This is a genomic window from Herbiconiux dendrobii (assembly GCF_052048175.1).
Taxonomy (GTDB): domain Bacteria; phylum Actinomycetota; class Actinomycetes; order Actinomycetales; family Microbacteriaceae; genus Herbiconiux.
On sequence record NZ_JBLZQV010000001.1, the window covers coordinates 54641 to 110697 of the forward strand.

The window sequence follows — 56057 nt, forward strand, 5'->3', positions numbered from 1 at the left end:
GGCGTAGGCGGCTTCGTCTCGTCCGCCGTCGCCGAGCACCTCCTCGGGGAGGTCGATCCGGCCGAGATCATCGTCACCAGCCGCGACGAGCAGACGCTCGAGCGCTGGCGCGCACGCGGTGTGAATGCCCGCCGGGCCGACTACGAAGACCGCGACGCGCTGGTCGAGGCCTTCCGTGGCGGCGACCGCCTGTTCCTGGTCTCGGCCATGGAGGCGGGCCCCAGCCGCCAGCGGCAGCACCGCAACGCCGTCGAGGCCGCGGTGGAGGCCGGGGTGCAGCACATCGTCTACACCTCCTTCATCGGCACGGAGCGGCCCGAGGTCGACTCCGTGGAGGTGGCCGATCACAAGGTCACCGAGGCGCTCATCCTCGGCAGCCGCCTCGGCTGGAACATCCTGCGCAACAACCAGTACGCGGATGCGATGGCCGAGAACCAGGCGGCCATCGCCATCACCTCGGGCAAGAGCATCGGCAACGCCGGCGAGGGACGGGTGGGCTTCGTGGCCCGGGCCGACGTGGCCGAGGTGGCCGCCCGGGTGCTGCTCGGCGAAGGCGAGCCCGACACCGCCTACGACGTCACCGGCCCCGAGCTGCTGACCTACCGCGAGGTGGGCGAGATGATCGCCGAGCTGAGCGGGGCGCCGATCGAGATCGTCGACCTCACCGACGACGAGATGTACGCCATGTGGGACGCGCTCGGCGTGCCCCGTGACGCCACCGGCGACTTCTCGAACTCGCCGGTGCCCTGGGCCAGCGACGGCATGGTGACCTTCGGCCGGATGATCCGCGCCGGTCATCTGGGCCGCCTCACCGACGTGGTCGAGCGCTTCACCGGCCGGCCGCCGCGCGCCCTGCGCGAGCTCATGCTCGAACGCCGTGCCGGCTGGCCACCCGTGCCGGAGCCCGCCGCATGAGCGAGGATGCCGGAATGGGCGACCCCTACGAGTTCACCATCGTGAAGTACGGCACCCGGCACGGCCACCGCGCCGAGGTGTACCTCAACTACCACCTGCACGGTGAGCCCGACGGGCCCATCGACATGGACTACTTCGTCTGGGTGGCCCGCAACGCCGAGCGCACCGTGCTGTTCGACACCGGGTTCTCCGAACAGGGCGGGGCCAACCGCAACCGCAGCTTCGTGGCCCGGATCGCCGACATCTACGCCGCCCTCGGCATCGACATGCAGGCCGAGCAGACGATCGTGGTCACCCACGCCCACTACGACCACATCGGCAACCTGGCCTCCTTCCCGAACGCGCGGATCGTGATCGCCCAGGCGGAGCTGGACTTCTGGCTCTCGCAGATGGGCACGCGCCGGCAGTTCCGCTGGTCGACCGAGCCGGAGGAGATCGACGCCCTGCGCGCGGCGCTGGACGAGGGCCGGGTCACCGCCTTCTCCGGCCGCCACGAGGTGGCGCCCGGCATCGAGCTGCTCGAGGTGGGAGGCCACACCCCGGGCCAGGCGATCGCCCTGATCGACACCGCCGAGGGTCGTGTGCTGCTCGCCTCCGACGCCGTGCACTACTACGAGGAGCTCGAGGACGACATGCCGTTCGCCTTCGTGGCCGACCTGCCGAAGATGTACGCGGGCTTCGACCGCATCCACGAGCTGCTGGCCGGCGGGGTCGAGCACCTCGTCTGCGGCCACGATCCCTCCACCCTCGACCGCTTCACGGTGGTACAGGACGGCCCGCTCGCGGGCATCGCGGCCACGATCGGCACGACCAGGGCCGCCGGCGGCGACCCAGAAGGAGAACAGCCATGACCGACCGGATCGGCTTCATCGGCCTCGGCAACATGGGCGGCCGGATGACCCGCTGCATCGTCGACGCGGGCGTCGAGGTGCACGGCTTCGACATGCAGCGCGCCGCGGTGGAATCCGCCGGCGCGATCCCGCTCGGCTCGTCGGCGGAGGTGGCGGCGCAGAGCGACGTCGTGTTCCTCTCGCTGCCCGACAGCAAGGTGGTGGAGAAGGTGGTGCTGCAGGACGCGGCGTTCCTCTCCTCCCTCGCGCCCGGATCCGTTGTCGTCGACCTCAGCACGGCCGCCCCCTCCTCGACCCAGCGCATCCACGAGCGGCTCGTGCGAGACGACGTGGCCTACCTCGACGCCGGCATCTCGGGCGGCGCGGCCGCGGCCGAGAAGGGAGCGCTCACCCTCATGGTGGGCGGCGACGCGGCGGCGCTGGAACGGGTGCAGCCCGTGCTCGCGCACTTCGCCACGAAGGTGTTCCACATGGGGGCCTCCGGGGCGGGGCACAGCACGAAACTGCTCAACAACTTCCTGAACGCCATCAGCCTCTCGGCCACGGCCGAGGTGATGGTGGCGGCCAAGAAGGCGGGACTCGACCTCGCCACGGTGCTGGACGTGCTGAACGCCAGCTCGGGCGTGAACTTCGCCACCCTCAACCGCTTCCCGAAGATCATCACCGGTGACTACCTCAAGGGCGGCCTCACCAACGCGCTCATGATGAAGGACGTGGTGCTCTACGTCGACCACCTGCACGAGCTCGGGGTCGCCTCGCCCAACTCCTCCGGTCCGCTGGCGAGCTTCGGACTCGCCCAGGCACTCGGCTACGCCGACCAGATCAGCAACACCGTCGTCGATGCGATCGGGGACGTCTCGGGGCACGTGCGCCTGCACGATCCCGATCCGGCCGGCGACGGCGCGGCACGACCCACCGACACGAAGGACTGAGACCATGACCGACCAGGAGAAGACGACGCGCGACGACACGCGCCGTGAGACCTACGAGGCGGGGCTCGCCGTACGTCGCGAGGTGCTCGGGTCCGAGCACGTCGACCGCTCGCTGGGTGCGGTGACGGAGTTCTCGCGTCCCATCCAGGAGCTCGTGACCGAGTACTGCTGGGGCGCGGTGTGGACCGACGACGGCATCGACCGCCGCACCCGGAGCCTGCTCAACCTGGTGATGCTCACCGCCCTCAACCGCTCGCACGAGCTCGGGGTGCACGTGCGCGGCGCGATCCGCAACGGCGTGACCATTCCCGAGATCCAGTCCACCCTGATGCAGACCGCCGTGTACGTGGGCGTGCCCGCCGCGCTGGAGTCGTTCCGCGTGGCGGAGGCCAAGATCACCGAGATGAAGGAGGCCGGCGAACTGTGAGCGACGCGATGACCGTGGCCTTCGTGGGCCTCGGCAACATGGGCAGCCCGATGTCGGAGCGCCTGGTGGCGGCCGGCTATCCGGTGCGCGGCTTCGACCTCGCCCCCGCGGCGCGCGAGCGGCTCGAGGCGGCCGGCGGCGAGACCGCCGAGTCCGCGGGCGCCGTGGTGGCCGGGGCCGACCTGGTCATCCTGATGCTGCCGAACTCCGCGATCGTCGAGGCGGTGCTCACGGGTGAGGACGGCGTTCTGGCCCGAGCCCGCCCGGGCACGCTGTTCGTCGACATGAGCTCCTCGGAGCCGCTGCGCACCCGGGCGTTGGCCGAGGTCGTGCGGGCAGCCGGATCGCGGCTGATCGACGCCCCGGTCTCCGGCGGCGTCAAGGGGGCCGTCGCCGGCACGCTCACCATCATGGTGGGCGGCGCGGAGGACGACCTCGACGAGGCCCGCGGGGTGCTCGAGGTGCTCGGCAAGCCCGCGCTGGTGGGGCCCATCGGGGCCGGCCACGCGCTGAAGGCGATCAACAACCTGATGTCGGCCGCGCACCTCTGGGTCACCAGCGAGGCGATGCTCACCGGCATCGAGTTCGGCCTGGACCCCACCGTGATGCTCGAGGCCATCAACACCTCCAGCGGCCGCAGCGGCTCGACGCAGCTCAAGTGGCCGAACTTCATCGTGGGCGAGACCTACGACTCCGGCTTCGGTCTGAGCCTCATGCTCAAGGACATGCGCATCGCCACCGGCCTCGCCGAGAGCCTGGGCGTACCGCACACCCTGAGCGACCAGGCGGTGGCGCACTGGAGCACCGCGAGCGAGGACCTCGGCCCCGCGGCCGACCACACCGAGGTGGCGCGCTGGCTGCGCGCTCAGGAGAAGGCCGCGTCCGAGAAGGAGAAGAAGGAGCCCGCGGAATGACCGACGACACCCGCAAGGCCGAGATCCGCCGCGAGTACGAAGCCGCCCACGGCGAGTGGGACGGCGGCACCCAGGCCGTGCTCGACCTGGACCCCGAGTTCCTGGCCGCGTACTCGACGCTCGCCGCGGTGCCGGCGAAGGTGGGCGCTCTGCCCGAGAAGGTGCAGCACTTCGTGCGCCTCGCCGTGGCCGCGAACTCCACCCACCTGTACCTGCCTCCCGTGCGCGGCCACATCCGTCGCGCCCTGCAGGCCGGCGCCACGCCCGCCGAGGTGATGGAGGTGCTGGAGTGCTGCGCCACCCTCGGCATCCACTCGATGAACATCGGCGTGCCGATCCTCGTCGACGTGCTCGAGCAGGAGGGTCTGCGCACCGAGGCCGCCGAGCTCGACGGCTACCAGGAGAAGCTCAAGGCGGAGTTCACCGAGAAGCGCGGCTACTGGCATTCGTTCTGGGACGAGATCCTCGAGCTCGCCCCGGAGTTCTTCGACGCCTACACGGAGTTCTCCTCGGTGCCCTGGGTGAGCGGGCCGCTCGAGCCGAAGGTGAAGGAGTTCATGTACATCGCCTTCGACACCGCCGCCACCCACCTCTACACCTCCGGTCTCCGCCTGCACATCGAGAACGCGGTGCGCTACGGCGCCTCCGCCGCCGAGATCGTGGAGGTGATGGAGATCGCCGCCACCCTGGGCATCCACGGCGTCTTCGAGGCGGCCCCCCTGCTCGTCGACGAAGCGAGGAAGCTCTCATGACCCCGGATGCCACCCCCTATGTCCTGAGCGACGAAGCGGTGAGCCGCTTCCGCGAGGAGCTCGGCGACGAGGCCGTCGTCACCGACCGCGCCGGCCGCGACGAGTACGCCGATCCGTACTGGATCAAGGGCGACCGCACCTACGACTCCTCCGCCGTGCTCTACCCCGCGAGCACCGAGCAGGTGCAAGCCGTGGTGCGTATCGCGGCCGAGCTCGGCGTGCCGCTCTGGGTCTCGTCGCAGGGCCGCAACAACGGCTACGGCGGCCCCTCCCCGCGGGTGGCCGGATCCGTTCTGGTGAGCCTGCGCCGGATGAACCGGGTGCTCGAGATCAACGCCCAGCTGGCCTACGCCGTGGTGGAGCCCGGCGTGAGCTGGATGGACCTGCACGCGGCGATCGCCGAGGCCGGCCACGACGACCTCCTGGTCTCCGTGCCCGACCTCGGCTGGGGCTCCGTGGTGGGCAACTCGCTCGACAGCGGTGTCACCTACCTGCCGCTCGGCACCGACTTCCAGGCGCCCACCGGCATGGAGGTGGTGCTCGCCGACGGTTCGCTGCTGCGCACCGGCATGGGCGGCATCCCGAACTCCAAGGCCTGGCACGCCTACAAACGCGGCCTCGGCCCGGTGCTGGACCCGCTGTTCGTGCAGTCGACCTTCGGCATCGTCACCTCGATGGGGTACTGGCTGATGCGGAAGCCCGAGGCCTACGCACCTCTCTTCCTCACCGTGCCGCGTGACCACCAGCTCGAGCAGGCCATCGACATCCTGCGCGAACTCCGCCTGGACGGCCTCATCCGCGGGGTGCCCGTGATGCAGAACACCCTCACCCTCGCCTCGCACTTCCCCGAGCTGCTCGGGCAGATGCAGGCGGGCGGCACCCTCGGCCCCGAGCAGCTCGACGAGCTCGCCGACGTCTCGGGAGTCGGCCGCTGGGGCATGCGCACGGCGGTCTGGGGCGACGAGGTGGTGGTGGCCCGGCAGGTCGAGAAGATCCGGGAGGCCTGGTCGGCCATCGAGGGCGCCCGGATCGACCACCACCGCACCTTCCGGCGCGACGAGTGGGACCAGATCGAGCACTTCGCCGACAAGGTGCAGGCCGGCATCCCGAACCTCGACATGCTCGAGTCGATGCCGCCCGACTTCGGGCACGTGGGCTTCTCGCCCGCCGTACCGCTGGTCGGCTCGGAGATGCGCGCCGTGGTGGACACGCTCGAGGAGATCGTGACCCGCGACACGGGAGCGAGCTTCCTCGCGGGCATCTGCGTGGCGAGCGACCGCAGCGCCCTCGTGGTGAGCGGCTTCGGCTTCGACACCGCCGACGACGAGGCGACCCGCAACGCCTATGCCACGGTGAAGACGATGATCCGCGCGGTGGGCGAGCTCGGCTACGGCGAGTACCGCGCCCACCTCGACTTCATGGAGGAGGCCTCGGCCGAGTACTCCTTCGGTGATCACGCCTACCGCCGCTTCGTGGAGCGGATCAAAGACGCCGTCGACCCCGAGGGCATCCTCTCGCCGGGCCGGCACGGCATCTGGCCGGCGAACCGCCGCACCCCCTGACACCCCTCCCATCCATCCGACGCCGTCCCTAGGAGCAACGATGCCCCCGATCGCCGAGGCGGAACTCACCGCCTTCCGTTCCACCCTCTCCGGCCCGCTGTTCGAGCGCGGCGACGAGGGGTACCAGGCCGAGATCGACGGCTTCAACTCGCTCTCGCCGATGCGTCCCGACCTCGTGGTGGGGGCTCAGGATGAGGCCGACGTGCAGACGACGGTGCGCTTCGCCGCCGCGCACGGCCTCGAGGTGGTGGTGCAGGCCACCGGCCACGGCTCCTACCGCGGGGTCGACGGCGGTGTGCTCATCCACACCCGCCGGCTGGACTCGATCGACATCGACGCCTCCGCCCTCACCGTCACCATCGGGGCGGGCGCGCGCTGGATGGACATCCTGCCGCGCCTGGGCGAACAGGGCCTCGCCGCAGTGACCGGGTCGTCGCCGAGCGTCGGCGCCGTGGGCCTCGTGCTCGGCGGCGGGGTGGGCCCGCTCAGCCGCACGCTCGGCTGGGCGGCCGACCGGGCGGTCGCGTTCCGCGTGGTGATCGGCGACGGCAGCGTGGTGGTGGCCTCGGCCGAGAGCGAACCCGAGCTGTTCTGGGCGCTGAAGGGCGGCAAGGTCGGCCTCGGCGTCGTGACCCGGCTCACCCTCGAGGTGCTCGACCTGCCCGAGATCTACGGCGGCGGTCTCTTCTTCGCCCAGGAGCACATCGACACGGTGCACCGCGCCTGGCTCGACTGGGCCGAGACGCTGCCCGAGTCGGCCAACACCTCCATCGCCATCCTGCGCCTGCCGCCCGAGGGCGTGCCCGAGCCGCTGGCCGGCCGCACCCTCGCGCACGTGCGCTTCGCCTACGTGGAACAGGGGGCGGATGCCGCGCAGCTCGCCGAGCGCGGCGAGGCGCTGCTGGCGCCCCTGCGTGAGACGGCGCCCGTGTACCTCGACGGCGTGGGCGTCATGCCCACCGCCGAGTGCGGCTCGATCCACGCCGAACCGTTCGGCCCGCTGCCGATCTGGGAGCGGGGCGAGTTCCTCGACCGCATCGACCAGGGCTATGTGGAGAGCATCCTGGAGCAGGCGGGCGGATCGGCCGAGTCGCCGTTCGCCACGGTCGAGACGCGCCTGCTCGGTGGCGCGATCGCCCGTGACCCGAAGGCGCCCAACGCCATCGGCGGGCGCGGCGCCGCGTTCTCGCTGCTCGTGATCGCCGCCGTCGTCCCCGGCCTCAACGACGAGGCGCTGCCCGTGGCGGGTCCGGCCCTGTTCGACGCGGTGGCCGGCTACTCGCACGACGAGATCAACTACAACTGGGCGGGGCATCCGAGCCCCGAGGTGTTCGCGCGCCTCTGGCCCGCCGACACGGCCGCGAAGCTCGCCGGGGTGCGCAAGCGCTACGACCCCGCCGGCACCTTCGGCTACGGCAACTGACACCCCGCTATAAGAGGAGTACTTCATGACCAGCATCAGCGGGCGCGTCGCCGTCGTCACCGGAGGGGCCTCCGGCATCGGCCGCGGCATCGCCGAGCAGCTCATCGCCGAGGGCGCCGAGGTGGTGATCGCCGACGTGCAGCAGGACGCGCTCGACGCCACCGCCGCCGAGATCGGGGCCGTGGGCATCCGGGTCGACGTCACCGACCCCGCGAGCGTCGAGGCGCTCGCGGCCGCCGTGCTGGAGCGCTTCGGCCGGGTGGACATCGTGGTGAACAACGCCGGTGTCGGCCCGCTCGCCCGTGTGGCGGAACTCTCCCTCAGCGACTGGAAGTGGCTGATCGACGTGAACCTCTGGGGGGTCATCCACGGGGTGACGACCTTTCTGCCCTTGCTGCAGGCCAACGAGGAGGGCGGTCACATCGTGAACACCGGATCGATGGCCTCGTTCGCGCCGATGGCCGGCGGGGGCGCCTACTCCGTGACCAAGTTCGGGGTACGCGCGCTGACCGAGTCGCTCGCCCTGGAGCTCGCGGAGGACGGATCGAAGGTGCACGTCACCCTGCTCGCGCCCGGCACCGTGCGCACCAACATCAAGAACAGCCTGCGCAACCGGCCCGAGGGACTCGCGGGGGCGCTCGCCGACGTCGACATCTCCGAGGGGGTGGCCGCGGGCCTGCGCTGGATCGACCCGATCGAGGCGGGCGCGATCGTGACCCGGGCCATCCGCAACGACGACCTGTACGCGCTCACGCATCCGGACTGGTGGAACATCGTGGAGGAGCGGCACCAGGCCATCGAGGACGCCTTCGCGACGTACCCGGTGGACGGGGCCTCCGCATGAACACCTGGCGCGGTGCCGCGGGCGTGCTGAGGGCGATCAAGCAGCCGTTCTCGATCGAGGATGTCGAGCTGCTGCCGCTGGATCCCGCCCGTGTGGTGGTGAAGACCCACGCCAGCCCGTTCTGCTCCACCGACGTGAAGAACTGGAAGGGGCTGCTCTACAAGATCCCGCCCACCATCCTCGGCCACGCCTCGATCGGCGAGGTCGTGGAGATCGGATCGGCCGTGCAGGGCATCCGGGTGGGCCAGCGCGTGGTGGTGCCCGGCACCCCCGAGTGCGGTCAGTGCTACTACTGCGCCATCGGCGAGCCCTGGCAGTGCGGTGAGCTCTTCGACCTCGGCGGGATCTACCCCGACATCGCCCGGGGCGACGACGGTGCGGTGATCTCGTGTGCCGGCTGCGTGGGAGGCTACGCCCAGTACATGTCGATCTCGGGCAACCAGGTGTTCCCGATCGAGTCCGACCTGCCCTCCGACGTGCTCTCCATGCTCGGTTGCGGCATCACCACGGGCGTCGGCTCGGTGTTCAACGTCGCCCAGGTGCAGCCCGGCGAGTCGGTGGCCATCGTGGGCGCCGGCCACCTCGGCCTGTGGATGCTGCAGGCCGCCCGGCTCGCCGGGGCCGGAACCGTCGTCGTGGTCGAGCCGCACGACGGCCGTCGCGCCCTCGCGGGCGAGCTCGGCGCCGACGTGCTGATCGATCCCGGATCGGCGGACGACACGGAGGGTGCCGCCTCGGCGCTGGCCGCCGTCCGCGCCGCCACGGGCGGCCGCGGGGCCGACGTGGTGCTCGAGGCCGCGGGCCCCGCCCTGGCGCAGAGCTTCGCCGTGCAGTCCTCCCGCCGTGGCGGCCGCACGGTGCTCACCGGTTTCGAGATCGGCGGCGCCACCCTGCCCCTGCCCCAGGTGGAGACGGCCCTGCAGAGCCGCCGCATCCTGAGCTCGCAGAACGGCCAGGTGCACATGAAGAGCGACCTGCAGCGCTACACCGGCCTGCTCGAACGGGGCCTGCTCGACCCCGCGCCCATCCTCACCCGCACCTACGCGATCGACGAGCTCGACCTGGCCCGCGACCGCTCCGCCGGCTACGACGACGTCTGCGGAATCGTGGTCTTCGACCACTGACCGGCTGCCGGTCAGGCCGGAGTGCTCGCTGCCTGGTTCTCGGCCGAGCGGGCCTCCGACACGAATGCTCTGACGAGGTCGTCGTCCTTGACTCCCGGAGCTGATTCGACACCGCTCGAGACGTCGACACCGGAGGGTCGCGCCGTGACGATCGCGTGACGGACATTCGCGGGGTCGAGCCCTCCCGCCAGCACCCACCGGCCGCCCGGGCGGTGGTCGTGCAGGGCGCCGAGGTCCCAGCGTTCGCCGGACCCGGGCCGGGGTGAATCGATCAGCAGCAGTTCTTCGCCCCACGATCCGACGTCCCCGTCGCCGAGCGCGGTGGCCCTCCACACCCTCGGGAAGAGCGCCACGGTGCGCTCGACCTCGGGCCGATCGAATCCATGGACCTGGAGCACGTCGCAGGATGCGGCGACCGCCGCGGCGACGGCGTGCTCCGGGCTCAGGCCCTTGGTCACCACCACGGTGGTCGCCCGCCCTGCGACGTGGTCGACGAGCCGACGTGCGGTCTCAGCGTCGACGAATCGAGGGCTCTTCTCGGCGATGACGAAGCCGACGGCATCCGCACCCGCACCGATCGCCACGTCGACGGCGGACGCTGTGCGAAGGCCGCAGATCTTGACCAGGAACGATGCCGAGTTCATGCAGGCGAGCTTAACGTCACCGCGGGCGGGCAGGGGCCGCGGTGGGCCAGACGCCCTGCTTGCCGGGGGCCAGGGTGCCGGCGGGGTCGAGGGCGTCTTTGAGGCGGGTGTGCAGGCGGTTCAGGGCGTGGTCGTTCCAGTCGAAGGAGGCGGCGATGTCGTCCATGAAGGCGAGGTGGCCGCGGTATTCGCCGTAGCCGTCCTTCGCACCCTCCTCGATCAGGGAGCGCACGAGGGCGCGCGCCCGGGCGACCTGCTCGGCGTCGTCGCGGTCGTAGAGCACCTCGGTGACGTGCACGAGCGAGCGGCCGGCCGCGGTGAATGCGCCGCAGTAATCGAAGCCGGCGGCCTCGAAGCGGGCCCGGATGCGCTGCACCTGGTGGAGCGCATCCGGCCCGTCCAGCGGCAGCACGGGGGCGAACGAGACGTGCCCGCCGCGGCCGCCGAACCAGAACGACAGCTTCTCGGCGTACATGTCGGGGATACCGGCGCGCACGCGGTGGCCGTAGGCGATGTCCTCCGCGGGCGCATCGCCCGCGTATCGGGTCACCGCCACGCGGCAGCCAGGGATGCCGGCGCAGGCCTTCTGCACCACGTCGATGCGGGCCTCGAGCATCGAGGCGTGGTCGTAGAGGGCGAAGGTCATGTTCCAGCGGCCCACGCCGAAGCGCTCCATGATGCGCTCGTGCACCCCCGGGGCGAGCATCCCCCGGTCTTCCTGCCAGTCCGAGCGCGGGCCGGTGAAGGCGGCCGCCCCGAGCGGGTCGCCGATCACCACGGTGCTCTGGATGGTGCCGTCGAGCTTCAGGGGGCGCATCGCCTCGATCAGGGGCGCCAGGTCGTCGAAGTGCTCCACCGCGATGTCGACGGCGGCCCAGGCTTCTGGAGCCGGCATCAGCCACAGCCCCATCTTGGTGACGATGCCGAGGTTCGACTGGAAGAACAGCCCGTCGACGGCGGGACCGAAGCCCGGCCGGTACAGCTGCCAGGCCTTCCCGCCGTCCATGGCGCCCATGCCGGTGCGCACCACCTCGCCGTCGGGCAGCACCACCTCCAGGCCGCAGACCTGGGCGTGATGATCGCCGTACGCGGTGTAGCCGAGGCCGCGCTCGAGGGCGTTGCCGATCACGCTGCCCCAGGAGAGGTCGGGCGTGGAGGTCCAGAACGGCACCCCGCTGTCGCGCACGGCCGCGTGCAGATCGGCGAAGCGCACCCCGGGCTCCACGAGCACGGTTCCACTGACGCCGTCGATCTCGAGCACCCGGTCCATCCGCGAGAGGTCCAGCACGACGGATCCGGCCGTGCGTGGGCTGCGGCCGCCATAGCCGTTGTTGCGGCCCTGCGAGATCGGCCACAGCGTGACGCCGTGCTCACCCGCCAGCCGGGCCAGCGCGCTCACGTCCTCGGTGGAGGCGGGGCGCACCACGAGGCCGGTGGCGAACTCGGCCGGGTCGCCCACGGGGAAGGGATCGGTGTAGTCCTCCAGGGCCTCGTCGCCCAGCACGTTCCCCGCGCCGAGCAGTGCGGTCGCGGCATCCGCGAAGCCGCGCAGCCCGGCGAGGGTATGAGGCAGAACCTCAGACATAGGAGGGGCCTTCGCCCTCTCGATATTTGAGGGGCCACACGCCGTGCCGGCCGGGGGAGAGGATGCCCTTCGGGTCGACCGCGTCTTTGATGGCCTGGGTGAAGCGGCGGTAGGCGTGGTCGCCGAAGGAATACTGCTCCGAGGCCAGATCCATGAAGTCCAGGTGCGCGCGGTACTCGCCGTAGCCGAGCTCGGCCACCTCCTCGATCAGCATCTTCACCGTCTCGAAGGTGCGCGCCACATCCGCCTCGTTGGTGCGGTCGAAGCTCACCGAGCTGACGATCATGGCGCTGCGGTCGTTGGTGGGGAAGATGGCGCAGACGAAGTTGGTGCCGGTGCGCTCGATCACGCGCGCCTTGATCCGCTCCACCACCTCGACCACCTCGGAGCCCTTGAGCGGCACGATCGGCGAGAAGCCCACGTGCCCCACCCAGTCGGGCATCTGCTCCATCATCTCCATCGTGGGGATGCCGGCCGAGATCTTCTGCATGAAGGTGGAGATCTCGCCCCAGTTCTGCTTCGTGAAGCGGCCGAGCTCGTCGATCCGCGAACCCTCGATGGCCGACCAGGCCTCCTTGATGCGGGCGAGGTGGTGATCGATCACGGGGCCGTCACCCCAGAGGGCCGTGCGCACGCCCCAGCGGCCGATGCCCGTGGCATCCGCGAGCCCGTCGAGCCGCTCCTCCGACCAGGTGGCGTCGGCCCCCGGGAACATGCCCATGTGCTCGGGGAACTGGGTGCCCATGGTGATGAGGTTCTGCAGGTTCGGCACGCCCCGGATGACCCCGTCGAGCCGCAGCTCGCGGATGATGTCGATCGCCTGTGCGAGCTGATGGTCGCGCGGCACCGACAGGTAGAGGGGAGCGTATTCGCGCGGGCGGCGCATCAGCCACACACCCATCCGCGTGACGATGCCGTAGTTCGACTGCGTGAACAGCGGATCCAGCGTCGGGCCGAGACCCCGTTTGTAGACGTGCCACGACTTCGACTCCGGGATCGCACCCATGCCGGTGCGCAGCAGCGATCCGTCGGCCAGCACCACCTCCATGCCGGTGGGCGCCTGGAAGTCGCTGCCGAGCGGCAGGTAGGTCATCCCGTTGTCGAGCGAGTTGCCGATGATCGAGCCCCAGCCGATGTCGGGCACCGAGAGCATCAGCTCGTCACCGAGCTCGTGCAGGGCGGCGTGCAGGTCGAGCCAGCGCACGCCCGGCTCCACCACGGCGTAGGCGAGCTCGGTGTCGATGTGCAGGATGCGGTTCATCTCGCGCAGGCTGATCAGCAGCGAGCCCGCCACCCGGGGCGAGGGGCCGCCGTAGCCGTTGTTGCGACCCTGCGAAGAGGTCCACACGGGCAGGTCGTGCCGGCCGGCGATGCGCACGATCTCCTGCACCTGCTCCACCGAGGTGGGGAACACGACGGCTGAGGAGTCGTAGCGGCGGTCGTCGTGGAACCAGTAGGGGTCGCGGAAGGTGTCGCGCTCCTCCTCGGTGAGCAGCAGGGCGTCGCGGCCGACGAGGGCGATCAGCTCGTCGCGGGCGGCGTCGGTGAGTACGGCGGGCGCGGGGGTGCGAGAGGGCATCGGATGCTCCGCTCAGGCGTTCTCGGCGTCGGCCGCCGCGGCGTACTCGGCCTCGGAGACTTCCTCGAGCCACTCGGTGTCGCCGAGCGTGATGGCGGTGTGGCCGAGCAGCGACTCGGCGGTGCCGCCGTGCCAGTGCCGCTCACCGGGCTCGATCCAGACGGTGTCGCCCTCGGTGATCACCCGCGGCGTGCCGTCGGCGCCGCAGACGTAGCCCTTGCCGCGGAACACCTGCAGGATCTGGCCGCCGGAGTGGTGGTGCCAGTAGGTACGCGAGCACGGGGTGAACAGCACCGTGTTGATCTTCACGTCGCTGCGATCGGTGATCACCGGATCCTGCAGCACCTGGCCCGTGAAGGTGCCGGTCGCGGTGATGGATTTGGCGCCGGATCGGCCCGAGATGATGCGCATGCTGCTCTCTTCCGTGAACTTCGTCGTCCAGATTGTCAGACAAACTATAGGGGGCGAGGGGCCCGCCGTAAATAGTTGTAGCTGTTGTAACTAAATGCTAGCATCGGCTCACCCGCGGCGGTTCTCCCGTGGGCAGTCAGCGCAAAGGGGCGGGACATGACCGAGATCGACATCACGGCGGACGGGCCGAGCAAGGGCGAGTTCCGCGACGTCATGGGGCGGTTCGCCAGCGGCGTCACCGTCATCACCACCCGCATCGACGGCGAAGACCTCGGTGCGGCCGCGAGTGCGGTGAGCTCGCTCTCGGACGAGCCGCCGAGCCTGCTGATCTGCCTCAACGTCACCTCCACGACCGCGCAGGCGATCGTCAAGACCGGCACCTTCGCGGTGAACGTGCTGGCCGAGGACTCGGCGCCGATCGCCCAGCGCTTCGCCAGCAAGGCGCCGGACAAGTTCGCCTCGATCGCCTTCGAGCGCGGCCGCACCGGCGTGCCGCTGATCTCCGGCAGCATCGCCCACTTCGAGTGCGTGGTCGACGAGACGGTGCGCGGCGGCACGCACTACGTGTTCCTGGCGCGGGTGGTGAACGTCGCCTCCACCCCCGGCAACCCCTTGGCCTACTTCCGCGGCTCGTTCGGGCGCATGGAGACGGCTCCGGATGCCGCCGCACTGCACGCCGTGCGGGACTACGTGGTGGGCACCGTCTCCGACGTGGCGGTGCCGCTGGACGCCGAGTCGATCGCCGCCGAGCTGGAGATCGAGGTGGGCCGCAGCTACCAGGCGCTGGTGGCGCTGGTGGCCGAGGGGCTGGTGCGCCGCACCGGAGCCGCCTTCGAGGTGGAGCCCGTGCCCGACCAGGTGATCTTCGACTACTACGCGGCGAAGCTGGCGATCGAAATCGGCGCGGCGGCGCAGACCGTCGGCTCGCTCGACACCGAGCAGCTGGCCGAGCTGCGCCGGCTGCTCGAGGTGACGCTGGCGCACAGCGTGGACGGGCAGTTCGGCGACCCCGAGGGCTGGATCCGTGCCAACGCGGCCTTCCACGAATACCTCGTGAGCCTGGCCGGGAGCACCATCCTGATGGAGACCTACAAGGGGCTGCGGCTGCCGGCGATGGAGCAGCGCTCCATCAGCCAGTCGACCCGGGCCACCGGCCAGCTGCACGAGGACCACCGCACCATCGTCGAGGGCTACGAGGCGGGCGACGTGGAGCTCGTGCTGCGCACGCTCACGGCGCATGCCCGCCGACCCCAGGAGACCCGGGCGGCCGCGGCTTCGGCCTCGTGACCGTGGCACCGCGGCCGCCGCGGGGCTCACATCACCATGCCGCCGTTGACGTTCACCGTCTGGCCGGTGATGAACTGGGCCTCCTGGCTGCAGAGGTACACGATGGTCGCCGCCATCTCGGATGCCGGTACGACCCGCGGGATGGGCTGCAACGCCACCATCGTGGCCAGCAGCTCCTCGTCGTCGGGCAGCATCGAGGTGCGCGTGGCGGCCGGCGCCACCGAGTTGACGCGGATGTTCTCGCCGCCCACGAGGGCGGCGACGGCCCGTGTCATCCCGAGCACCCCGGCCTTCGAGGCGGGGTACGCGGCGGCCAGCGGGTACGGCGCGAGCGCCCCCACGCTGGAGATGGTGACCACCGCGCCGCCGCGCTCGCCGTTCTGCCGCAGCAGGGCGAGGCCCGCGCGCACGCAGTAGAAGGTGCCGGTGAGGTTCACCCGGATGACGAGGTCCCAGGCGGCGTCGTCGATGGTGGCGGGCTCGGGATCGCTGTTGTTCTCGCGCAACCGCCACGGCGCATCCGAGATGCCGGCCGCGGTCACCAGGGCGTCGAGGCGGCCGTGCTCGCGGCGCACCCGCTCGAAGGCCCCATCCACCTGGGCGCTGTCGCCCACGTCGACGGCCAGCGGGGTGACGGCGCCGACGCCGGCCCAGACGGCCTCGAGCGCCTCGGCCGAGAGGTCGAGGGCGTAGACCGCCGCGCCCTCCGCCACGAAGCGCTCCGCCACCGCCCGGCCGATGCCGGAGGCGGCGCCGGTGACCAGCGCCACCCGTCCGGCGAAGCGGCGAGCGCCGTACGTCTCCACCTCGGTGCCGCCGACCAGGATGGCGGTGCTCTCGTCTCGTCGGGACTCGTCGTGCTCAGGCATCATCGCCCTTTCGCTTGTAATCGTCTGATCGTCGTACAACAATGAAGCCGACCGTAGACGAAAGTCACGGTCGCCGCCACAGATTTCGAAGGAGAGATCTCTCGTGCACACTTTCCCCCGCCCCCGATCCGAGCGGCTCCACGTGGAGCGGCCGGAGGTGCAGGCCTCCTGTCCCGACTGCGGGAGCAGCGACATCCGCCGCTACCGCGTGCTGAGCGAGGGCGGCTGGTGGACGGCCGTCAAGTGCCAGGACTGCCTCGCCTCGCTCGAGCGCACGCCCGCACCCCCGCTCGGCTCCTTCGTGCCGCTCGGCACCACGGTGCCGACGGCTCCCGCGGCGTCCACCGTCCCCGCCGCTGATGGGGCGATCCGATGATCGGCGTCGACGTGGGCGGCACCTTCACCGACGTGGTCTCGATCCGCGACGGGCGGGTGGAGGTCACCAAGGTGCCCAGCAGCCGCACCGACCCGGCCGGATCCGTGGTGGAGGGCGCGCGCCGGCTGGGTGTCGACGGCAGCGCGGTGTTCAACCACGCCAGCACGATGGGCCTGAACGCCGTGCTCGAGCGCCGGCTGCCCAAGGTGGGGCTGCTCACCACCGAGGGCTTCCGCGACGTGCTCGACCGCGGTTCGGTGCACCGCCCGCTCAGCGCGCAGACCGATCCGTCCTGGCGCCGCACCTTCGGCGACGCCGCCCGCCCGCTGGTGCCGCGCTACCTGCGCCGCGGCATCGTGCAGCGCACCACGGCCGACGGCGGCACCCTGGTGGAGCTCGACGAGCAGCAGGCCCGGCACGAGATCGGCATCCTCGGCCGCTGCGGGGTGGCCGGCATCGCGATCTGCCTGATCAACGCCTACATCGACGACCGGCACGAGCAGCGCCTGCGTGAGCTGGTGCGCGAGGAGCTGGGCGACGAGGTCGAGGTGTCGATCTCCTCCGCCACCTCGCCCCTGGCCAAGGAGTACGAGCGGGCCTCCACCACCGTCGTCGACGTGGTCATGAAGCTCCTGTTCAGCGAGTACGCGGGGCAGCTGCACACCGACCTCGGCGCGCTCGGCTTCCGCGGGCAGCTCAACTTCGCCGACTGCGCGGCCAACCTGCTGCCCTGGGAGGAGGCGCTCGAGCGGCCGTTCCGCATCCTGTTCGCCGGGCCGGCGGCGGGCACCGTCTCCAGCGGGCACCTGGGGGCCGCGATCGGCCGCCGCGACCTGCTCTGCGCCGACGTGGGCGGCACCTCCACCGACGTGTCGATCATCGTCGACGGCGAGCCCTTCGTGCAGAACACCTTCGAGATCGAGCACGACCTCATCATCAACGCCCTCTCCACCGAGGTGTCCAGCGTGGGCGCGGGCGGGGGCAGCCTGGTCACGGTGTCGTCGTCGGGCGGCCTCCTGGTGGGCCCGGGCAGTGCGGGCGCCGATCCCGGGCCCGCCTGCTACGGCCGCGGCGGCACCCGGCCGACGGTGACGGATGCCGCGCTGCTGATCGGCATCCTCGACCCCGCGGGCTTCGCCGGCGGCGAGTTCGAGCTCGACCGGGACGCGGCCGTGCGCGCCTTCGAGTCGCTCGACACCCCGGTGCCGTTCGAGGAGCGGGTGCGCACGGCGTACCGGCTCGCGGTGGCGCACATGGCGGAGGAGATCCTCAACGTGGCGGTGCGGCACGGTGTCGACATCCGCGACTTCAGCCTGATGGCCTACGGCGCCGCGGGCGGGATGCTGCTGCCGGCCGCGCTCGAGCTGCTGCCGCTCGCCGAGGTGGTGATCCCGCCGCATCCCGGCCTCTTCTCGGCGATCGGCCTGCTCTCCACCGACCAGGTGTACTACGAGGCGGAGAGCGCCTACGTGGTGTTCGGCGCGGACAGCGCCGAGGGCATCGACGCGGTCTACCGGCGGATGGAGCAGAAACTGCGCGAGCGGCTCGGCTCCGCGGCCGACGGCCTGCCGGTGCGGCGCAGCTTCGACGGGCGCCTGGTGGGCCAGAGCTGGGAGACGCCGTTCGTGGCCGTGCCCGAGGGGCCGATCACGGCGGAGAGCATCCAGGGCGTGGTGGCCGGGTTCCACGACACCTACGAGCGCCGCAACGGCAACCGCTTCGACGCCTTCCCCGTGGAGGGCGTCACCTACCGGGTCGAGCTCGTCGTGCCCTCCGAGAAGGTGGACTACACGCCGGCACCCACCGCCGAGCCGTTCCCGGCCGTGCCGGAGGGCACCTCGACGCTGAGCTTCCTCACGCCCGAGCCGGTGGAGGCGGAGTGGTTCACCCGTTCGGCACTCACGGTGGGGGCCACGGTCACCGGCCCCGCCGTCATCCGCGAAGAGCTGAGCACCACCTTCGTCCCCGCCGGTCAGCAGGCCGTTGTCGGCCGCTGCGGCGAACTGATCATCACCTCCAGGAGCGACGCATGAGCATCACCGCCCCCACCCAGGCGACCGTCCCCGCCGCGGCCACCGGTCGCCGCCTCATCCGCGGCCTCGACGAGGCCGCCTTCGCCGCGCACTACGGCTGCGACCGCTACACCGCCACCGTGCTCGGCAACCGCTTCGACTACCTCGTCGAGCACATGAGCGCGCGGCTGCTCACCGGCGCCTTCTCGCCGGTGCTGCGCGACTTCTACGACCTCGCCTGCACCATCGCGGGGCCGCCGGAGCTCGGCTATCCGGTGCCGGCCGCGAGCAACGGCATCGTGCTGATGGCGGGCACCACCATCGACGCGGTGCCCACCATGGTGCAGGAGTACGGCGTGGGCCGGCTGAACCCCGGCGACGTGCTGATCGCCAACGACCCATACCGAACGGGCAACCACAACAACGACCTGGTGTTCACCCGTCCGGTCTTCGTCGACGGGGCGCTGGTGGCCTTCGTGACCCTCAACGCCCACCAGCTCGACATGGGCGGCACGGTACCCGGCGGCTTCAGCGCCACCAAGCAGAACGTGTTCGAGAACGGGCTCGTGCTCTCGCCGCGGCTGCTGGTGAGCGGCGGCGTGAACGTTCCCGAGACCTGGAACGTGATCTTCGACAACGTGCGGATGGCCGAGGTGCTCTACCCCGACATGCTCACGGTCTGCTCGAGCCTCGAGCTCGGCGAGCGCCTGGTGCAGGAGTCGATCGAGCGCTACGGGCTGGAAGCCTTCCACGGCTCGATGCGGTATGCCACGGATGCCGCGGCCGAACGGATGGCGCTCGGCATGGCCGAGCTGCCCGACGGCGACTGGGAGGCCGAGCACGGCGTCGACTGCGACGGCGTGGACGACACCGAGAGCTACCCGGTGCACGTGGCGATCCGCAAGCGCGGCGACCGCATCGAGGTGGACTTCTCCGGCACCCACCGGCAGGCCCGCAGCTCCATCAACGCGACCGTCTGGGAGGTGAAGACCGCCATCGGGGTGGCCCTGAAGTACAACTTCGATCCGCGCGGCCGGTTCAACTCGGGCCTCTTCCGCAACATCGACATCGTCATCCCCGAGGGCACCGTGGTGTCGGCGCTCCCGCCGGACGGGGCGGTGTTCCTCTACTTCGAGCAGAGCCAGGTCATCCTCGCCACCGTGCTGATCGCGCTCGAGAAGGCGCTCGGCGAGCGGGCCATCGCGGGCGACCGCGCCGGCACCAACCTGCACACCGCCTTCGGCGCGCATCCGGACGGCACCCCCTGGGTGTCGGCCATGCAGTGCGGCGGCGAGATCGGCCCGTTCGGCGCGAACCGGCACGGGGACGCCGACACGCAGTGCATGAGCTACCTCGCCAACGGCGTCGCCCCCTCGGTGGAGGCGATCGAGAAGGAGAGCCCGGTGGTGATGCTGCGGCACGAGCCGGTGCCCGACACCGCGGGCCCGGGCTTCCACCGCGGAGGCAATGCGATGCTGCGCGACACCCTCTGGCTGACGGATGCCGCCCACTCCATCATCGAGCTGCGGCACAAGTCGGTGACCGGCTTCGGTGTGCACGGCGGCGGCCACGGCGTGAACGGCGGGGTGTGGATCTTCCCGCCCGCCGACGGGGGAGAGGCCGTGGTGCCGGGAACGGGCGCCGAGGCCTTCGGTCGTGGCGTGCCGTGGGCCGGCGTGATCGACCCCGTCAGCAACACGCCGTCGCCCGACGGCGACTACATCTACCCCTTCTCCGGCGCCAACACGAGCGTGCGCCGGTCGGTGCTGCGCTACATCACCAACGGCGCCGGCGGCTGGGGCGACCCGCTGGAGCGCGAGCCCGAGCGGGTGCTGCGCGACGTGCGTGACGAGTACGTCACGATCGAAGGTGCAGCCGGACTGTACGGAGTCGTCGTGAACGGCGATCCGCACGAGGATCCCGAAGGCTTGGTGCTGGATACGGCGGCGACGGCGGCCCTCAGGGCGCGTTTGCGTGCTGTAAAGCCCTGATGCACATTCGTGACGAATTGCCCCTGGTGTTCGTTCAGCCCGAGTGTATGATTACCTCATTGTCCGACAAAGATTGTCGGACGTTATGACAAAGACGTCACCAGAAAGTGAGCAATCACATGCAACGACGCATCACAGCAGCTCTGCGCGCGGCCGCATTACTCGCCGCCATCTCCCTCCTGGCCACCGGATGCTCCGCCACCGGAAGTGACGGAGGCGACTCCGCCGGGGCGGTCGAACTCACCTACCAGAGCGCCGACGGCGAGTGCGCGACCGGCCCCGCCGACGGCGTGGACTACGACTCCGCGAACGCGCTCATCCAGTCGTTCCAGCAGCCCGCGACCGGGCTCATCCAGACCGAACCCCTGCCGGAGCCCGTCAGCGCCGACACCACCGTGGTGTTCCTCAACAACGACACCGCCGTCGCCGGCATCATGTACTCGAGCATGGAACTCGCCGCCGCCGCCGCCGGCGTGAACCTCGTCAACGTCAGCACGGGCACCGACGCCCAGAGCATCAACACCGCCCTCAACTCCGTGGTGGAGATGGCGCCGGATGCGGTGATCTCGGTGGCCATCGACGCCACCTTCTTCCAGGACCAGCTGAAGCAGCTCGAGGCCAAGGGCATCCCGGTGGTCTACGCCTCGCAGCCCAACGCCGAGGACTTCGGCCTCGACGACACGCTCGGCGGCCTGAACGCCTCGCTGGTGAACGGGCAGGTGCTCGCGGCGGGCGCCGTGGCCTTCACCTGCGGCACCGGCAACGACTTCGTGTTCTACAACGTGCCCGAGCTCGGCTTCGCCGCCATCCAGCTGCAGGCCGCCCAGGACTACCTCAAGGAACTCTGCGCCGACTGCACGCTCCGCGTGGTCGACATCTCGATCATCGACCCGAGCCCGGCCGACAAGATCGTCAGCGACCTCCAGTCCCACCCCGAGACCGACTACTTCATCACCCCGGTCGACCAGTACCAGATCGGTCTCGGCGAGAAGGCGAACCTCGCCGGCCTCACCAACGCCTACGGCTTCGGCCAGTCCTCGCTGCCGCCGAACATCCAGCAGCTGTCCGACGGCCTCCAGTCGGCCGGATTCGCCGTCGACCTGAACATGTTCATGTGGCTGCTGCTGGACGAGGCCTTCCGCAAGGCGCAGGGCGTCTACGAGCCCTACACCGACTGGGAAGCCGTCAACCGCGCCGTGTCCCTCGTGCTCACGCCCGCCAACGCCGGGCAGTTCGTCGACGGATTCCAGGCCTACCCCGGCATGGAAGCCGACTTCAAGACCCTCTGGGGCAAGTGAGCGACTCCCCCCACCCACCGCCCTTCCTCATTCACCCGAAAGAGAGAATCCCATGCACCGTCGCATCCTGAACACCTCGACCCGCAAGCTGCTGGGAGCCGTCGCCGTTCTCGGCGCCTTCTCCCTCGTGGCCGCCGGCTGCTCCTCCGACGGAGCGGACACCGGCAGCACCGGCGCCGCCGGTGGAGACACCTCCCTCACCTACATGGCCGACGACGGCACCTGTGCCACCGGACCGGCCGACGGCGTCGACTTCGACACGGCCGATTCCCTGGTGAAGTCGCTCGAGGAGCCGACCACCGCCATCCTGCCCACCGAGAAGCTGAAGAGCCCGGTCGACCCGTCCACCACGGCGGTCTACCTCAACAACGGCACCCCGGTGGCCGCGCTGTTCCAGGCCGGCCTGCAGTCGGCCGCCGAGGCCGCCGGCATCCAGTTCGTGAACGTCGACACCGGCACCGACGCGCAGAGCATCAACTCCGCGCTGAACTCGGTGGTGGAGATGAAGCCCGACATCGTGTTCGACCAGTCGGTCGACGCCCGCTTCTTCCAGGACCAGCTGGAGGAGCTCAAGGCGGCCGGCACGGCCATCGTCTACGGCGGCCAGCTGAACGCCGAGGAGTTCGGCCTCACCGACTCGCTCGGCGGCGCCGGCAGCATCCAGTTCAACAGCGAGGTGCTCGCGGCCGCGGCCGTGTCGCTCACCTGCGGCACCGCGACCGAGTTCGTGATGTACTCCATCCCCGAGATCCCGGCCTCCGAGATCCAGAACACGGCGGTGCCCGCGGCGCTGAAGGAGCTCTGCCCCGACTGCACGCTGCGCACGGTCGACATCTCGATCGCCGACCCGAGCCCCGCCGACAAGATCGTCAGCGACCTGCAGGCGCACCCCGAGACGCAGTTCTTCATCTCGCTGGCCGACCAGTACCAGATCGGTCTGGCCGACAAGGCCTCGCTCGCCGGCCTGACCAACGCCTACGGTGTCGGGCAGTCCTCGCTGCCGCAGAACATCCAGCAGATCGCCGACGGCACCGAGGTGGCCGGCTACGCGGTCGACTTCAACATGTTCATGTGGCTGCAGGTGGACGAGGGACTGCGCACCATGCAGGGCATGGAGGTGCCCTACCTCGACGGCGACTGGGCCGCCGCCGGCCGGGCCATCTCGCACATCGTCTCGATCCGCAACGCCTCCGACTACCTGACCCCGGCCGGGTACGTCGCGCTGGACGGCTTCGAAGACCAGTTCACCACCCTCTGGGGCAAGTGACGCCGATGACGAGCGACACCACGACCACCGGCCCCGCGGCCGCCCCGGCGCCGCATGACACCGCGCCGCTGCTGCGCATCGAGGGGATGATCAAGGACTTCCCGGGAAACCGGGCGCTGGACGAGGTCTCCCTCGACGTGCACAGCGGCGAGGTGGTCGCGGTCGTCGGTCACAACGGATCGGGCAAGTCGACGCTGGTGAAGATCCTCGCCGGCGTCTACACCTCCGACGGCGGCGAGGTGGAGCTCTCCTCCCGAGACGGGATGGACACCGAGCTGCACATCATCCACCAGGATCTGGGGCTCGCGAACGAGCTCACGGCCGTCGAGAACCTCGGCATCACCCACTACCAGGGGGCCGCCTCGTTCGCGCCGTTCGACCGCAAGAAGGAGCGCGCGAAGGCGCGGCAGCTGATCGGCCGCTTCGGCGAACCGTTCGACGTGGACGTGCCGATCAGCCGTCTCGCCCCGGCGCAGCGCTCCATCATCGGCATCGCCCGGGCGCTGGACGGCTGGCAGCATCCGCGCAACGTGCTCATCCTCGACGAGCCCACCGAGGCGCTGCACGCCACCGAGGTGCGCGTGCTGTTCGACGCCGTGAAGAAGCTCGCCGCCGACGGCGCCGGGGTGATCTTCATCTCGCACCGGCTCGACGAGGTGCTCGACATCGCCGACCGCGTGGTGGTGCTGCGTGACGGCCGCAAGGTCGCCGACGAGTCTCGCTCGTCGCTGGACCACGACCGGTTGGTCTCCTACGTCACCGGCATCCCCGTGGGCGAGGCCGAGCACGGCGAGAACGCGCGGGTGCACGGCGAGGTGGTGCTGGAGATCACCGGCCTCACCGGCGCGATCCTCGAGGACGTCGACCTGCGGGTCAGCGCCGGCGAGGTGGTGGGCGTGGCCGGCGTGCTCGGCTCCGGCCGCGAGACCCTGCCGGCGATGATCTTCGGCTCGATCGACGCCGACGTCGACAGCTTCACCCTCGCGGGCAAGCCCTACCTCAAGCGCTCGCCGGGGGAGAGCATCCGTCGCGGTGCCGCCTTCGTGCCGGGCGACCGGGCCAAGCTCGGCTCGGTGCGCCTGATGACGGCGCGGGAGAACGTGACCCTGCCCGAGCTCAAGTCGCTCACGAACTCGCTCGGCGGCATCAGCCTCGGCAAGGAGCGCGATCACGCCGGCGACCTCATCCGCACTTACGACGTGAAGCCGCCGCGGTCGGAGCAGACCTTCGCGCAGTTCTCGGGGGGCAACCAGCAGAAGATCGTGTTCGCCAAATGGCTGCGCAACAAGCCGCGGCTGCTGCTGCTGGAGGAACCCACGCAGGGGGTCGACATCGGCGCCAAGCAGGCGATCTACGACGCGATCGACAACGCGGCGGAGGGCGGCGCGGCCGTGCTGGTGTGCTCCTCGGAGGCGAAGGAGCTGGTGCGGCTGTGCGATCGCGTGCTCGTGCTGCGTGAGGGAAGGATCGCCGCCGAACTGGCGGGCGACGAGCTGACGGAGACGCGGCTCGTCATCGAAGGCTACGGATTGAAGAGCGAGGACGCACCGTGAAGAAGACCGAATCCATCTCGATCGCCCAGGAGGCGCCCGAGACCAGCGGATCCGCGCGGCCCGGCGGGCTGCGCAAGGCGCTGTCGTTCAGCAACATCAGCGCCATCTACATCTTCATCGTGCTGTTCGCGGTGTTCGCGATCATCACCCCGAAGACGTTCCTCACCGCCGGCACCTGGCTGGTGCTGCTGGATGCGCAGTCGATCACGGTGCTGGCCGCCATCGCGGTGCTGATCCCGCTGGTCAACGGCGTGTTCAACCTCGCCATCGGTGCGGAGGTCGGCTTCGCCGTCATCCTGGTGGCCGTGCTGCAGACCAAGCTGCAGCTGCCGTGGGGCATCGCCATCCCGCTCACCCTCCTGGTGGGCGCGCTGATCGGCCTGGTGTCGGGCCTGATCATCACCAAGGGCAAGATCGACTCGTTCATCGCCACCCTGGGCATGAGCTCGATCCTGCTGGCGGGACTGGCCTTCCTCTCCGAGAACCGCCAGATCATCGGCCTGGAGGACGGCTTCCGGCTGTTCGCCACCGGCGGCCTGCCGCTGGACCCGAACAACCCGAACTTCAAGCTCACCAACCCGGTCTTCATCATGCTGATCGTGGCCGTCGTGGTCTGGTACGTGCTCGAGCGCACCCCCATCGGCCGGCGGATGTACGCCGCGGGGTACAACCCCGACGGCGCGCGGCTCTCGGGCGTGAACGTGGCCCGGCTGCAGGTGGCCTCGCTGGTGGCGGGCGGCATCATCGCCTCGCTCGCCGGTGTGCTGCTGGCCTCGCGCATCAACGCGGGCGACCCCACCGTGGGCCCCGGCCTGCTGCTGCCCGCGCTGACCGCCGTCTTCCTCGGCTCGACCCAGTTCAAGGGCGGCCGGTTCAACGTGTGGGGCACCGTGATCTCGGTCTACGTGCTGGCCGTGGGCATCAAGGGCCTGCAGCTGCTGGGCGCCCAGAACTGGGTCAGCGACCTGTTCAACGGTGTGGCCCTGCTGGCCGCCGTCGGTCTCTCCCGCTACGAGCGCACGGCCCGGCGCGGCAGCGCCATCCGCCGTGCCACTCCCCGGTTCGGCCGTTCGAAGACCCCGACGGAGTAGCCCTCGGCGCGCTCGATCGCGGTGTCCGTCGCGCTACGCGCCGGGCACCGCGTCGAACGCGGCCCGGAGCTCGGCGCCGATCATCCGCCGGGCGGTGTGGGCGGGGCCGATCACCCCGCCCATGTAGACGAACGGATGCACGAGGCCGTCGAAGGTCACCGAGACCACGGGCACTCCCGCCGCTCCCAGGGCGTTCGCATAGGCGACCCCCTCGTCGTGCAACGGGTCGCACTCGGCGGTGACGATCGTGGCGGAGGGCAGCCCGGCCAGGGAGGCGCTCGCCGCGGGGGAGAGCCGCACGTCCGAGCGGTCGACGCCGGGCGCATAGGTGTCGAAGAAGTAGGCCATGTCGCGGGCGGTCAGGAAGTGGCCCTCCGCGTAGGTGAGGTAGCTGCCCTCGCTCGGCATGCGGGCGTCGACCGCGGGGTAGATCAGGGCCTGGTGCACGAGCCCCGGATGCGCCCCGGCGAGCTGCTGGGCCGTGACGGCGGCGAGATTTCCTCCCGCGCTGTCCCCCGCCACGGCGACCCGGCGCACGTCGAGGGGGAAACCCGCCTCGCCCGTGAGCACCGCGGTGGTGACGGCGAGCGCGTCCTCCACGGCGGCGGGGAACGGGTCTTCCGGCGCCTTGCGGTAATCGACGCTGATCACGGTCGCGTGTGCCGCCACCGCGATGGCCCGGGCGGTGGTGTCGGCGATCTCGAGGTCGCCCAGAACCCACCCGCCGCCGTGGAAGTACACGACGGCCGGCAGCGCCTCCTCGAGCGGTCGCGGGCTGTACACGCGCACGCCGACCCCGGCGATCCGCCGGTCCTCGACGACGGGCAGCGGGGCGGCGTCTCCGGTGAGCGGAAGCGCGTTCTCGAGGTCGGCGCGGTTCTGCTGCGCCGTCTGCGTGTCCAGCGGCGGGGCATCCTTCACGATGTCGAGGAAGGCGCGGGCGTGCGGGTGGAGGGTCATGGTCTAGCCCCAATCGTCGTGGTTGTGCAGCGCGTTCAAGACATCGCTGAGGGAGCCCGGCCGGGCCCGGGTGACGCGGTCGCGCGGCGAGGTCTCGCCGCTGCCCGCCGGCTGCTCGGGCGGGTTGCGCAGCGTGAACCACACCCCCCGGGCGGGCTCGGCCGAGTCGTTGAGGTACACGTGCGGCTGCGTGGTGTCGAAGTGCACGGAGTCCCCGGCGCGGATGCGGTGCTCTTCGAAGCCGAGCCGCAGGGTGAGCTCGCCCTCCAGGAGCACACCGAAGTCGTAGCCGAGGTGGCGGCTCCAGAGCGCGCCGGCCGTCGTGGACGAGTGCGGCCGGTAGGTCACCATGAGCGGCTCGACGATGCCCGCGGCCCCGCCGGCGAGCAGCTCGAGCCGCACCCCCGACTCGAGCTCCACCACCGGGTTCTCCTCGAACCGCTGCACCGGGCCGGGCCGGCGGCGCGTGTCGCGGCCGGCCTCGATGCCGAGCAGTTCGTCGACCGAGATCTCCAGCCGCACGGCCAGCTGGTAGAGCGTGTTGAGCGAGGGCTGCACCTTGTCGTTCTCGATCTGCGAGAGCAGGCTCGGCGTCACCCCCATCGAGTCCGCGAGGGACTTGAGGGTGAGGTTCTGCGCTTCGCGCACGGTCTTGAGGCGGGCGCCGATGGCCGAGAGGGAGTTCACGTCACTCATACTGCCGGGAGAACGGCCCGGGCCTCGTCGACGAGACCGAGCAGCACCTTGCCGTAGACCTCGTATCCGGTCGAGGGCAGGGAGTGCGCGTGCCGGGCGGCCGTGGCCTGGTCGCGCCAGAACCGCTGGATGGCGTTGACGTCGGCGAACGCCGCCGAGCCGTGCGCCGTGAGCAGGGTGTCGATGGCCTGGGTGACCGACTCCACGGCCCAGCCCACCCCCGCACGCACGTGGATGCGTTCGGCGTAGTCGCGGTAGGTTCCCGCCTCGGCCTCGGCCTGCAACTGGTCGGCGAGGTTGCCGAGGAACAGCTCCGCCGTCTCGAGCAGGAGCGCCGCGCGAGCGACGGCGAGCTGGAATCCCACCGACTCGGACTGCCGGTCGTAGCTGGTGTACGCGATGGCCTTCGTCGACGCCTTGGCGATCACCAGGTCGAGCACGGCGCGACCCATCCCGAGGTGCGGGCCGACGAGCTTGAGCACGAGCGAGGGCACGAAGGGGGTCTTGTACGAGAGCTCGGGGTTGACGCCCTCGCCCGGGTACTCGCCCTCGAGAGCGGGGGTGAGGGGGAGGATGCGGTGGTCGGGGACGAAGACGTCGTCGGCGACCTGGGTGTTGCTGCCGGTCGACTTCATGCCCGCGACGAACCAGGTCTCCTCCGTCGTCAGATCTGCCGCGGGGATGAGCGCGAGACCGCCGTCGATCACGTTGCCGCCCTCGTCCTCCAGCGGCACCCCGAGCAGCGACCACACGGCGTGCGAAGATCCGGTGCCGTAGTTCCATTTACCGGTGACCCGGTAGCCGCCCTCGACCTTGACGGCCTTCGAGGTGGTGGCGAGCACGATCGAGACGAGCGTGTCGGGGTTCTCCCCCCAGACCTCCTGCTGCGCCCGGAGGGGGAGGAGCGCGGTCGCCCAGGCGCCGGAGTCGTAGATGCCGAACAGCCACGCGGCGCCGCCGTCGCCGAGGCCGATCTCCCGCGCGACGGCGATCGCCGCGCGGGAATTGCCGGCGTAGCCGCCGAAGCGGGTGGGCACCGACAGGCGGAAGGCGCCGGTGTGCACGAGCGCCGCGATCGAGGCGTCCGGGATGCGCCGGTTCAGCTCACCCTCCGCGGCGTTCGCGAGCAGCACGGGCACGACGTCGCCGACGCGGTGCACCAGTTCGGCGATCTCGGGGGCGAGGGAGCGGTCGGTGACCATCGGAGACCTCGATCTGTGTCGTTGATCTATCTGTGACGCTCGGTTCAGCGGAACAGCTGCGGGGCCGAGTGGGGCTTACGGGAGTGGTCGTCGGCGCGGAGGGTGATCTCGGAGACCGAGTTGCCGGTCTCCGCGATCCACGAGGTGTGCCGCTCCGCGATCTGCGGATCGTGCCCGGGGATGATGCGGGACGTCTCGCGCTTGAGCTCCTTCTGCAGGGTGCGGTAGACCTCGAGCAGGGTGAACGAGTTGCCCTGCCCGTAGCCCGGGGCCCACATCTTCTCCACGTTCGAGTACCAGTAAACCGCGTCGCCCGCCGCCACGTAAGGCCCGTTGGACGTCTCGATCGAGAACCACTGCGAGCCGAAGGTGTGGGAGTCCTTCGCGAGTCGCGCCGTGATGCCGGGCAGCAGTTCCTCGTCTCCCTTGACGAAGACCACCCGTCCGTCGACGATGCCCTGGGCCGCGCGGGCCAGGTCGGTGGGGTCGAAGGAGGAGAACACCCAGGACTGTTCCGCCTCCGGCTGCTGGAGCGTGGAGGCCACGGCCTCCGACCAGCCCGTGAACTCGTCGAGCTGCACGAAGAGCTTGGCGTTCGGGAACGCCTCGAAGTTGCCCATGTGGTCGAAGTGCATGTGGCTGACCAGGATGACGTCGACGTCTTCGGGGGTGTAGCCGACCGAGCCCAGCACGGCTGCCGGGTCGTGCCAGTTCGAGAAGTCGTACCGGTTCAGCCAGTAGTCGTTGCGGAACCCGCAGTCCACGAGGGCGACGTGCTGCTTTCCACCGACCTCGCCGCCCACCACGAGCGTGTAGAGCATCGGGATGCGGATGATGCCCGCGTTGCTGAAGATGCCTGACCCCCCGAAGAAGTCGTGCGGCATGTCGGCGTGGCAGAACTCCAGGACCCAGATGGAGTAGTCGGTCGCGGCATCCGGGCCGGCCGTGCGGGGGAAAGCATCGGACATCGGGTCTCCTTCGACGGGGCGGGCTTAAGTGACAATTACATTGAGTGTCGAGAAAATTAGCACGCATGAACCCACGTTGTGTTGCGTGCATGTAAAAAGTCGAGAGTTCTACTGCACACAGGCGGCGTTGTGCCGAACTTCTCCTGCGAGCTTTCGTCGAAGTGTTCAGTGAGGCTTGACAACGGGCAACGCGCCTGAAATTCTCGGGGACATACCGTCTTGTCCCCCAGGAGCGTGAGGAGTTCCCATGTCCGTGGCAGTCATCCGGCCCGAGATCGAGGCCATCGTCGAGAAGATCGATGCCCTGCGACCGCAGCTCGTCGCGGGAGGGCGCGAGGCCGATCAGACCCGTCGCATCCCCGCCGAGGTGTTCGACGCCGTCGCGGCCACGGGCGCGTTCAGCATCTCCGCACCGACGAAGTTCGGCGGCCTCGCCGCGAACACCCGGGAGGCGCACGCGGTCGCACGGGCGATCGGGCGCGGAGACGGCAGCCTCGCCTGGGTCGACGGCATCCTCGACTCCGGCGCCTGGGTACTGAGCCTGATGGACGAGCGCGCGCAGGAGGATGTCTGGGGCGCAGACGGCGGGCTCGACTCGCTGATCTCGATCGTGCTGGCCACCACCTCCGACTCCACGCGCGTCGAGGGCGGCTACCGGGTCACCGGCAAGTGGGGCTACGGCACGGGCAGCCTGCAGGCCACCTGGTCGCTGCTCGGCATCCCGCTGAAGAACGAGGCGGGCGAGGTCGTGGACGCCGGGCTCGCCCTCATCCCGACGGCTGATCTCAGCTACGACGACAACTGGTTCGTGGCGGGGATGAAGTCCACCGCGAGCGTGATGCAGATCGCCGAAGACGTCTTCGTGCCCGAGCATCGGGTGTTCCCGCTGACCGCGGCTGTGGAGGGCACCTATCTCGGCGAGAACCCCGAGGCCTCCTACGGCACCATCTTCGTGCCCTCGCTGTTCATGAAGCTGGTCGGACCGCACCTCGGCATGGGTCGGGCGGCACTCGACCTCGTGATCGCGAAGGCGGAGAGCAAGTCGATCGCCTACACGGGCTACGAGAAGCAGGCCGATTCGGCGATCTTCCAGTCCGCCGTGGCGAAGGCGGCGGTGCAGTTGAGCGCGGCCGAGGCAGTGGCACAACAGGTTGCCGACCAGATCTACGCGGCGACCGAGGCCGGGTACTACGCCCCCTACGCCGAGCGCATCGAGATGCGCGCGAAGGCCGGCTGGGTGGTCGAGACGATCACGACCCTGATCAACGAGCTCATCACCGCGCACGGCTCGGCCGGGTTCGCCGAGTCGTCCGCGCTGCAGCGCATCTGGCGTGACCAGGCCACCGCGGCCCGGCACGGCCACACGCTGTCGGCCAGCGGCTACGAGGCGTTCGGCAAGGTGCTCTTCGGCCGGGAGGACGAGGCGCGCTTCGTCCTTCCCATCGTCTAGGGCGCAGGATGACCGCACACCTGAAGGAGCAGCCGGTCTCGGCAGAGGACTTCCGTCACGCGTTCCGGTCCCACCCGGCCGGCGTGGCCATCGTCACCGCGGACGCGGGTGACGGACCCGTGGCGATGACGGTGAGCTCGGTGGCGTCGGTCGCCATCGACCCGCCCACGCTGATGTTCTCGGCCTCCGCGCTGAGCTCCAGCACACCCACCATCCGGCGCGCCGAGACCGTCGTGGTGCACATGCTGACGTCGGACCAGATCGCGCTCGCGAAGCTGGGCGCGCGCAGCGGCGCCGCCCGGTTCGGCGACGACGTCGACTGGGGGCGGCTGCCCACCGGCGAGCCGTACTATCCGGCCGCGAACTGGCTGCGGGGTCGCGTCACCCAGCGGGTCGAGGTCAACGGGTCGACGCTCGTGATCGTGGAGGCCATCGAGGCCAAGCCGCGCGACGACGGCGAGCTCGCGGAGCCGTTGCCGCTGGTGTACCACAACCGGTCCTGGCACGTGCTGACCCGCAGATCGACGCTGCCCGAGACGGCCGGCCCGTTCCTCACCGTCTTCGGCCGCGACGAATAGCATCGAACGAGCATCTCCGGATGCTCCCCAAGGAAATGAGAGCAGCATGACCAACGACCGCATCAGCCGCATCCCCGCCCCCGTGGTTCCCGGCATCTCCGACAGCACCCGGGTGACGGCGGGCGACCTGGTGTTCATCTCGGGCCAGGTCGGCTTCGAGGCCGATGGCTCGGTGCCCACCGACTTCGCCCGCGCGATCGAGCTCACCTACGGCGAGGTCGAGCGCGCCCTCACGGCCGCCGGGGCGACGTGGGAAGACGTGGTGCGCGTGAACGTGTACATCACCGAGCTCGACCAGGAGAAGCTGAAGGTCTGGCGCGAGACCCGCAACGCCCTGGTGAAGGTTCCCGAGCCCTCCGCCAGCACCGTCATCGGCGTGCACTCCCTCTACAACGGCGCCACCATCGAGGTGGATGCGATCGCCGCGGTCTAGGGCGTACGCGGCGGAGCGGTCGCCGGGCGGCCACTCCGCTGCGTCCGGCTAGAGCAGGTCGCGGCGCGAGACCTCGGCGATGGCGCTCCAGTCGGCGTCCTTGAGATCGGGATCGGCCAGCGCGGCGTCGAAGACGGCGATCAGGGCCGGCAGCGTCGCGGGGGTGACCCCTCCGGCCTCGGCGACCTCCTGGGCGAGCCCGAGGTCCTTGCGGCCGAGGGCGATGTGGAAGCCCGGCGGGGTGTACTCCCCGCGCGCGATCATGCCCCCGTAACCGCTGTAGACGACCCCGCCGAACAGCGTGCTGGAGAGCAGCTCGGTGAACAGCGCCGGATCCACGCCCTGGCGCTCGGTCATCGCCACCGACTCGCCGATCGCCTGCATGGCGTGGATGATGTTGTAGTTCACGGCGGCCTTGACGGCGTTGGCGGCCGAGGGCCGTTCGCCCAGCCGCCAGGTGCGCTTGCCGAGTTCGGCGAAGTAGGGCTCGACGGCGTCCAGGGCCGCGGCCGGTCCGGCGGCCAGGATGTTGAGCTGGCCGGCGGCGGCCACCGGCGGGCGGCCGAGCACGGGGGCGGCGACGTAGACGGCTCCGGCGGCCTCGAACGCCGCGGCGAGCCGATCGGCCAGCGAGGGGCTGATCGAGGCCATCACGACGTGCGTACGGCCGCGCAGAGAGGCGACGGCCGCCCCGTCCAGCACGGACTGCACCGCCTCGTCGTTGGCCAGCATCGAGAACGACAGCTCGGGCGCGAGCGCCTCGGCGGGCGTCTCGGCCCGCCGGGCGCCCGCTGCGACGAGCTCGTCGGCGGCGGCGGGCGACCGGTTCCACACCACGACGTCGTGACCGGCGTCGAGCAGGCGCCGGGCCATGCCCGACCCCATCGAGCCGAGGCCCAGGAATCCGATCGTGGTCGTGGTCGTGACGCCCTCGCTCATGCTTCTCCGCGGCCCCAGGTCGTGTTCAGGTGGGACTGCGAGTCGCGCTGCAGATTGAGCGGTCCGTCGATCGTGTAGTAGCGCTTGCCGGCCACCAGCAGCTCCTCGGCGGGGAACTTGGTGATGACCTCGCAGCCGTCGGCCGTCACCACGACCTCCTCCTCGATGCGGGCGGCGCCCCAGCCGTCGGCCGACGGCCAGTAGGTCTCCAGGGCGAACACATTGCCCTCCTGCAGCACCTCCGGGTGGTCGAGCGAGGTCAGGCGCGAGAAGATCGGCTTCTCCCAGATCGACAGGCCCACGCCGTGGCCGTACTGCAGGGCGAAGGCGGCCTCCTCGTCGGCGAAGCCGAACTCCTCCGCCTTCGGCCACACCTTCACGATGTCGGCCGTGGTGGCACCCGGCTTCACCAGTGCGATCGCGCGGTCCATGTACTCCCGGGCGCGGGTGTAGGCGTCGCGCTGCGCGCTCGAGGCCGAGCCCACCGCGAAGGTGCGGTAGTAGCAGGTGCGGTAGCCGTTGAAGCTGTGCAGGATGTCGAAGAAGGCCGGGTCGCCGGGCCGGATGAGGCGGTCGGAGAACACGTGCGGATGCGGCGAGCAGCGCTCGCCCGAGATGGCGTTGACGCCCTCGACGTACTCCGACCCCAGGTCGTAGAGCGTCTTGGCGACCAGGCCCACGGCCTCGTTCTCGCGCACGCCCGGGCGGAGGAACCGGTAGAGGTCTTCGTAGGCGGCATCCACCATCGAGGCGGCCTGGGTGAGCAGGCGGATCTCGTCGTGGGTCTTCACCCGGCGGGCCTCCATGAACACCTGCTGGCCGTCGACCACGGTGATGCCCTCCTGCTGCAGGGCGAACAGGATGGGCAGCTCGATCACGTCGACGCCGAGCGGCTGGTTCTGCAGGCCGAACTTCTCGAGCTCCCGCTTGATCTTCTTGGCCACGCCCTGGGCGATCTCGGCCTCGGGCGGGAAGGCGCCGCGCAGGGTGGAGATGCCGGCGCGGGCCCCGGACTCCAGCCGGGGACGCTTGGCGCCCTCGTGCGGGGCGTTGGGGTCGGCGTCCATCTCGGCCGTGGTGGTGTCCAGCCACGGGTTGTAGAGCTTGTGGTGCTTCGCGGCCGATCCGAAGTCCCAGACCACCGGATCGGTGTTGCGGGTCAGCAGCGAGAAGCGGATGAGCTTGTCCATCGCCCAGGTGCCGATGTGGGTGGAGCTCATGTAGCGGATGTTCGAGAAGTCGAAGGCGAGCACCGCCCCGAGCTCGGAGCGGTCCAGCTCCGCCTTCAGACGGGCCAGCCGCTCGTCGCGCAGGCGGTCGAAGTCGATCCGCGCCTCCCAGTCGACAGCGTTCGTGCCGGTGGTTCCGGTGCTCTTCATCGAGTCCTCCTCGTAGATCGGATGGTGCCTTCGCACTTTACGCGCGTACAGTCATGCTTAACACTACAACACGGCCCCCGGGGCCCTACAATGGATTTCGGCGGAAGAACCGATGAAACGACGGCGCTTCCGGTCGGATGATTTCGTTGGGAGCCAGCATGCCGGACAGTCTCGGTGCACGCCTGCGCGAGGCGCGCACCAAGCGCGGTCTCAGTCTGCGGAGCGTGGCGCAGTCGCTCGGCGTCTCGGCGTCGCTGATCTCGCAGGTCGAGATCGGCAAGACGCAGCCCTCCGTCGCCACCCTCTACGCGCTGGCCAGCTACCTGGGCGTCTCGCTCGACGATCTGGTCGGCATGGCCCCGGCCGGGGATGCGCCGGCGCCGATGTTCGGGCACACCGGGCCCGCGCTTCCCGACGTGCAGCGCAGCGCGGAGAACCCCGTGATCGAGATGCAGAACGGTGTGCGCTGGGAGCGGCTGGCGGTGGGCGCGGGCGGCCCGGTCGACGCCCTCCTGGTGACCTACGAGCCCGGAGCCTCCAGCTCGATCGAAGACAAGCTGATGCGCCACGCGGGCTTCGAGTACGCGTACCTGCTGGAGGGCGAGCTCACCCTGCACCTCGACTTCGACACCCACCTGCTGCACCCGGGCGACTCGCTGCAGTTCGACTCGGTGCGGCCGCACCTGTACTCCAACCGGGCTGCCGTGCCGGCCAAGGGAATCTGGTTCGTGTTCGGCCGGCGGCAGCAGAACTCCGCCCTGCCCGACGCCCCGCCGAGCGGAACCGCCGCACCTGCCGGCCAGCCGGGCTCCGCGGTCGACGTGCTGCGGGCGATGGACGAGCTCACGGCCTGATGCCCGGCCCGCCCGGAGGCGCACCGGCCCTCGGGCGGCGGATCGCGGCCTCAGCCGCGGGAGTGCACCGCGGGTCGCGCCTCGGTGGCCCACGGGTCGATCAGCGTCTTGATCTGGGCGGAGCGCCCCTCCAGCAAGGGTTGCAGGGCATCCTCGGCCACCCGGTCCAGTGGCACCACCTCGCCGGCGATGTCGGACCAGTCGGACCGGGTGCCGAGCAGGCGCACGGCCTCGGGGAAATCGGTGGCGAAGACGTGGGCGACCGTGCCCAGGATCGTGTACTCGTTCAGGGTCCAGCGCCCGAGCGGCAGCTCCGGCTCGCCGCGCTGCACGCCGACCGGCACGATGGTGGCGCCGGGGCGGGCGGCCTCGAGCACCGATCTGAGGCCGGGGCCGGATCCGCTCACCTCGAAGAACACGTCCACATCCATGCCGAGCTCGTCCAGCCGCTGGGCGAGCGGATCGGTGCCCGCCTTCAGTGTCTCCGAGGCGCCCAGGCGGGTCGCCAGCTCGAGCCGGTCGTCGTTCAGGTCGACCACGAGCACGCGCGCCCCGGTCGCGGCGGCGGCGGTGGTGATGAAGGCGCCGATGCCGCCCACGCCCACCACGACCGCATCCTGACCGGCCGCGAGCCCGCTGCGCCGCACGGCGTGCACCGCGATGGCCATCGGCTGGGTGAGCCCCAGGGTGTCCAGCGAGAGGCCGCTGTCGCTCACGTCGAGCGTGATGGCGGCGGGGGAGAGCACGTAGCCGGCCAGACCGCCGTCGTGGTGGAAACCGATGGTGGAGTATGTGCGGCACAGGTTGGTGCGGCCCTGGCGGCACGGCTTGCACTCGCCGCACGAGATGCCGGCGCCGCTGACCACGGTGGCGCCGACGGGTGGGGACGTGACGCCCTCGCCCACGGCCTCCACCACGCCGGCGAACTCGTGCCCGAGGGTCACCGGCGGGTGGGCGAGCACCAGGCCGCGGCCGAACTCCGTCGCGTCGCTGCCGCACACCCCGCACACGGCGATGCGGATGAGCACCTCACCGGGCCCAGGCTGGGGAACCGCGCGGTCCTCGATGCGGAGGTCGCCCACGTCGTGCAGCACCGCGGCGCGCATCCCGCTCACGCGAACGATCCCTCGCTGATCGGCAGCTGCACCGCGGAGCGCTCGGCCAGCATGCGGCCGAGGTACTTCTCGTAGACGGCGAGGTGGGTGGGGTGGTCGAGGTAGGCGTCCAGCCCGGCGGCGTCCTCCAGCAGGGCGACGACCCCGTAGTCCGAGCCCGCGGGGCGCAGGTGCAGGTTCGGCCCGGCCGTGTACGACTTGATCTCGGGGATGTTCACAGCCATCTCCGACAGCGCGGCGGTGAGCTCGGCCACGTCGGCCTCGGTCACGTCGTCTTTCCATCGGAATGCGGCGATGTGAAGGATCATCGTTCTCTGCTCTCTTCGTCGAGGGTGGCGTCATGATGACGGCGTGTCCAGCATCAATTTACACTTCGGGCTGGTTGCGCCAGATTACCAGCCTATATCGTGGGGTGTGTACATCAATGCTGTATTTTCTACAGCGCCAAAGGAGGCGGCTGGATGTCCGGAAAACGGATCGCGGTGCTCGGTGCCGGGGCGAACGGGGCGTCGATCGGCGCCGACCTCACCCGGGCGGGCGAGGACGTGCTGCTGATCGAGCAGTGGCCCGCGCACGTGGAGGCGATGCGGGCCGAGGGGCTGCGCATCATCACGCCCGCCGAAGAGCAGCAGGTGCGTCCGCGGGTCATCCATCTCTGCGAGGTGGCGGAGCTGAAGCAGTCCTTCGACGTGGTGCTGATGCTGATGAAGGCCTACGACTCGCGCTGGGCGGCGGAGCTCATCCGTCCCCATCTCGCCGACGACGGCCTGCTGGTGGGCGTGCAGAACGGCATGACCGCCGGGGTGATCGGAGACGTGGTGGGCGCCGAGCGCACCCTGGGTGCCGTGATCGAGTGCTCGGCCACGATGGACGAACCGGGCGTGGTGCACCGGCACACCGGGGTCGATCGCTCCTGGTTTGCCGTGGGCGCCCTGCCCGGCGGCCCGGCGGAGCGCATCGGCGAGGTGCAGGAGCTGCTCGGGCACTCCGGCACCGTGCAGCGCTTCGATGACATCGAGGCGGCCAAGTGGATGAAGCTGGTCAGCAACAGCACCCTGCTGGTGACCTCGGCCGTACTGGGTCTGCCGATGCTCGATGCGCTGCACACGCCGGGTTTCCGGGACGTGATGGTGGCGGCCGGCAACGAGGCCCTTGCCGTGGGGGCCGCGGCCGGGCATCCGGTGCTGCCGATCTTCGGGCTGAGCGCCGAGGAGATCGCCGAGCCCGACCGGGTCGTCGACATCATGACCGACAAGCTCTTCGCCGGCTTCGTGGTGCCCGGCGCCACCACCACCGTGCTGCAGGACTGGCGCAAGGGCCGGCACAGCGAGGTCGACGACCTCAACGGCCACGTGATGCTGAGCGGCCGCGAACTCGGCGTCACGACCCCGGTGAACACGGCGGTGGTGCAGCTCGCCCACCGCATCGAGCGTGGGGAGATCGCGCCGGGCGTGGAGCACCTGCCGGTGCTCGCCCGGGCGCTGGTGTGAAGGCCTCGCCGCTGCTGGCCACGGCGGCGACCCTCGCCGCCGGCGCCGCGGTGGCCGTGCAGACCTCGGCGAACGGCCACGTCAGCGTGGCCACCGGATCGCCCGTGCTCGCCACAGCCGTCAACCACGGCACGGCGCTCCTGATGGCGTTGGTCGTGGCGGGGGCGATGGGCGCGTTCCCCCGGGCCGTCCGCTCCCTCCGGCAGCGCCGCACGGAGGTGCGCCGCTGGTGGTTCCTCGGTGGGCTGATGGGTTTCGCGGCCGTGCTCACGATCATCACCGTGACCCCCGAGGTGGGCGTGGTGGCCGTGGCCGTCGCGGTCACGCTCGGTCAGCTGGTCGGTTCGGTGCTGGCCGACTCGCTCAGTCTCGGGCCGGGCGGCCGCCGCTCACTGAACCTGCTGCGCTCGGTGGGCCTCGGCGTGGCCGTGCTCGCCGTGCTGGTGGGTGCCGTGGGCCGTTTCGACCTCGGCAACGTACTGGTCATCCCCGTCGTGGTGATTGCCGGTGTCCTGATCGCGCTGCAGCAGGCCGCCAACGGCTGGCTGGTGGTGGTGACGGGCGAGTTCGCGGTGATGTCGGTGATCAACTTCGCGATCTCGGGCGTCTTCGTGGCGGCGGCCCTCGTGGTCTCGCTGCTGCTGCAGCCGATCGACTTCTCCACGCTGCCGCCCTGGGCGCCGCTCGGCGGAGCGCTGGGCGCGGCCATCGGGGTGGTGACCGCGCTGACCGTGCGCACCATCGGCGTGCTGAGCGCCATCCTGTGCATCGCGGCCGGTCAGGCGATCGCGGCCGTGCTGCTGGATCTCCTGGTGCCCGTCGACGCCCTCGGCCTCACCCCCACCGCCGTGCTCGGAGCGGTGCTCGCCGTCGTCGCGGTGGGAATCGCCGGGCTCGGCTCCATGGCCGCTGCGCGCCGCCGCGCCGCCGCCGCCCCCGAACCCGTCCTGTGAGCTGCGGCCCCGGTGGCCGCCCGCACCCCTGGAGGAATCGTGCCCACACCCGTCCGAGCGGCCGTCGCGCATCGCGGCGCCACCGAGTTCCAGATCGAGACCGTGCTGCTGCGCGACCCCGCGGCCGAGGAGGTCGTGCTGCGCATCGACGCCAGCGCCTTCTGCTACAGCGACTGGATCGCGCTCCGCGGCGACACCGGGCTGCCGGCGCTCGACCCCGATCCGTACCCCGTCGTGCTCGGCCACGCCGCGGTCGGCACGGTGCTTGCGACGGGGGCCGGATCGCGCCACCGGGCGGGTCGGCGTGTGATCGTGACGGCGACCCCGGAATGCGGGGAGTGCTTCTGGTGCCGCAGCGGCCGCATCGACCAGTGCGAGCGTCTGTTCGTGCCGGCACCGGTGATCGGCACGCTCGAGGACGGGCGGGAGGTGCGGGCGCCGGGGAGCTCGGCCACCTACATCGAGCACGCGGTGATGCGCGACATCCAGGTGTTCCCGGTCGACAGCGAGCTGCCGGATGCCTGGCTGGCGATGGTGGGCTGCGGCATCGTCTCGGGCATGGGCGCCGTGGTGAACGTGGCACGGGTGACGCCCGGCAGCTCGGTCGTGGTGGTGGGTTGCGGACAGGAGGGGCTCTGGATGGTGCAGGCCGCCCGCATCCTGGGAGCCGAGCGCATCATCGCCGTCGAGCCGCTCGCCGCCCGGCGGGACCTGGCCATGCGGGTGGGGGCTACCGACGTGATCGACCCGGCCGAAGGCGATCCGCTCGACGCCGTGCGCGCGCTCACCGCGGGCCGCGGCGCCGACTTCGGCTTCGACGCCGGTGGCTCGGTCGCCTCGGTGCAGCAGGCCTTCGCGATGACCCGCCTGGGCGGGGTGACGACCCTCACCTCGTACGTCGCGCGCGACACCGTGGTGGAGCTGCCGCTGTTCGACCTGGCGCTGCGTGGGCGGGATCTGCGCAGCTCGCAGAGCGGCCGGCTCGACATGGCGCGCGACCTCGCCCGCTTTCTGCCGATGCTCGAGTCGGGCGCGGTCGACGTCGAGGCGATGCTCGGCGGCCTCCGGCCCCTCGACGCGATCGGCGCGACGCTGGCCGCGGCCCGGGACCGCACCGAGGTCACGCCGATCGTGGTGCCCTGAGCTGGCCGCGTGCTTCCGGGGCGGCGCGAGGCTTCGGGCGGTCGCCGTTCGGGATCCGCTCAGGCCGGGCGCCGTGGGGTGGGTGATCCGGTCGAGTCATAGTCCCCCGGCCGCTTCGCGGCCTCCCGCCAAACCCGATGCCAATGACTCGACCGGAGCACCCACCCCACGGCACCCGCCAACTCACCATCAAGCGCCCAGCCGCCTGACCGAGCGCGCCCGCCTCTGAGAACCGGGCACGGTCGTCGAAGGCGAGCGCGAAGCGCGCGGCAGCCCATCCACCGGGTCATGGCCGGGTCGCCCGGTGCCTGATCGCGAGCCATCACCATGTGAAATGGGGGGGGTCAGCGGGCGTCGGGGACGGTGTCGAAGATCTCGGGGTGGCGGGCCAGCTCCAGGCGGGTGCGGCGGATGTGCAGGGCGAGCACCTGCTCGGCCTCGTCGGCGTCGCGCCGGCGGATGGCGGAGACCAGCAGGTGGTGCTCGTGGTGCGCGCTGCGGTCGCCCTCCGAGCGGAACACCGAGGTGTAGGCGCGGCGGTAGGGCTGCGTGCGGTTCCACAGCCGCAGCACGGTGTCGCCGATCATGGTGGTGTCGGCGGCGGTGTAGCAGGAGAGGTGGAACTCGCGGTCCAGGCGCAGGAAGGCCTCGATGCCGGAGGAGTTCTCCATCTCGGTCGCGAGCTGCTCGAGCCGGTCGATCCCGGTCTCCTCCAGCAGCGGCACGTTGTAGCGCAGCAGCAGCGGTTCGAGGCGCTCGCGCACCTGGTAGATCTCCTCGCACTCGCGCAAGTTGAGGCTCGCCACCCAGGCGCCGGTGTTGGCCACCACCGTCACCAGGCCCTCGGCCTCCAGCAGGCGCAGGGCCTCGCGCGCCGGCACGCGGCTCGCACCGTGCCGCTCGGCCACGTCCTCCTGCCGGATGCGGGTTCCCGGCCGGTACTCGCCGGCCAGGATGGCGTCGCGCAGCTCGGCGGCGACGCGGGCGCCCGCCGCACCGTGGGCACTGAACTCGAGGGTCACGGCGTCATTCTGCCGGATGCGCCGGATGCCACAGCCGCACCGGGGCATCCTTCTCGTAGGCCTTGCCCTCCGGGAAGCTCACGAGCTCGAACTGCATGCCCCAGGGGCTGCGGAAGTAGACCCAGCGCTGGCCCTCGGCGGCCTGCTTGCTCGCCGTCGGCTCGCCCATCACCTCTACGCCGTGCGAGCGCAAGTACTCGACCGCCACGTCCATGTCGTCGACGTAGAGCGCGAGGTGGTGGCCGCCGATGTCGCTGTTGAGGGGCTGCGGCGCCTGCGGGCCGGCGGCGTCGTAGCCGAAGACCTCGAGGTTGGAGCCGTTGCCGAGCCGGTAGAAGCGGATCTCGGTGATCACGGTGCGGGGGTCCACGCCGATGTGGGTCTGCATCCAGTCGTCGTCGGATCGCTTGGCGCCGAGGGTGTAGATCGGCGTCGCGCCGAGCACTCCCACCAGGAACTCCTCGGCCTGATCGAGATCGGGCACGGTGAAGCCGATGTGGTCGACTCCGCGGGCACCGGGGATTCCGTGGCTCATGCATCCTCCTTGACGAATCGATTGTATCCATTATTGGATCTGTCCGGTCTGAAAGCCAGCATGAGCGGTTCACGGGGTTGAAATTGGATTCAATCCCTCGTATCGTTCAGACAACGACCGGGCGCCCAGCGCGCCCCCGCGGAAGGAATGGCGAAGATGCCGAAGTTGCGTCGATTGCAGACCGGAGTCGAGTGGCAGGAGCTCACCACGACGCCCGCCGATTGGAAGGCCGCCGATCCGCAGCTCCTCGGCACGATGCTCGCCGAGCTGCACCTCATCCGGGCGTTCGAGGAGACCGTGCTCGAGCTCGCCGGTGAAGGCCTCGTGCACGGCCCGGCCCACTCCAGCATCGGCCAGGAGGGCGGCGCGGTCGGATCGATCGTGGGGCTGTCGTCGGCGGATGCCGTGAACGGCTCGCACCGCGGCCACCACCAGTTCCTCGCCAAGGCGCTCACCCACGTCTCGGGCGGCGTCATCGACCCGGCCGAGGCCGTGACCGAGCCCATCCAGGCCGTGCTGCAGCGCACGCTGGCCGAGATCCTCGGCCTGGCCCAGGGGTACTGCTCGGGCCGCGGCGGCTCGATGCACCTGCAGTGGTTCGAGGCGGGCGCGCTCGGCACCAACGCCATCGTGGGCGGCGGCGCCCCGATGGCCGCCGGCAACGCCTGGGCGCAGAAGCACTCCGGCACCGGCGACATCACCATCAACTACTTCGGCGACGGCGCCGCCCAGATCGGCTCGGTGCTCGAGTCGATGAACCTCGCGGCGGCGTGGAAGCTGCCGGTGATGTTCTTCATCGAGAACAACATGTACGCGGTCTCCACCAAGTCGGACGAGATCACCGCCGACACCCGGTTCTCGGTGCGCGGGCAGGGCTTCGGCATCCCGTCCTGGCGGGTCGACGGCATGGATCCGCTGGCCGTGCACCTGGCCATGAAGGCCGCCGAGGAGCGCATGCGTTCGGGCGAGGGCCCCGCCATCATCGAGGCCGAGGTCTACCGCTTCTTCCACCAGAACGGCCCCTACCCGGGCAGCGCCTTCGGCTACCGCCCCAAGGAGGAAGAGGGTCAGTGGAAGGCGCGCGATCCGCTGGACCGGATGGCCAAGGAGATGATGGCGCTGAAGCTCATCGACGAGGCCGGCGTCGTCTCCGTGCGCGAGCAGGCCAAGGCCGCGATGAACGCCGCGGTCGCCGAGCTCGTGGAGGCCGACCCCGACTCGGACGGCAAGCGCCGGATCATCCCCTCGCTCTGGCCCGACCCGGGCTACGTCAACGTGGGCGTGCGCGGCGACGCGAGCGAGCTCGCCGAGCTGACCGTGGCCGACCCCGCCTCGTACGAGGGCGGATGGCGCGACCTCAAGTTCGTCGACGCCGTCTCCGGCGTGATGGACCGGCGGATGGCCGAAGACCCGCGCATCGTCGTGATGGGCGAAGACGTGCACCGGCTGAACGGCGGCACGAACGGCGCCACCAAGGGCCTGGCCAAGAAGTACGGTTCGGATGCGCTCACCGACGGCCGCGTGCTCGGCACCCCGATCAGCGAGAACGCCTTCACCGGCCTCGGCGCGGGCCTGGCCCTGGACGGCCGGTTCCGCCCGGTGGTGGAGTTCATGTACCCCGACTTCATGTGGGTGGCCGCCGACCAGGTGTTCAACCAGATCGGCAAGGCGCGGCACATGTTCGGCGCCGACACCCCCGTGCCGTTCGTGCTGCGCACGAAGGTGGCGATGGGCTCGGGTTACGGCTCGCAGCACCTGATGGACCCGGCGGGCATCTTCGCCACCAGCCCCGGCTGGCGGATCGTCGCCCCGTCGAACGCCGCCGACTACGTGGGCCTGATGAACGCCGCGCTCGCACTGGAGGATCCCGTGCTCGTGATCGAGCACGTCGACCTCTACGGAACCGCCGACCGCGTGCCCGAGGGTGATCTCGACTACATCATCCCGCCCGGGCAGGCCGCGGTGCGGCGCACCGGGTCGGACGTGACCGTGATCAGCTACCTCTCCATGGTGCGCCACGCCCTCGAGGCGGTGGAGCAGACCGGCATCGACGCCGAGGTGATCGACCTGCGCTGGCTGGACCGCGCCTCGATCGACTGGGACACCATCGGGGACTCGATCAAGAAGACCAACAGCGTGCTCATCGTGGAGCAGGGCGCCCAGGGCACCTCGTACGGCGGCTGGCTCGCCGACGAGATCCAGCGCCGCTACTTCGACTGGCTCGATCAGCCGATCGAGCGGGTGCACGGAGGTGAGGCCTCGCCCAGCATCTCGAAGGTGCTGGAGCGCGCCGCCATCGCCCGCACCGAGGAGGTCGTCGCCGGCCTCGAGCGCGTGCGACTCGGATTCGGAGAGCGCTGATGTCGACCGTCATCCGGATGCCGGAGGTTCTCGCGGGAGCCGCCGAAGGCGCCATCCAGTCGTGGCTGGTGCAGGTGGGGCAGTCGGTCGTGGTGGGCGAGCCGCTCGCCGAGGTCGAGACCGAGAAGGCCACCGTGGAGTACGCCGCCGAGATCGGCGGGACACTGCTCAAGGTGCTCGTCGGCGAGGGCGTGTCGGTGAACGTGGGGGAGCCGATCGCCGTGGTCGGCGAGCCCGGGGAGAGCGTCGACGACGCTGCGGAGCCCGACGGCGGTGCGGCACCCGGGGCGGAGCCGGTGGAGGCCGGCACGTCGGTGCCGGCGGGCTCGAAGCCGGCCGACGGTGCCGAGGCGGCCGAGCCGCGCACGGCGCCCGAGCCGGAGACCGCGCCGGAGGGCGAGAGCTCGCCGGTGGCCGGGACACCGGTGGAGCTCGGCGGTGGCGCCGAGGCGGGTTCGCGGCTGTTCGCCAGCCCGATCGTGCGCCGGCTGGCGAAGGAGCGCGGGGTCGATCTCGGATCGCTGCGCGGCACCGGGCCCGGCGGGCGGATCGTGCGCGCCGACCTCGAGCGCGCGCCCGAGAGCGCTGTTCCGGCAACTTCGGGCGAGGCCGCGCCGGCACCCGCTGCGGCACCCGCCCCGGCGGCATCCGCGACCCCCGCTGCACCCTCCGCTCCGGCCGCGGCGTCGGCCCCCGCGGCCCCGGCCGCATCCGGAGCCGGCTTCACCGAGGTGCCGCACACCGGCATGCGCCGGGCCATCGCCCGACGGCTCACCGAGAGCAAGTCGACCGTGCCGCACTTCTACCTGGTGGCCGACTGCCGGGTGGACGAGCTGCTCGCCCTGCGCCGCACGGTCAACGAAGCCTCCTCGGTGAAGATCTCGGTGAACGACTTCGTGCTGAAGGCGGCCGCTGCGGCCTTCGTCGACGTGCCCGAGGCGAACGCCACCTGGACCGACACCGCGGTGCGCCGCTACGACTCCGTCGACATGTCGGTGGCCGTGGCCATCGAGGGCGGCCTGGTGACCCCCGTGCTGCGTTCGGTCGAGAAGCTCTCGCTCAGCGAGGTGGCCCGCTCGGTGGCCGACCTGGCCGGCCGTGCCCGCGAGGGCAAGCTGCGCCAGAACGAGCTGGAGGGCGGCAGCTTCGCGGTGTCGAACCTCGGCATGTACGGCGTGACCGAGTTCTCGGCCATCATCAACCCGCCGCAGTCCGCCATCCTGGCCGTGGGCGCGGCCCGTCCCGAGCCCGTGGTGCAGGACGGCGAGATCGTGGTGGGAACCGTGATGACCGTCACCCTCTCTGCCGACCACCGGGTGCTCGACGGCGCGCTAGCCGCCCAGTGGCTGGCCGCGTTCGTGAAGCGCATCGAGCAGCCGCTGTCGATCCTGATCTGACAGGCACCGTTCCCCCGATTTCCGGAGGACGTTCCGCGGAAAGGGCGTGTTGACCGCCTCGCCGACGGCTTCCTAGCGTGGTGGTGGGCGCCCGATCCGTTCGGCGCGCCCCATCACCCGCAAAGGAGCACGATGATGGCAGACCAGACCGAGGCCGCCCCGCGCACGGGACACACCGGGCCGGGCCCGGACGACCGAGTGGCGATCGACGACCTCTACAACACCTACCTCTGGGCGCTGGATACGCAGGACATCGACCTCTACGTCGGCACTTTCTGGCCGGATGCGGCGTTCAGGGAGACCCAGCTCGACGGGTTGGTGGAGACCTGGACGGGCGCCGACAGCATCCGTGCCTTCTCCGAGAGCCACTTCGGCGGCTACAGCGGCCATCAGCACCGGGAGTCGAACCGGCTGTACCTCCCCGACGAGGGCGGCAGCGCCGACCGCTGGGGCATCCGCGCGTACTGGTTCGCCAGCCATCGCGAGGCCGGCACCGGCGAGGTGACGTTCAGCTCGACCGGGCACTCCCGCGACGTCGTGGAGCGGCGCGACGGGGTGTGGCGGTTCGCGCAGCGCTGGGTGGAGCGCTGGCCGGGCGACCTGGCGCATCCGCTCGCCGCCGCCGCGTCGTCGGCCGAGTCGATGCAGCAGGCCGGGAGCTGAGGTGGGCGACGCTCCGCTGAGCCCCGAACGGATCCGGCCCGCAGCCTCGACCGAACCGGCCGAGACCTTCGCGGCGGCGGCACGACTGATCGAGCGTGCTGCCGGGATCGTCGGTGCGGCCAACGTCTCGGCGGCCGACGAGGTGGACGACTACCTCGACGCCTACGCCCTCGGCGACCGGCGCACCTTCCTGCCGGGCGGCGCGGTGCGGCCGGCCGAGGTGGAGCAGGTGCAGGCCGTGGTGCGCGCCGCCGGCGAGCTCGGGGTGCCGCTCTGGCCGATCGGCCGCGGCAAGAACCTCGGCTACGGCGGCCCCGCGCCCCGGGTGCCGGGCAGCGTCGTGATCGACCTCACCCGGATGAACCGCGTTCTCACGGTCGACGACCAGACCGCGTACGCGATCGTGGAGCCCGGGGTGAGCTTCTTCGAGCTGCACGACGAGCTGCTGCGCCGCGGGTCGCGCCTCTGGGCCTCGGTGCCCGACCTCGGCTGGGGCAGCGTCGTGGGCAACGCCCTCGAACGCGGCTACGGCTACACCGCGCACGGCGACCACCAGCAGTTCGTCTGCGGACTCGAGGTGGTGCTGCCCTCGGGCGAGCTCATCCGCACCGGCATGGGCGCGCTGCCCGGCTCCGAGGCGTGGCCGCTCTACCGCGGCGGCTTCGGCCCGGGGCTGGAGGGGCTGTTCATGCAGTCGAACCTCGGCATCGTCACCAAGATGGGCGTCTGGCTGATGCCGCGGCCCGAGCGCTTCGCCGCCTGCCGCATCGCGATCGACTCCGAAGAGGCGCTGCCGCAACTGGTCGATGCGATGCGCGAGCTCAAGCTCGACGGCACCGTCGACGGCGTGGTGAACGCCGCGAACGCGGTGGGCGTGGCGGCTGGGATGTCGCCGCGCGAGCGCTGGTTCGACGGTGATGGGGTGGTTCCGGACGACGTGGTGCGGGTGCTGGCCGACGACCTCGGCATCGGCCTCTGGAACGTCAAGTGCGCCTTCTACGGATCCGAGGCCCTGCTCGACCTCAAGGAGCGGCGACTGCGCGAGGCGATCGCCGCCATCCCCGGCAGCACGGTTGTCGTGCACCGCTACGGCGGCACCGCGAGCGCCGAGGAGGTGGAGCCGGTCGACCACTTCGCCGCGGGCATCCCGGGCATGCTGCTGGCCGAGGGCGTGCGCTGGCGCGCCAACGGGCCGGGAGGGGCGCACATCGGGCTCTGCCCGGTGTCGCCGCTCACCGGTGAGCACGTGGTGGAGGCCTCGCGCATCATGCGCACGCACATCGAGGCCGCGGGGTTCGACTACATCGGCGGCTGGCTGGGCACCGCCCGGCATGCGGTGAACGTGCTGATGATCTTCTTCGACGCCGCCGACCCGGTGGAGTCGGAGAAGGTGCGGGTGGCGTTCTCGGAGCTCGTGCCGCTGCTCGCGGCGAAGGGCTACGGCGAGTACCGGGCGCACCTGGAGTTCATGGACACGGTGGCCGCCCAGTTCTCCTGGAACGACGGCGCGCTGCTCGAGTTCGTGCGCACGCTCAAGCAGGCCGTCGATCCGCAGGGCATCCTCGCGCCCGGCAAACAGGGCATCTGGCCGCGATGACCGGCCCGGTGCGCACCCGCGCCCTGGTGGCGCGCGGCGACGGCTCGCCGCCGGAGGCGATCGAGCTCGAGCTCGACGCCCTCGGTGCGCGCGACGTGCTGGTGGAGCTGGAGGCCTCGGCCGTGTGCCGCACCGAGCTGCTGACCATCGACCGGCGGCGCGCCGATCCGGATGCCCCGGCCGTGCCGGTCGACGGCCGCCGCCGGGTGCTCGGTCACGCCGCCACCGGGCGGGTCGGCGCGGTCGGCGCCGCCGTGACCCGGTTCGCACCGGGCGACGCCGTGGTGGTGACCGGTACCCGCCAGTGCGGCGAGTGCTTCTACTGCCGGAACGGCACCCCCGGCGCCTGCGACGAGATCTTCGCCTTCGCCGAACGGCGCGTGGGGGTGGCGGCCGGCGGCGAGGTCGTGTGGAGCGACGGCGGCATCGGCACGCACGCCGAGCGGATGCTGTACGTCGAGTCGAACCTGGTGCGGATCGCCGGCCGCGCCCCAGCCGAGCACCGTGCCCTGCTCGGCTGCGGCATCCCCTCGGGCGCCGGCACCGTGCGCGACGTGGCCGTCGTGCGCGCCGGACAGTCGGTCGGCATCTCCGGTTGCGGGCACGTGGGCCTCTGGATGGTGCAGGCCGCGATTCTCACGGGGGCGAGCACTGTGATCGCGATCGACCCGCATCCGTGGCGCCGCGAGCAGGCCCGCGCGGCGGGCGCCACCCACACGCTCGCCCCGTCGGACGACATCGTCGCGCAGGTGCGCGCGCTCACCGGCGGTCGCGGCGTCGACGTGGGCCTCGAGGCCGCCGGCACCACCCTGGCCATGCGCCAGTCGTTCGACCTCACCCGCTACGGCGGCACCGTGGTGCCCACGGGCCTGGAGAGCGAGCGGGCCGAGGTGCGCCTGGACAACCTGCAGTACTCGCTCGGCTCACGCCGCATCGTCGGCTCGCAGTGCGGTGGCGGCGACGTGCGCCGCTCGGTGCCCGAGCTCGAGGCGCTGCTGGAGAGCGGGGCGCTGCGGGCCGAGGGCATCGTCACCGCCGTGCACACGCTCGACTCGGCGCCCGAGGCGTACCTCGCGCTCGAGGATCCCACTCAGCTCACCGCCGTCATCCGGCTCGCCGCCTCGGCCGTCGAGCCGCGCCCGCCGGCTCCCGCGCATCCGTCCCCGCCGCTCGAAGGAGAGAAGCCATGACCCCATCCGACACCACCCTCGCGCCCCCGCCCGCCCCCGCCGCGCCGCGGGACGACGCCGACGAGGAGCGGATCCTGGAGCGCGCCCGTTCGCTGCGCGAGCTCATCCGTTCGCAGCAGGACGAATCGGAGCGGCTCGGCCACTACCCGCCCGAGGTGCACGAGCGGATGCTCGAGCTCGGTCTGTACCACCTGCTCACGCCGCGCCGCTTCGGCGGGGCGCAGGTCTCGCTGCGCACCTGGCTGCGCACGGTGATCGAGATCTCGGCGGCCGACCCGGGAACGGGCTGGTGCTACTGCCTCGGGCACTCCCACAACATCCAGCTGGCGTCGTCGTGGCCCGAGTCGGTGCAGCAGGAGGCGTTCACCGACGCGGCCGGCTACTTCCGCTCCTCGCACAGCCTGTCGCCCGCCGGCACGGCGCGGCCGGTCGAGGGCGGATACCGCCTCTCGGGAACCTCCCGGTACCAGTCGGGCTCGCCGTACTCCACGCACGCGATCGTGTTCGTGACGGTGGAGGGCGAGACCAACGGATCGGGTGGCCCGCGCTCGGCGCAGGTGCTGCTGCCCCGCTCGTCGTACACCCGGCTCGACGACTGGGGCGGCGGGCAGGTGCTCGGCATGCGCGCCAGCGGATCCAACTCGGTGGCGTTCGACGACGTCTTCGTGCCGGCCGAGAACCTCGTCGACGCGACCTGGGCCGGCGAGGTGCCCGCGGCCGAGACCGGGGCGGCGCTGCACGGCGATCCGCTCTACATCGGCAGTGTGCAGGCCTTCCTCGGCGCCGAGCTCGCCGCCGTCACGGTCGGCGCGGCGCGGGCCGCCCTCGACGAGTGGGAGCGCCTCGCCCGGGTGCGCAAGGCGCCGCTGCCACCCTTCGTCACCCGCGATCACGATCCTTCGAGCCAGCGCATCTTCGGCGAGGCCTCGATCAAGGCCGACTCCGCCGAGGCCATCCTGATGCAGGTGGCCGACACGATCGCCGACTGGTCGGAGCGTTTCGCGACGCAGGGCGCGCCGCTCACCCGCGGCATGGACACGCGCCTGAACGGCCTCACGCTCGAGGCGGGACGCCTGGCCGCCGAGGCCGTCGACCTGCTGTTCACCTCCGCGGGCAGCTCGGAGGCCCGGCCCGGGCACCGGATGGAGCGCTACGCGCGCGACATCATGATGTACCGCACCCATGCGGCCGCCCAGTACGGGGCGTGGATGCAGGGCATCGGCGCCACGATCCTGGGCGTGCAGCGCTCGGCGTTCGACCTGCCGGATGCGCCCGCCGCCGGCAGCACCGCCGGAGGTGCGCGATGAGCGTTGTCGGCCCCGGCCCCGGCACCGGCCCGTCTCCCGCCGACCGCCACGCCATCGCCGAGGTGATCGACACCGGGCTGTGGGCGCTCGACACCCGCGACCTCGAGGTCTACCTCGCCACCTTCTGGCCGGATGCGAGCTTCAGCGAGGTCGGTCCCGACGGGGCCCTCGGCGTCTGGCAGGGCATCGACGACATCCGGCGGATGTCGGCCGCACGGGTCGGCGGTCCGACCGGCCGGCAGCACCGCCTCTCGAACACCCTGTTCACCCCGCGCGAACCGGCGGCCGGGGCATCCGAGGGCCGTCCGCCGGGAGAGGCCTGGACCGCCTGGGCCTACTGGATGACCTCGGTGCGGCATCCGGAGACCGGCGAGGTGCGCTTCGAGATGAGCGGCTACCTGCGCGACGAGCTCGAGCGGCGCGACGGCGAGTGGCGGTTACTCGGCCGGCACCTCGACGGCTGGCCCGGCGACCTGCGGCATCCGCTGCGCACCGTCGGCACCGCCGCCGGCTGAGCCGTGCTCCGAGGTGGCCGCGCGCCCCGTGGAACCCGGCCAGGCGCCCGTGGCGGCGCGGATCACGGCGCGCGCCGCCGGCGAGGGACGGATGTGCGCCGACCAGGCCAGCGTGGCGTACTCCACCGGAGCGTCGGTGCGCAGCGGGCGCACGGCCAGCGGCCGCCCCTCGTGCGTGAGGTCGCCGGCCGGCCGGTGGATGTGCAGGGTGTAGCCGAGCCCCCGCCCCACCAGCGATCGCGCCAGCTCGTAACTGGGGGAGCGGAAGCCGATCCGCGGCCGCACGCCGGCCTCGTTGAACAGCGTGCGCGAGTGGGTGGCTCCGGGCTCGGTGTCGAGCATGATCCAGGTCTCGCCGGCGAGCTCGTGCACCCCGATCTCGTCGTCGGAGGCCAGCGGATGCCCCGCCGGCAGGATGACGTTCAGCGGCAGCGGGCACAACCGCACGGCCTCGAGGTCGGTGGGCTGCCGGCGGTCCAGCGTGATGGCGAGGTCGACCTCGCCGGTGAGCAGCCGCGGCCAGAACGACTCCTCCAGGCCGATCTCCACCGACACCGCGAGCTCGGGATGCTCCTGCGCCAGTCGTTCGATGATGGGCGGCAGGATGCCCGGGGCCATCTCTTCGGCACAGCCGATGGTGACCGCGCCGCCGATCGACGACGAGCCGCCGCGGATGCTGCGTTCGAGCTCGTCGGCGTCGCCCAGCAGTTCGCGCGCCTGCCGCTGCAGCTGCCGCCCGCTCGCGGTGAGCGAGACGCCGTGGGCGCGACGGCGCACGCACAGCTGCGCGTCGAGGGTGCGCTCCAGGGCGGAGAGGCTCGCGGCCACCGCCGACTGCGAGACGTGCAGGCTCGCGGCCGCCAGCGAGATCGATCCGGAGTCGGCGATGGCGAGGAAGTACTCCAGCTGGCGCAGGCTGAGGTTGCTCGAGGCCATGCGAACTCCTTCGGTCGCGGTCCACGGATGCGGCGCCGAGGAGCATCGCATCGAGCTGCTTCCCCGGAAAAAGTGTGGAGATGACCATGGTAAACCCGCATCCACTCGTGCTGAGCTTGAGTCGCTGGTGGGCAGGACGACGGAGGGCGCCGGATGGACGTGCAGGGCAGAGTGGCCGTGATCACGGGAGGGGGCTCGGGCATCGGGCGGGCGATCGCGCTGCGGCTCGCCGAACGGGGAGCGCGGGTGGCGGTGGCCGACATCGACCTCGGAGCAGCGCAGCGCGTGGCCGCCGAGGTGGGCGGCGCGGGGTTCGTCGTCGACGTGAGCGAGCTCGCGAGCGTGACGGCGCTCGCCGAGGCCGTGCGCGAGCGGTACGGCCCGGCCGGCGTCCTGGTCAACAATGCCGGCGTGGCCTCGACGGGCCGGCTGGAGACCATGAACGACGCGGACTGGGCCTGGCTGCTCGGGGTGAACCTCCTCGGCACGATCCACGGCGTCGCGGCGTTCCTGCCCCAGCTGCGGGTGGCGGGAGGCGCCATCCTGAACACCGGGTCGATGGCCGGGCTCGCGCCGGATGCGGGCATGGGTGGGTACGGCACCACGAAGTTCGCGGTGACGGCCTACACCGAGGTGCTCGCCGACGAGCTCGCCGACGAGGGCATCGCGGTCACGCTGCTGGCGCCCGGGCCGGTGCGCACGGGCCTCGGCGCGAGCTCACGCAATCGGCCGGCGGGTTCCGCGGGTGGGCTGGTCGACGTCGACCTCGCGGCCGGTGACGGAGGCGGGCTGCCGTGGCTGGAGGCGGACGAGGTCGCCGTGATCGCGGCCGACGCGATCGCCGACGGCCGCCGGTACGCGATCACGCACCCCGACTGGAGCGACGTGGTGATCCGCCGCCACCGCGCCATCGAGCGCGCATTCGCCGAGGCCGCGATTCCTGAGTCCTCGTCGGGCCGTGTCAGCTCGGGATGATCAGGCGCACCTGATCGCGGATGTCGTCGCAGACCCGCTGCTCGGTGCTGTGCAGGTGAACCGGTGACGCGAGGCTGATGAACATGACCGCGGAGATGGTGCGGGCGAGGGTGGCCGCGTCCTCCGCGGTGAGCCGGCCGTCGCGTCGGAGGATCTCGACGTAGGCCGCGTCGACGCGCTGGATGAGTTCGAGTCCCACGGCGTGGTGGGGTTCCTCTGGGTCGCCGAACACGAGTTCCCGCAGGTAGATCCGTCCGTTGTCGATCTGCCGGCGGTTGCACTCCACGACGGGTTCGACGAGCGCCATGATCGCGTCGAGCGGCGAGGCCGCGTTCGCCGCCGCCCGGAGGCCTGCCTCGATCGCCTCGGCGTAGTGCGTGTTCTGCACGAGCAGCAGGAGTTCGGCCTTGCTACGGGCGTAGAGGAAGAGCGTGCCCGTGCCGATGTCGGCCGCATCGGCGATCTGCTGGGTCGTGACCTCGTCGACCCCGAAGCGGTCGAAGAGCTCGTCCGCGGCGGCGGTGATGCGATCGAGCTTCTGCTGCTTGTTGCGCTCGCGTCGGCCGAGCGGCGCGCTGTCGGGAGATGTCATCAGGGCTCGAGCCTACCGCGTTCTCACGGTGCAATCATTTGCGATCAACGTCAGAAGTGAGTACGCTCATAAAAAACGGGAGAAGAGACGATGAAGAGCTTCGGGATCGATCGATACAAGGGTGAGGTCCGGGAAGCGGATGCAGCCGAACCGATCGTGGGTGACCGCGATGTGCTGGTGCGGGTGGAGGCCGCCGGGGTGAACCAGCTCGACCTGAAGCTCGCGCAAGGCGAGTTCAAGGCCCTGCTCCGGTACGAGCTCCCGCTCACGCTCGGACACGACGTGGCGGGAGTCGTCGAGGCCGTCGGACCGGCGGTCACCCGCTTCGCGGTGGGCGACGAGGTCTTCGCGCGGCCGGCGGATCTCCGCATCGGCGGCTTCGCCGAACGCATCGCCATCGCCGAGGCCGACGTGGCACGGAAGCCGAGAACGGTCGGCATGATCGAGGCCGCGTCGCTGCCGCTGGTCGCTCTCACCGCGTGGCAGGCGCTGGTCGAGCGGGGCCGGGTGCAGCCCGGCCAGCGGGTGTTGATCCACGGCGGAGCGGGAGGCTTCGGGTCGATCGCGATCCAGCTCGCGAAGCACCTGGGTGCCGAGGTCGCGACGACGGCCAGCGGGTCGAACACCGGATGGCTGCGTGAGCTCGGTGCCGACGAGGTCGTCGACTACCGCTCCCAAGACTTCGAGACGGTGCTCTCGGGTGTCGATCTGGTGATCGACGGTGTGGGCGGTGACAACCTCGAGAAGTCGTTGCGGGTGCTGCGCCGTGGCGGGCTCGCGATCGGCATCGCAGGACCACCCGATCCGGCCTTCGCCCGCGCGATCGGTGTCAACCCGGCCCTCCGGATCGCCGTCGGCGGGCTGAGCGCGGGAATCCGCCGGCGGGCGCGACGACTGGGCGTGGACTACTCGTTCCTCTGGATGCGCGCCGACGGCGATCAGCTCGCCGAGGTCGCGCGCCTCGTCGACGCGGGCGCGCTGCATCCGGTGATCGGCCGCGTCTTCCCGTTCTCGGAGACCCCCGCCGCCCTCGCCGCGCTCGGCCGCGGCGGACTCCGCGGCAAGGTCGTCGTCGACGTCACCGCCTGAACCCCGTCACCACCCGACCGGCCGGACGGCGACGGGGCGAGCTTGGCGTCGCACCCGACTCTTGGCAAGCTTGACCCGAGGTCTGTTGCACACATGCAGAGGAGAGGGAGGGTCACGTGACGGGATCGAACGGGGGCGAACCGGCCGGTTGGTACACGGATCCGTGCGCCCCTGGGCCGCAGAAGAGGGCGGGCAAGCGGCGCGGCCTCCTGATCGGGCTGGTCTCCGGCGGCGTCGCGGTCGCGGCGGTGCTGGCCCTGGTGGCGACCTTCGTGGTGGTGCCGGCGTTCACCGGCGGGGGCGAGGGCACGGTCTACTCGGATCGATCCGCCCTCTACGACTTCACCGAGTCGATGCCGGATCTCGCCCGCGATCACGAGTTCGTGATCGACGTCGACTACGACCTCGAGGCCGAGAACAAGGCGCGAGCCGATGAGGGCGACCTCGATCGCGGCGGCAACGCGCCGGACTGGGCCTACCAGGTCTTCTACGACGCCGCGCTCACTAAGCCCGCGGAGTACTCCGTGTTCCAACTCGACCCGGGGGGAGACGTGACGGTGTCGGGCTCCGAGGTCGGCACGGCGAGCGGGGGCACCGAAGGCTTCATCCTCGACGAGGCCGAGTCGTCGTACGGTCAGTGGGGCCTGCACGACGAGTACTTCCTGGTGAGCCGCCTCGCCGAGGACGGCAGCGAGCGCGCCAAGCCGCTGGTGACGAAGTTCACCGTGCAGTCGCAACTCGACGCGCCCGACGTGTCGTTCGGGCCCGCGGAGGAGGACGGCACCGTCAGCCTGTCGTGGACGCCGGTCGAGGGTGCCGCCCGGTACCTCGTCATCAACCACGAGGTCACCGTCGGCGGTTCGGGCGTCTACAGCATCGTGGCCGAGGTCGACGGGACGGAGTGGTCGTCGGCCGGTGACTCCGAGTCGACCGAGGTCGCGGAGGCGCCGTTCGTGACCCGCCAGAACGTGGGCCTCCAGTCCTACAACTACCGCTCGCAGACCGAGGACGACGTGGCGGGCGGTGAGGTGCTGCCTCCGGAGGAAGCCGAGATCGTGGCCGAGACGATCGGCTTCGACGTGGGTGTGATCGCGACCGACGGCACGAGCTTCTCTCCCTTCACACCACACGACTTCACCGAGGCGACGGGATTCCTGCCCTACGAGGTGGCCGTCAACTCCACCGGTGCCCTCAAGAAGTGGGGTGCGAGCGGATACATCGAGGGCATCGAGAACGTGCAGAAGGTGCTGCCGTTCACCTCGGTCGACGGGCGGACGCGGTCGACGGTGGCATACATCGACGACAGCGCGGTGCTCGACTACGGCGACCGCTGGATCCTCCCCCTGCGCGGGCGCAACACGCAGCTGGGGGAGTGGATCCCGATCACCAAGCTCTCCACGCCCGATCCGGCCGCCGCCATCGCCCAGTTCAACGCCGAGGCCCAGGCATCGGCGCCGGCGACGGGGATGCCGCGCTTCGACGCCTTCGCGCCCCCGGAGAACACGGACTCCGAGCCCGTGAAGGAGGTGCCGCCCACGGACTACCCCGTCTACGGCAGCACGGAGTTCACGCGCTTCCTGGCCGGACACCTGATCGCACAGACGACGTCGATCGACATCTCCGACTACGTCGATGCCCCGGGAGCCCCCGATCCGTACGACGCCATAGCCGAGGCCCGGGCCCAGAACCCCTATGTGTTCAACGTGAGCTACACGGGGCTTCGCGACGGCGGAGACACGATGCTGGTGACGTACTCGTTGCCGACCGAGGAGGTCGCCGCGCTGCAGGCGAGCCTCAAGCAGCGGGTCGACGAGGTCGTGGCGGCGGTGGCGCCCGAGGGGATGAGCGACCGCGACAAAGTGATCGCGCTCAACGACTGGCTCATCTCGAACGCCGAGTACGACCACGAGGCCTTCGCCCTCCTGCAGAGCGATTCCTTCGACGGGACGCCGGTCGGCTACGAATACGCGTGGAACGCCACCGGTACCCTGCTGCAAGGCATCGGCGTGTG

Annotated in this window: 52 protein-coding genes (2 of these 52 running past the window's edge); 35 read left to right on the plus strand and 17 right to left on the minus strand. The window is 71.0% G+C overall.

Going from position 1 to position 56057, the window contains the following annotated elements; genetic code table 11:
- The 10 genes in view from ACN4JJ_RS00265 to ACN4JJ_RS00310 are tightly spaced (at most 40 nt apart) and all read left to right on the plus strand, a layout consistent with a single transcriptional unit that may run on beyond the window.
- Positions 1-915, plus strand: partial view of an NAD(P)H-binding protein gene (locus ACN4JJ_RS00265; protein ID WP_440707901.1) — the 3' portion only. 15 nt of this gene lie to the left of the window's left edge; only the last 915 of its 930 coding nucleotides appear in the window; its start codon lies beyond the left edge, outside the window; it ends in the stop codon at positions 913-915.
- Positions 912-1766: an N-acyl homoserine lactonase family protein gene (locus ACN4JJ_RS00270; RefSeq protein WP_440707902.1), complete on the plus strand. Its 855-nt coding sequence runs from the start codon at positions 912-914 to the stop codon at positions 1764-1766. Before ACN4JJ_RS00265 ends, ACN4JJ_RS00270 begins: the two co-directional genes overlap by 4 nt.
- A complete protein-coding gene (locus ACN4JJ_RS00275; RefSeq protein ID WP_440707903.1) occupies positions 1763-2698 on the plus strand; it encodes an NAD(P)-dependent oxidoreductase in 936 nt (311 codons plus the stop codon). The genes ACN4JJ_RS00270 and ACN4JJ_RS00275 overlap by 4 nt, the downstream gene beginning before the upstream one ends.
- A gap of 4 nt (positions 2699-2702) precedes the next feature.
- Entirely contained in the window at positions 2703-3125 is a 423-nt protein-coding gene (locus tag ACN4JJ_RS00280; protein WP_440707904.1) for a carboxymuconolactone decarboxylase family protein, read from the plus strand.
- Positions 3122-4039, plus strand: a complete 918-nt coding sequence (locus ACN4JJ_RS00285; protein WP_440707905.1) for an NAD(P)-dependent oxidoreductase — start codon at positions 3122-3124, stop codon at positions 4037-4039. The genes ACN4JJ_RS00280 and ACN4JJ_RS00285 overlap by 4 nt, the downstream gene beginning before the upstream one ends.
- A complete protein-coding gene (locus ACN4JJ_RS00290; RefSeq protein WP_440707906.1) occupies positions 4036-4791 on the plus strand; it encodes a carboxymuconolactone decarboxylase family protein in 756 nt (251 codons plus the stop codon). The genes ACN4JJ_RS00285 and ACN4JJ_RS00290 overlap by 4 nt, the downstream gene beginning before the upstream one ends.
- Entirely contained in the window at positions 4788-6353 is a 1566-nt protein-coding gene (locus ACN4JJ_RS00295; RefSeq protein WP_440707907.1) for an FAD-binding oxidoreductase, read from the plus strand. Before ACN4JJ_RS00290 ends, ACN4JJ_RS00295 begins: the two co-directional genes overlap by 4 nt.
- Before the next feature lie 40 nt (positions 6354-6393).
- Positions 6394-7776: an FAD-binding oxidoreductase gene (locus tag ACN4JJ_RS00300; RefSeq protein ID WP_440707908.1), complete on the plus strand. Its 1383-nt coding sequence runs from the start codon at positions 6394-6396 to the stop codon at positions 7774-7776.
- A 25-nt stretch (positions 7777-7801) separates the two neighbouring features.
- Positions 7802-8620, plus strand: coding sequence for an SDR family NAD(P)-dependent oxidoreductase (locus ACN4JJ_RS00305; protein WP_440707909.1), 819 nt, complete (start codon positions 7802-7804; stop codon positions 8618-8620).
- Complete coding sequence (locus tag ACN4JJ_RS00310) at positions 8617-9744, plus strand: zinc-binding dehydrogenase (RefSeq protein WP_440707910.1); 1128 nt, start codon at positions 8617-8619, stop codon at positions 9742-9744. The genes ACN4JJ_RS00305 and ACN4JJ_RS00310 overlap by 4 nt, the downstream gene beginning before the upstream one ends.
- 11 nt (positions 9745-9755) lie before the next feature.
- On the opposite strand, the gene ACN4JJ_RS00315 is transcribed toward ACN4JJ_RS00310, so the two are convergent.
- Genes ACN4JJ_RS00315 through ACN4JJ_RS00330 form a run of 4 tightly spaced genes read right to left on the minus strand, consistent with a single transcriptional unit; the run spans position 9756 to position 13963 of the window.
- Complete coding sequence (locus tag ACN4JJ_RS00315; protein ID WP_440707911.1) at positions 9756-10388, minus strand: phosphoribosylanthranilate isomerase; 633 nt, start codon at positions 10386-10388, stop codon at positions 9756-9758.
- Between the two features lie 16 nt (positions 10389-10404).
- On the minus strand, positions 10405-11973 hold the full coding sequence (locus ACN4JJ_RS00320) for an FAD-binding oxidoreductase (RefSeq protein WP_440707912.1): 1569 nt from the start codon (positions 11971-11973) through the stop codon (positions 10405-10407).
- Positions 11966-13552 (minus strand): FAD-binding oxidoreductase, encoded by a 1587-nt coding sequence (locus ACN4JJ_RS00325; protein WP_440707913.1) that lies wholly within the window; start codon positions 13550-13552, stop codon positions 11966-11968. The genes ACN4JJ_RS00320 and ACN4JJ_RS00325 overlap by 8 nt, the downstream gene beginning before the upstream one ends.
- Positions 13553-13564: 12 nt before the next feature.
- Positions 13565-13963: a cupin domain-containing protein gene (locus tag ACN4JJ_RS00330; RefSeq protein WP_440707914.1), complete on the minus strand. Its 399-nt coding sequence runs from the start codon at positions 13961-13963 to the stop codon at positions 13565-13567.
- 156 nt (positions 13964-14119) lie between these two features.
- Between ACN4JJ_RS00330 and ACN4JJ_RS00335 the strand changes: the two genes are divergently transcribed.
- Entirely contained in the window at positions 14120-15250 is a 1131-nt protein-coding gene (locus ACN4JJ_RS00335; protein WP_440707915.1) for a flavin reductase, read from the plus strand.
- Positions 15251-15276: 26 nt separating this feature from the next.
- Here the strand turns inward: ACN4JJ_RS00335 and ACN4JJ_RS00340 are convergent, their stop codons facing one another.
- Positions 15277-16119, minus strand: a complete 843-nt coding sequence (locus ACN4JJ_RS00340; protein ID WP_440707916.1) for an SDR family NAD(P)-dependent oxidoreductase — start codon at positions 16117-16119, stop codon at positions 15277-15279.
- Between the two features lie 103 nt (positions 16120-16222).
- On the opposite strand from ACN4JJ_RS00340, the gene ACN4JJ_RS00345 reads away from it, so the two are divergent.
- From ACN4JJ_RS00345 to ACN4JJ_RS00375, 7 genes are all read left to right on the plus strand, one after another.
- On the plus strand, positions 16223-16495 hold the full coding sequence (locus ACN4JJ_RS00345) for a hypothetical protein (RefSeq protein WP_440707917.1): 273 nt from the start codon (positions 16223-16225) through the stop codon (positions 16493-16495).
- Positions 16492-18528 (plus strand): hydantoinase/oxoprolinase family protein, encoded by a 2037-nt coding sequence (locus tag ACN4JJ_RS00350; RefSeq protein ID WP_440707918.1) that lies wholly within the window; start codon positions 16492-16494, stop codon positions 18526-18528. Before ACN4JJ_RS00345 ends, ACN4JJ_RS00350 begins: the two co-directional genes overlap by 4 nt.
- Entirely contained in the window at positions 18525-20498 is a 1974-nt protein-coding gene (locus ACN4JJ_RS00355) for a hydantoinase B/oxoprolinase family protein (RefSeq protein WP_440707919.1), read from the plus strand. The genes ACN4JJ_RS00350 and ACN4JJ_RS00355 overlap by 4 nt, the downstream gene beginning before the upstream one ends.
- A 119-nt stretch (positions 20499-20617) precedes the next feature.
- The gene (locus ACN4JJ_RS00360; RefSeq protein ID WP_440707920.1) at positions 20618-21796 is read left to right on the plus strand and encodes a sugar ABC transporter substrate-binding protein; all 1179 of its coding nucleotides are present in this window, start codon (positions 20618-20620) and stop codon (positions 21794-21796) included.
- A 52-nt stretch (positions 21797-21848) separates the two neighbouring features.
- Positions 21849-23063, plus strand: coding sequence for a sugar ABC transporter substrate-binding protein (locus tag ACN4JJ_RS00365; protein WP_440707921.1), 1215 nt, complete (start codon positions 21849-21851; stop codon positions 23061-23063).
- 5 nt (positions 23064-23068) lie between these two features.
- Positions 23069-24616, plus strand: a complete 1548-nt coding sequence (locus ACN4JJ_RS00370; RefSeq protein WP_440707922.1) for a sugar ABC transporter ATP-binding protein — start codon at positions 23069-23071, stop codon at positions 24614-24616.
- Positions 24613-25707, plus strand: coding sequence for an ABC transporter permease (locus ACN4JJ_RS00375; protein ID WP_440707923.1), 1095 nt, complete (start codon positions 24613-24615; stop codon positions 25705-25707). The genes ACN4JJ_RS00370 and ACN4JJ_RS00375 overlap by 4 nt, the downstream gene beginning before the upstream one ends.
- A gap of 33 nt (positions 25708-25740) precedes the next feature.
- On the opposite strand, the gene ACN4JJ_RS00380 is transcribed toward ACN4JJ_RS00375, so the two are convergent.
- From ACN4JJ_RS00380 to ACN4JJ_RS00395, 4 genes are read right to left on the minus strand one after another with little or no spacing between them, the layout of a single operon-like run.
- Positions 25741-26667 carry an alpha/beta hydrolase gene (locus tag ACN4JJ_RS00380; protein ID WP_440707924.1) on the minus strand — a complete coding sequence of 309 codons (927 nt, stop codon included), beginning with the start codon at positions 26665-26667 and terminating at the stop codon, positions 25741-25743.
- 3 nt (positions 26668-26670) lie between these two features.
- Positions 26671-27354, minus strand: a complete 684-nt coding sequence (locus ACN4JJ_RS00385; RefSeq protein WP_291054413.1) for a helix-turn-helix domain-containing protein — start codon at positions 27352-27354, stop codon at positions 26671-26673.
- 5 nt (positions 27355-27359) lie between these two features.
- Positions 27360-28565 carry an acyl-CoA dehydrogenase family protein gene (locus ACN4JJ_RS00390; RefSeq protein ID WP_440707925.1) on the minus strand — a complete coding sequence of 402 codons (1206 nt, stop codon included), beginning with the start codon at positions 28563-28565 and terminating at the stop codon, positions 27360-27362.
- Positions 28566-28609: 44 nt separating this feature from the next.
- Positions 28610-29533, minus strand: a complete 924-nt coding sequence (locus tag ACN4JJ_RS00395) for an N-acyl homoserine lactonase family protein (protein WP_440707926.1) — start codon at positions 29531-29533, stop codon at positions 28610-28612.
- A 247-nt stretch (positions 29534-29780) separates the two neighbouring features.
- Between ACN4JJ_RS00395 and ACN4JJ_RS00400 the strand changes: the two genes are divergently transcribed.
- Genes ACN4JJ_RS00400 through ACN4JJ_RS00410 form a run of 3 tightly spaced genes read left to right on the plus strand, consistent with a single transcriptional unit; the run spans position 29781 to position 31994 of the window.
- Positions 29781-30983, plus strand: coding sequence for an acyl-CoA dehydrogenase family protein (locus ACN4JJ_RS00400; protein ID WP_440707927.1), 1203 nt, complete (start codon positions 29781-29783; stop codon positions 30981-30983).
- 8 nt (positions 30984-30991) lie between these two features.
- A complete protein-coding gene (locus tag ACN4JJ_RS00405) occupies positions 30992-31561 on the plus strand; it encodes a flavin reductase family protein (RefSeq protein WP_440707928.1) in 570 nt (189 codons plus the stop codon).
- Between the two features lie 46 nt (positions 31562-31607).
- Positions 31608-31994 (plus strand): RidA family protein, encoded by a 387-nt coding sequence (locus ACN4JJ_RS00410; protein WP_291054400.1) that lies wholly within the window; start codon positions 31608-31610, stop codon positions 31992-31994.
- A 48-nt stretch (positions 31995-32042) separates the two neighbouring features.
- On the opposite strand, the gene ACN4JJ_RS00415 is transcribed toward ACN4JJ_RS00410, so the two are convergent.
- Both ACN4JJ_RS00415 and ACN4JJ_RS00420 read right to left on the minus strand, forming a co-directional pair.
- Positions 32043-32933: an NAD(P)-dependent oxidoreductase gene (locus tag ACN4JJ_RS00415; protein ID WP_440707929.1), complete on the minus strand. Its 891-nt coding sequence runs from the start codon at positions 32931-32933 to the stop codon at positions 32043-32045.
- A complete protein-coding gene (locus ACN4JJ_RS00420; protein ID WP_291054396.1) occupies positions 32930-34312 on the minus strand; it encodes a M24 family metallopeptidase in 1383 nt (460 codons plus the stop codon). Before ACN4JJ_RS00420 ends, ACN4JJ_RS00415 begins: the two co-directional genes overlap by 4 nt.
- A 158-nt stretch (positions 34313-34470) precedes the next feature.
- Here ACN4JJ_RS00420 and ACN4JJ_RS00425 point away from each other — a divergent pair, with 158 nt between their 5' ends.
- Positions 34471-35166, plus strand: coding sequence for a helix-turn-helix domain-containing protein (locus ACN4JJ_RS00425; RefSeq protein WP_440707930.1), 696 nt, complete (start codon positions 34471-34473; stop codon positions 35164-35166).
- 50 nt (positions 35167-35216) lie between these two features.
- Here ACN4JJ_RS00425 and ACN4JJ_RS00430 read toward each other — a convergent pair whose 3' ends face one another.
- Both ACN4JJ_RS00430 and ACN4JJ_RS00435 read right to left on the minus strand, forming a co-directional pair.
- Positions 35217-36272 carry a zinc-dependent alcohol dehydrogenase gene (locus ACN4JJ_RS00430; protein WP_440708773.1) on the minus strand — a complete coding sequence of 352 codons (1056 nt, stop codon included), beginning with the start codon at positions 36270-36272 and terminating at the stop codon, positions 35217-35219.
- Between the two features lie 5 nt (positions 36273-36277).
- Positions 36278-36589, minus strand: a complete 312-nt coding sequence (locus ACN4JJ_RS00435) for a Dabb family protein (RefSeq protein WP_440707931.1) — start codon at positions 36587-36589, stop codon at positions 36278-36280.
- Positions 36590-36742: 153 nt separating this feature from the next.
- Here ACN4JJ_RS00435 and ACN4JJ_RS00440 point away from each other — a divergent pair, with 153 nt between their 5' ends.
- The 3 genes from ACN4JJ_RS00440 to ACN4JJ_RS00450 are packed head-to-tail and all read left to right on the plus strand — an operon-like array spanning position 36743 to position 39867.
- Positions 36743-37771, plus strand: a complete 1029-nt coding sequence (locus ACN4JJ_RS00440) for a ketopantoate reductase family protein (RefSeq protein ID WP_440707932.1) — start codon at positions 36743-36745, stop codon at positions 37769-37771.
- A complete protein-coding gene (locus ACN4JJ_RS00445) occupies positions 37768-38724 on the plus strand; it encodes a DMT family transporter (RefSeq protein ID WP_440707933.1) in 957 nt (318 codons plus the stop codon). The genes ACN4JJ_RS00440 and ACN4JJ_RS00445 overlap by 4 nt, the downstream gene beginning before the upstream one ends.
- 39 nt (positions 38725-38763) lie before the next feature.
- Positions 38764-39867: a zinc-binding dehydrogenase gene (locus tag ACN4JJ_RS00450; RefSeq protein WP_440707934.1), complete on the plus strand. Its 1104-nt coding sequence runs from the start codon at positions 38764-38766 to the stop codon at positions 39865-39867.
- A 344-nt stretch (positions 39868-40211) separates the two neighbouring features.
- On the opposite strand, the gene ACN4JJ_RS00455 is transcribed toward ACN4JJ_RS00450, so the two are convergent.
- On the minus strand, positions 40212-40889 hold the full coding sequence (locus ACN4JJ_RS00455) for a GntR family transcriptional regulator (RefSeq protein WP_440707935.1): 678 nt from the start codon (positions 40887-40889) through the stop codon (positions 40212-40214).
- 4 nt (positions 40890-40893) lie between these two features.
- Complete coding sequence (locus ACN4JJ_RS00460) at positions 40894-41424, minus strand: VOC family protein (protein WP_440707936.1); 531 nt, start codon at positions 41422-41424, stop codon at positions 40894-40896.
- 156 nt (positions 41425-41580) lie between these two features.
- Here ACN4JJ_RS00460 and ACN4JJ_RS00465 point away from each other — a divergent pair, with 156 nt between their 5' ends.
- The 7 genes from ACN4JJ_RS00465 (at position 41581) to ACN4JJ_RS00495 (ending at position 50454) form a co-directional block, all read left to right on the plus strand.
- Complete coding sequence (locus tag ACN4JJ_RS00465) at positions 41581-43785, plus strand: alpha-ketoacid dehydrogenase subunit alpha/beta (RefSeq protein WP_440707937.1); 2205 nt, start codon at positions 41581-41583, stop codon at positions 43783-43785.
- Positions 43785-45182, plus strand: coding sequence for a dihydrolipoamide acetyltransferase family protein (locus ACN4JJ_RS00470; RefSeq protein ID WP_440707938.1), 1398 nt, complete (start codon positions 43785-43787; stop codon positions 45180-45182). The genes ACN4JJ_RS00465 and ACN4JJ_RS00470 overlap by 1 nt, the downstream gene beginning before the upstream one ends.
- 135 nt (positions 45183-45317) lie before the next feature.
- Complete coding sequence (locus ACN4JJ_RS00475) at positions 45318-45845, plus strand: nuclear transport factor 2 family protein (protein ID WP_440707939.1); 528 nt, start codon at positions 45318-45320, stop codon at positions 45843-45845.
- 1 nt (position 45846) lies between these two features.
- The gene (locus ACN4JJ_RS00480) at positions 45847-47442 is read left to right on the plus strand and encodes an FAD-binding oxidoreductase (RefSeq protein ID WP_440707940.1); all 1596 of its coding nucleotides are present in this window, start codon (positions 45847-45849) and stop codon (positions 47440-47442) included.
- Entirely contained in the window at positions 47439-48632 is a 1194-nt protein-coding gene (locus tag ACN4JJ_RS00485; protein WP_440707941.1) for a zinc-binding dehydrogenase, read from the plus strand. The genes ACN4JJ_RS00480 and ACN4JJ_RS00485 overlap by 4 nt, the downstream gene beginning before the upstream one ends.
- Positions 48629-49939: an acyl-CoA dehydrogenase family protein gene (locus ACN4JJ_RS00490; RefSeq protein ID WP_440707942.1), complete on the plus strand. Its 1311-nt coding sequence runs from the start codon at positions 48629-48631 to the stop codon at positions 49937-49939. Before ACN4JJ_RS00485 ends, ACN4JJ_RS00490 begins: the two co-directional genes overlap by 4 nt.
- On the plus strand, positions 49936-50454 hold the full coding sequence (locus tag ACN4JJ_RS00495) for a nuclear transport factor 2 family protein (protein ID WP_440707943.1): 519 nt from the start codon (positions 49936-49938) through the stop codon (positions 50452-50454). Before ACN4JJ_RS00490 ends, ACN4JJ_RS00495 begins: the two co-directional genes overlap by 4 nt.
- Here ACN4JJ_RS00495 and ACN4JJ_RS00500 read toward each other — a convergent pair.
- Positions 50377-51390: a LysR family transcriptional regulator gene (locus ACN4JJ_RS00500; protein ID WP_440707944.1), complete on the minus strand. Its 1014-nt coding sequence runs from the start codon at positions 51388-51390 to the stop codon at positions 50377-50379. The two genes, ACN4JJ_RS00495 and ACN4JJ_RS00500, sit on opposite strands and share 78 nt — an antisense overlap.
- 153 nt (positions 51391-51543) lie before the next feature.
- Between ACN4JJ_RS00500 and ACN4JJ_RS00505 the strand changes: the two genes are divergently transcribed.
- Positions 51544-52365 (plus strand): SDR family oxidoreductase, encoded by an 822-nt coding sequence (locus tag ACN4JJ_RS00505; protein WP_440707945.1) that lies wholly within the window; start codon positions 51544-51546, stop codon positions 52363-52365.
- Here the strand turns inward: ACN4JJ_RS00505 and ACN4JJ_RS00510 are convergent.
- The gene (locus ACN4JJ_RS00510; protein WP_440707946.1) at positions 52352-52957 is read right to left on the minus strand and encodes a TetR/AcrR family transcriptional regulator; all 606 of its coding nucleotides are present in this window, start codon (positions 52955-52957) and stop codon (positions 52352-52354) included. The two genes, ACN4JJ_RS00505 and ACN4JJ_RS00510, sit on opposite strands and share 14 nt — an antisense overlap.
- A 90-nt stretch (positions 52958-53047) precedes the next feature.
- On the opposite strand from ACN4JJ_RS00510, the gene ACN4JJ_RS00515 reads away from it, so the two are divergent.
- A complete protein-coding gene (locus tag ACN4JJ_RS00515; RefSeq protein ID WP_440707947.1) occupies positions 53048-54046 on the plus strand; it encodes an NADP-dependent oxidoreductase in 999 nt (332 codons plus the stop codon).
- Between the two features lie 116 nt (positions 54047-54162).
- Positions 54163-56057, plus strand: partial view of a transglutaminase domain-containing protein gene (locus tag ACN4JJ_RS00520; RefSeq protein WP_440707948.1) — the 5' portion only. The gene runs 274 nt beyond the window's last position; the window shows 1895 of its 2169 coding nt (coding positions 1-1895); the start codon lies at positions 54163-54165; the stop codon falls past the right edge of the window.

Excerpts from the sequence above, each read along its gene's own strand:
- ACN4JJ_RS00355 (WP_440707919.1), top strand. The coding sequence starts at position 18,525 with ATGAGCATCACCGCCCCCACCCAGGCGACCGTCCCCGCCGCGGCCACC.
- ACN4JJ_RS00335 (WP_440707915.1), top strand. The coding sequence starts at position 14,120 with ATGACCGAGATCGACATCACGGCGGACGGGCCGAGCAAGGGCGAGTTC.
- ACN4JJ_RS00325 (WP_440707913.1), bottom strand. The coding sequence starts at position 13,552 with ATGCCCTCTCGCACCCCCGCGCCCGCCGTACTCACCGACGCCGCCCGC.
- ACN4JJ_RS00300 (WP_440707908.1), top strand. The coding sequence starts at position 6,394 with ATGCCCCCGATCGCCGAGGCGGAACTCACCGCCTTCCGTTCCACCCTC.
- ACN4JJ_RS00305 (WP_440707909.1), top strand. The coding sequence starts at position 7,802 with ATGACCAGCATCAGCGGGCGCGTCGCCGTCGTCACCGGAGGGGCCTCC.
- ACN4JJ_RS00505 (WP_440707945.1), top strand. The coding sequence starts at position 51,544 with ATGGACGTGCAGGGCAGAGTGGCCGTGATCACGGGAGGGGGCTCGGGC.
- ACN4JJ_RS00370 (WP_440707922.1), top strand. The coding sequence starts at position 23,069 with ATGACGAGCGACACCACGACCACCGGCCCCGCGGCCGCCCCGGCGCCG.
- ACN4JJ_RS00415 (WP_440707929.1), bottom strand. The coding sequence starts at position 32,933 with ATGAGCGAGGGCGTCACGACCACGACCACGATCGGATTCCTGGGCCTC.
- ACN4JJ_RS00475 (WP_440707939.1), top strand. The coding sequence starts at position 45,318 with ATGGCAGACCAGACCGAGGCCGCCCCGCGCACGGGACACACCGGGCCG.
- ACN4JJ_RS00310 (WP_440707910.1), top strand. The coding sequence starts at position 8,617 with ATGAACACCTGGCGCGGTGCCGCGGGCGTGCTGAGGGCGATCAAGCAG.
- ACN4JJ_RS00380 (WP_440707924.1), bottom strand. The coding sequence starts at position 26,667 with ATGACCCTCCACCCGCACGCCCGCGCCTTCCTCGACATCGTGAAGGAT.
- ACN4JJ_RS00510 (WP_440707946.1), bottom strand. The coding sequence starts at position 52,957 with ATGACATCTCCCGACAGCGCGCCGCTCGGCCGACGCGAGCGCAACAAG.
- ACN4JJ_RS00270 (WP_440707902.1), top strand. The coding sequence starts at position 912 with ATGAGCGAGGATGCCGGAATGGGCGACCCCTACGAGTTCACCATCGTG.
- ACN4JJ_RS00435 (WP_440707931.1), bottom strand. The coding sequence starts at position 36,589 with ATGATCCTTCACATCGCCGCATTCCGATGGAAAGACGACGTGACCGAG.
- ACN4JJ_RS00420 (WP_291054396.1), bottom strand. The coding sequence starts at position 34,312 with ATGAAGAGCACCGGAACCACCGGCACGAACGCTGTCGACTGGGAGGCG.
- ACN4JJ_RS00495 (WP_440707943.1), top strand. The coding sequence starts at position 49,936 with ATGAGCGTTGTCGGCCCCGGCCCCGGCACCGGCCCGTCTCCCGCCGAC.
- ACN4JJ_RS00365 (WP_440707921.1), top strand. The coding sequence starts at position 21,849 with ATGCACCGTCGCATCCTGAACACCTCGACCCGCAAGCTGCTGGGAGCC.
- ACN4JJ_RS00460 (WP_440707936.1), bottom strand. The coding sequence starts at position 41,424 with ATGAGCCACGGAATCCCCGGTGCCCGCGGAGTCGACCACATCGGCTTC.
- ACN4JJ_RS00515 (WP_440707947.1), top strand. The coding sequence starts at position 53,048 with ATGAAGAGCTTCGGGATCGATCGATACAAGGGTGAGGTCCGGGAAGCG.
- ACN4JJ_RS00405 (WP_440707928.1), top strand. The coding sequence starts at position 30,992 with ATGACCGCACACCTGAAGGAGCAGCCGGTCTCGGCAGAGGACTTCCGT.
- ACN4JJ_RS00400 (WP_440707927.1), top strand. The coding sequence starts at position 29,781 with ATGTCCGTGGCAGTCATCCGGCCCGAGATCGAGGCCATCGTCGAGAAG.
- ACN4JJ_RS00425 (WP_440707930.1), top strand. The coding sequence starts at position 34,471 with ATGCCGGACAGTCTCGGTGCACGCCTGCGCGAGGCGCGCACCAAGCGC.
- ACN4JJ_RS00295 (WP_440707907.1), top strand. The coding sequence starts at position 4,788 with ATGACCCCGGATGCCACCCCCTATGTCCTGAGCGACGAAGCGGTGAGC.
- ACN4JJ_RS00465 (WP_440707937.1), top strand. The coding sequence starts at position 41,581 with ATGCCGAAGTTGCGTCGATTGCAGACCGGAGTCGAGTGGCAGGAGCTC.
- ACN4JJ_RS00440 (WP_440707932.1), top strand. The coding sequence starts at position 36,743 with ATGTCCGGAAAACGGATCGCGGTGCTCGGTGCCGGGGCGAACGGGGCG.
- ACN4JJ_RS00320 (WP_440707912.1), bottom strand. The coding sequence starts at position 11,973 with ATGTCTGAGGTTCTGCCTCATACCCTCGCCGGGCTGCGCGGCTTCGCG.
- ACN4JJ_RS00490 (WP_440707942.1), top strand. The coding sequence starts at position 48,629 with ATGACCCCATCCGACACCACCCTCGCGCCCCCGCCCGCCCCCGCCGCG.
- ACN4JJ_RS00290 (WP_440707906.1), top strand. The coding sequence starts at position 4,036 with ATGACCGACGACACCCGCAAGGCCGAGATCCGCCGCGAGTACGAAGCC.
- ACN4JJ_RS00485 (WP_440707941.1), top strand. The coding sequence starts at position 47,439 with ATGACCGGCCCGGTGCGCACCCGCGCCCTGGTGGCGCGCGGCGACGGC.
- ACN4JJ_RS00275 (WP_440707903.1), top strand. The coding sequence starts at position 1,763 with ATGACCGACCGGATCGGCTTCATCGGCCTCGGCAACATGGGCGGCCGG.
- ACN4JJ_RS00340 (WP_440707916.1), bottom strand. The coding sequence starts at position 16,119 with ATGCCTGAGCACGACGAGTCCCGACGAGACGAGAGCACCGCCATCCTG.
- ACN4JJ_RS00395 (WP_440707926.1), bottom strand. The coding sequence starts at position 29,533 with ATGTCCGATGCTTTCCCCCGCACGGCCGGCCCGGATGCCGCGACCGAC.
- ACN4JJ_RS00330 (WP_440707914.1), bottom strand. The coding sequence starts at position 13,963 with ATGCGCATCATCTCGGGCCGATCCGGCGCCAAATCCATCACCGCGACC.
- ACN4JJ_RS00390 (WP_440707925.1), bottom strand. The coding sequence starts at position 28,565 with ATGGTCACCGACCGCTCCCTCGCCCCCGAGATCGCCGAACTGGTGCAC.
- ACN4JJ_RS00360 (WP_440707920.1), top strand. The coding sequence starts at position 20,618 with ATGCAACGACGCATCACAGCAGCTCTGCGCGCGGCCGCATTACTCGCC.
- ACN4JJ_RS00500 (WP_440707944.1), bottom strand. The coding sequence starts at position 51,390 with ATGGCCTCGAGCAACCTCAGCCTGCGCCAGCTGGAGTACTTCCTCGCC.
- ACN4JJ_RS00430 (WP_440708773.1), bottom strand. The coding sequence starts at position 36,272 with ATGCGCGCCGCGGTGCTGCACGACGTGGGCGACCTCCGCATCGAGGAC.
- ACN4JJ_RS00280 (WP_440707904.1), top strand. The coding sequence starts at position 2,703 with ATGACCGACCAGGAGAAGACGACGCGCGACGACACGCGCCGTGAGACC.
- ACN4JJ_RS00410 (WP_291054400.1), top strand. The coding sequence starts at position 31,608 with ATGACCAACGACCGCATCAGCCGCATCCCCGCCCCCGTGGTTCCCGGC.
- ACN4JJ_RS00315 (WP_440707911.1), bottom strand. The coding sequence starts at position 10,388 with ATGAACTCGGCATCGTTCCTGGTCAAGATCTGCGGCCTTCGCACAGCG.
- ACN4JJ_RS00470 (WP_440707938.1), top strand. The coding sequence starts at position 43,785 with ATGTCGACCGTCATCCGGATGCCGGAGGTTCTCGCGGGAGCCGCCGAA.
- ACN4JJ_RS00350 (WP_440707918.1), top strand. The coding sequence starts at position 16,492 with ATGATCGGCGTCGACGTGGGCGGCACCTTCACCGACGTGGTCTCGATC.